Source organism: uncultured Anaerobiospirillum sp. (assembly GCF_902485895.1).
Classification (GTDB): Bacteria; Pseudomonadota; Gammaproteobacteria; order Enterobacterales; family Succinivibrionaceae; genus Anaerobiospirillum; species Anaerobiospirillum succiniciproducens.
Window position 1 is genome coordinate 1 of record NZ_CABTML010000111.1, and the last position, 48,449, is coordinate 48,449.

Consider the following 48,449-nt stretch of genomic DNA (forward strand, 5'->3'; position numbering starts at 1 on the left):
AGATCTCATCCATACCTGACTCTACAGTCTGGGCAAGTGCGATACCGTCAGAAGCGTTACGGTTACCCTGGTTGAGGCCATTAATCTGGGAGGTCAAGCGATCGGCGATCTGGAGGCCAGCAGCGTCATCTTTAGCACTGTTGATACGCATACCGCTTGATAAGCGCTGGTATGTGGTGGTCAGGGAGTTCTGGACATTGCCGAGGTATCTTTGGCCTTGAAGGGCGCTGTAATTGGTGTTTACGTATACTGCCATAATGAATTCTCCTGTTTTAAAACATTTGCATATGGGCAGATGAAAAGAAGTCGACTTCCAGATATCGGCATATATACGCGGTTTTGTGTGCGTTTATAGCCGTATGTAATCATATGCGTTCACATGTAACCGCAGCCCTCGGGACAAGATATACAGGGGTATACTTTGTACCGGTTGGGTACAAATTACACATGCAAGAGGACGCTTATGGCGATATGTAAATTGATCCTGTTAAGGACTGTTCGCATAACGGTCTTAGCAGAGAGCATTCTGCCTCTTAGCAGAGTGTTTCTGTTTAGACGATTACAATGTTTGAACATATCTGGTCTACCTTTATGAACGGATTATCGCATGGTCTTATTAGACACAAAGTTAAGATCTGTTGGTATCTACGAGGCTCAAGAATTAGAGTGCCTTAAATATGCAGTTTAAGATGTTAATAGTGACGCATCTTCCTAAGTTGTAATGTTGTAAAGAATGATGTTCTGAACCCTTGTCTGAAACGATGGTCTTTAGACCGTATTTTGTTTTAGTGGAATTTTATGAATGGCTTATATTTAATGATTTGAGATTGTATATAGATGGCAAAGTGACTCAGACAGAACTGTATGGCCTTATTTATCATAGATACACGATTCAATATCTATCACGCAGATACTAGCTTCTAATGGCGCTTTTTAGATTTAAACTTTCTGCATGAAATGGCTGTTCTATGCCTATATGAAAAAATGCTGTAGCGGAGTTAAAGGAAAAGTGTGAAATGTGTCAAAAGCTAGTAAATTAGGACTGACATCTTAATTTACGCTTACAGCTAGTAAACATTGCGTTAATCAGTTGAGTATTCTTTAGTGCACAAGGGGCGTCTAGGCCTTGATTCTTGGCATCTTTATCTACAAACAGTATAAATAAGCCTATTTATACGGAAGTTTATCCATTGTTCACACTTTGTGAAAAAGTACGTCATTGCTATTTTCACTGCTTGTGAATGGTGATACATTTACCTTAAGTTGCATAAGCAACTTAATTTGCAATATTTCCTATTGGGGCTATGTCGTTGAGTGAGTGACACTTATTAGATGCCGAAGAGCTTACAAGTTAAGCTCTGAAGCTTTTATTGAGCATATGGGACACGCTCTTGATGAGATGAGTGTTTCTAGAGCTGCTAGCGGCTGCAATTATTGCTAGCAGCTTAAAGGAATGTGAATCTGATTTAGATGAATAGATGCTCACTTACACAAACGGCAGTATGGCAGCTATCCCCTTTGCGCTGTTTCAAGCCAGTGACAAACATCTGCTGTACTGAAGTGAAGGTCACGCTTTGATAAAGCCTCAATAGGCTTTGGAAATGTTGGGTCAGTCTTACGTAACTTGTAGAAAGTTGTTCGTTTTATACCCAAAACTTTGCAAACTTCTTCAAGAGTAAGAGTGAGGCAAAGATTTACGCCCATTCAAAACCTCCTAGTAAAAGAATGCAGTTCTAGAGTCAATATATCCTTAAATGGATAAGCTTCTTTTTAAACAAGTCTCCAAATCATTTATCCCCTCCTTAAGCGATTCAAAGACAGCATCTAGAACTCTTGATGTGATCAGTTTCAACGCTACAGTAGAAGAATTTAGAGTCATATACTTACAAGTTAACTGCATACCACGATGCATGCTAAGTCGTCGTAACTTTGGGCATGTTTAGACTCATGCCAGAACCTTTGCCATGCGAGTAAGTATGCTTCTAATGGTGTTTCATATAACACCCGATGTTATTAGATCGTGTATTGAAATCTTCGACAAGTAGAAATGATCTATGTTGATCTTTAGCGCACACTTTCGGCAAATTTACGTATTGTATTGATCATTAGATCACGATTTTGATCAAAAGATTGTAAAAATTGATCATTCGCCGTAAAGATCATTAATATCAGCCAGAGCCTTATAAAAAGCCTGATTTCAAGTCATTTATCAGCATGACATGTAACAACTTGAGAAACATGTAAATTTAACTGTGTCAAGATTTTAGCTTTGTAGCTATTACAAGGCTTAGAGCAATTTTAAGTCTTAACAGGTACATCTATCCTACTATGTACTCTTTACTATAATCGATGGTGCTAAGTGTTATTGTTGTTACATAAAGTACATATTAGTACATATGTATGATTATGTATTCTGTGCACGCAAGTGCTAAGAGTACACAAAGGTATAAGTATACTAATATGAACTTGTAGTAAAACATGGCTAAAGTAGTATAAATAAGTACATGTGTACTAACATGCTAAAAATGAGGTGTATATCCAGTTTTAATGAATAGATGGGTTACTAAAGTACAAAATAGGATATATATATTTTAAATTTGTAGTACAGTGATGGTATTAGGAGTTCACATTAGTACAACTATACTTTAATGAAGAGTGAAGACGTGTTTTGTGCTTGACTTAGTTAAAAGTATAAATGTACTAAAATGTACCTTTGTTAACTTAGTCCAACTTATGTAGGTGGCTAGTATGATGACAAAAAGCGAGGCTATAAAGGCATCCATCAAAGATGCCTGGCGTAAGAAGTACAATGATGATGTAAGCAAGCTGACAAGGCGTGCTTTAGTGCTTGCATCTCCTAATCATGGCACCAAACAATACGTTGAAGCTCTTAATGAGCTTAAACTTATGCTTTGCAAAAAGGAAAATATTGATTACGAAAGTTCTGCTTTAGAGGCACTTGATAACGTCGTTAGAATTGCTCAGTCAGTACAGAAGTATATTAAAGTACACTCTTCTGATGAGCAGATGCACGAGTTAGCAAAGCTTAGAGAAGAGAAAGCCGAGCTTGAAAAGAAAGTTGATGAGCTCTTAAAGGTTAATGATGAATTGAACAAAGAGCTCTCTACTTATAAGAGCAAGGTAAGTATCCTCGAGAACGGCATTAAAGTGCTTGATAAGAAGTATGGTAGTAAACAACCAGACACTGGTGAAGCCGATAGCAGTACCTCTGAGGCAAAGAAGAGGATTAGTGCCTCTAAAGGTAAGTCTGCAGCTAAAGTAGCTACCCAGAAAGCGCCTGCTAAAACGAGAACTAAGACCACAGATAAAGGCAAGGACGCAAAGACTAAGTCGAGCACTACTAGACGCCAGGCTAACGTTCGTAAGAGCGCTCAAACAAAGCAGACATCGAGTGTAGTAGCATTAGAAACTTTAAGTAAAGAAGATAGTATCAAAAGTACTGATAAGACTGACTCTGCAGTCAAGCTACTTGAGTCATCAGAATATCTTAAATTACCCGAAAACAACTAGAGCACTAAATCATAACTATTGCCGCATGAAGACCTAATCTTAAGAGACGTTTAAGGTTATATGTGGTTGTATTTGTTCGTATTTAGTCATGGCTATTCTAATGATTGACGCCTAGGTATAGAGTCATCATAACGGATTATGAGCTCTAGTTTTTGGAGGTATAGCTATGGCTAAGTACAAGCTAACTGCTCTCATAGTATCCCGTGCCATACCACGCGATGATCATTACATGCTTGGCGATGGTAACTGTCTGTACTTAAAAGTTTATCCAACAAATCGTAAGCAGTGGGTTTTAAGAAAGACCTCAAAGGGTTGTTCCATGATTAAAGTTCTTGGCGAATACCCTGAAATGTCGCTTGGACAGGCCCGCAAGGCTGCTGTTGTTGAAAATAAAAAGTACGAAGATGGCAGAAAGTCACGTACTGAACATCGCATCTTATTTAAAGAGCTTGTTGATATGTGGCTCAAGGCTCGAGATGTTACTGACACTACGTTAAAACATGATGTTTACTGTCTTCAGACATGGGACGACTTGGGCAATCGTGAAATTAAAGACATTAAGCCTTATGAAGTCCGTATGTTGGTTGAGTCAAGTATTGCTAAAGGCCAACTTGTAGCAGCAAGGCGTAAGCTTAGTTTGCTTGCTCAAGTAGAGCGTTTTGCACTAGGACTCGGCCTTATTGATGTGCCTAGACTGCAGTACATCTCAAAAACTCTGCCAAGGCATGAGGTCAAACACCATCGCTCTTTACCAGCTGACCAGCTTCAATTTGTTTTTCAAACTGTATATGACTCAGACCGCAAACCAACTGCAGATGATGTAGATATTATCAAAGCGCTCTGTTTAACCTTGTGTCGAATTGGAGAAGTTCTATCTCTTCAGTTCGAGTGGGTAGACTACGACGAAAAAATTATCGTAATCCCGGCCGAGCATATGAAGGCCAAAAGAGAACATCGAATCCCTTTAACTCCACAGCTTGAGAAACTCATTGCTAGACGAGATAAAGGAAAAGGAGGTTATATTTTTGCTAGTGATCGCTCTGATACAGGCATTCTATCCAGGAATACCTTCATACACAGATCTAAACTAAAGGATCTTATCACTCCTCATGGCTTTAGAAGTATGGGAAGGTCTTGGATGTCGCTTCAAGGATTTAGTTTTGAAGCGTCTGAGTACTGTCTTGCGCACAGAGTAGAGAACCGTACGCAGATGGCCTATCAGCGTTATGACTACTTAGAACAAAGGCGTGAGATAATGAAGAGCTGGTGTGACTATGTAGAGTCATGCTACAAGCCATATTTCCCAGACATATAGGAATAGTCATGACGTCTTTGGCATGTACTGTGGATAATGTCATGTCAGCGTTTGTGCATGCATAAAGGCTGCTAGCTGAATATTAAATTCAGCTAGCAGTCAGTAATGATGCTGGAGCATCATTTCGCACACTTTGTCAGTTTAGCTGACATAAAGCTTAAACTCAATCTTTTGCTTATGCTTCTTCAATTAAAGAGGCTTCTGCTTAGCTAATTCAAGCTAAGTCTTAGCTCAACATGCCTAATTTAAGCTATACATACTCGTTGGCTTAACTTCTCCCTCCTGCAACGCACCTCATCTCAAATCCCTCTTCTAAGCTCGCAAGTATGGTTGCATGCAAAGCATGCCGGACCAGGAAGTTCTTATCTGTCATTAGTCTGAAGTATGTACTTTTCATACGCAGGATAAAGCTTTAGCTCTACTAAACACAAAAATGTATAGATGTACTATTTTGTACTTTTATTAATTAAGATAACTGAGGATAAATGTACCAATTTGTACTCGAAACAATGAGAAGAGAAGATGTCGCGTAGGAGAAAAATGGCGGGAATCTAGTTGTGTAGATAAACAAAAGCAAGCCCATTTAACTCAACTTAATGTCAGACGGAAAGTCGAGTTACGCAGTAGCAGAAAGCTGCATATGGGCTTGCTTTTGGAGGAGATGGCAGTATAAGTAACAGTTCAGAACCCACAAATGAGTATTAGCACACAAATAAATGCCTCAACTCATCCTTGGGTACAAAATAGAGATTTGAGTTTACAGAAGACATCGAATCTCTACGTAAACAGTCTCAATACTGTAAAGAAAGTTTACTATATTTTGATCCTAAAATGTACCCAACCTTTCACAAATGTGATTTACAGGGGATTTTTAGTTGGCGTTTACGTAAACTGCCATGGGACAGATCCTTATAGTTAGTTGTTTGCATTGCCCACGGCTCAATACACATCGGTTCGGGGCATTATGATCTTTCTTACACTTGCTAACGATTATGTTGTTTTAGTTGTATTTATAAAACATAGCAAAGTAAAAATGTTTGATCGTAAACACATTATTTTTTACTTTTTGATGGTGCTGTAGATATTGTGTATCTATTGGTTTTGAGGAGCAGTGAAACGAATTAGCCATCATTATTTACATGTTATTTATGTAAAAGACGGTGAGTAATTTTTGGGGTGTATGCGGAGGGATGAAAAAGCCCCGAGTCTTGGTGAAGAATCGGGGCTTTTGGAGGCTAGGGAGTGATAGCCTTGGGATGAGTGGCTAGTCTACTTGTCGGTGTTGTCGATGACGTTAGCGCTAGCAATATCTGTTGAGGCAGTATTAGTTACCTCAGATGCGCTCTTGTTATCAGAGTCGCTAGAGGCTAGGGCGCGAGCACGGGCAGCAGCGGCTGCTGCCTTGCGGGCTTTTGATTGAGCAAGAGAGCTTGCAGTTGTGGCAACTACGCTGCTCTTTGCATTGCTCTTATCGCTAGCTACTTCAACTGAATCATTTGACTCAGTCTCGCTACTTTGTGCCTTGCTAATGGCGGCCTTAGTTGCAGCCTTACGTGCCTTAGCATCAGCAAGCGAGGTTGAGGTAGTAGCAGGAGCGGTTGAACCCTTAAGCTTTGCCTTCATTGAAGTTGGGGCAGGGGCGATAAGGTCTTGATCTTCACCATTAGATGGATTGAACTTAACCTCACCAAACTCCTCGTGATCTAACACGCGAGCCATACCAGCTTGAGCTATACCCTCTGACTCAATTCTTTGAGCTGCGGTTGCATCTTTGGCTGAGCTGCTTGAGGACTTCTTGACCTCGGCAGATGCAGCTTCGGATGCAGCCTTACGAGCAGCCTCTAATTTTGCAGCTTGCTCTTCTGTCACTACAGGGCTTACAGCTACTGTGCTTTGTTCTTCCTTACTTTGTTGGACTTGAGCCTCACGCAATGCAGCTTCGGCCTCTTCACGCTCAACACGCTCTAAAGCTTGCTCAGCTGCAGTTGCGTAGGCCTCAGCAAGTTCGGTGTTATCCACTGCCTCGCCATCTTCTGCAGCTACCACAGCGCCGGCTTTTCTACCCTTGGTATCAACCACGTTAGGGCTACGCATCGACTTTAAAGCTAAAGCAGTTGCTGCAGCTGTATCTTCACCACGGCTTAAAGCTTTAGCCTGAGCTTGCAACAGTGCCAGAGCTACTGGATTGAGCTTGAAGTCGCTATCGAGCATCTCGTCGCCGTGTGGAGCAAAGTAATGCAGCTTTTGCTCTTCTGCGGAGGCCTTTTCAGCCTTGGCAGCATCGGCACGCTTACGCTTTTGCTTCTTGACCATGGATAGCCAGGCAAAGAAGGTAAAGATTGATACGATGAAGACGATGATAGTTGCTAACGCGTTGATCTCAGGTGACAGGCCTCTACGTACTGATGAGAAGATCAGCATGGGCAGAGTAGTGGAGTCAGGGCCTGCGATAAATGAGGCAATCACCAAATCATCCATAGACATGGTGAAAGCCAGTAAGAATGCAGCAACTTCAGATGGCATTAAGGCAGGAAGGATAATGGCAAAGAATACTTTGACAGGGCCTGCGCCTAAGTCCATAGCAGCCTCTTCAATGGAGGTATCAAGCTCTCTAAAACGAGAGCGGATAACTACAGTTGCATAGGCTGAGCAGAAAGTTACGTGAGCAATCCAAATGGCCCAAATGCCGCGATCAGCAAAAATAGGGATATGAGAACCTAAAGTTACGAAGATCAGCAGCAGTGCAAGACCAGTAATAACCTCAGGTAACACCATCGGAGCGGTCATTAACAGTACAAATAATGACTCGCCTCTAAAGCTGCCTACGCGGGTTAACACGAATGCAGCTAAGGTGCCTAACACCACGGAGGCACAAGCTGTCATAAACGCTACTAAGAGCGAAACGCCAACTGCGCGGATGATGTCTGAGTTGTTAAATAAGGCTCGATACCACTTTAAAGATGCCTGAGTCCAAACAGTCACCATACGTGACTCATTGAATGAGTACACAATCAAGGTCACGATAGGCAGGTATAAGAATACCAGGGCACAGGCGATGATCACGCCACGTGCAATGGCAGCTTTGCTTTGCTTACTTCCGTGCATTGATCCTCTCCTGTTCTTTACGCTCGATCTTGTAGAAGACCACAATTGGGATCACAAGAATGATGAGCATGATGATGGCTACAGCACTAGCAAGTGGCCAGTCACGATTGTTAAAGAACTCTTGCCATAAGATACGTCCGATGAGGATCGAGCCCTTACCTCCAAGCAGCTCAGGAATAACGTATTCACCGATGGCTGGGATAAAGACGAGCATAGAGCCGGCAACAATACCTGACTTAGTTTGCGGTACTAAGGAGTTAAAGAAAGTCTTTACAGGACGGCAACCTAAGTCTGAAGCAGCTTCGATTAATGAGTAGTCAACCTTCATTAATGCTGAGAATAACGGCAGTACCATGTACGGCAAGTAGCAGTACACAATACCGATATAAACTGCAGCATCTGTTTGCAGTATTTGAATCGGCGCATCGATAATGCCTAAGGTCATCAAGATTTCATTGATAAGACCATCGCGCTTTAACAGAGTCATCCAAGCGTAGATACGTACTACAAACGAAGTCCAGCTCGGCATAATGATGAGCATGAACAGTACATTACGCATAGCAGGACGAGCAGTAGCTAACGCCCAAGCAATCGGATAACCGATTAACAAACAGAAGAAAGTAGAGAATGTTGCTACCTGTAAAGACTTCAGGTAGGAACGAATATAAGTTCCTTCAGGATCAGTGAAGATGTAGGTGTAGTTTTCCAAATGCAGAATGATCTGCATGGCACCTTCTTCAAAGGTAACTAAAGGAGAGTACGGAGGAATGGCGATTTCTGATACTGACAAAGAGATCTTAAAGATGATCAAGAATGGCAGTAAGAAGAACAGTACCATCCATAGGTACGGTAGAAAAATGAGTGCGTAATCACGCCAAGTGTGCTGATGTGTACTCATCATTCCAGTCTCATTTGCAGTAACACGCTTTGTAGCAAAAGCGCGTCGGATAAAACTAAGATTCGAGCTTAAGCCAGTGGACATCGCAGTTACCTGTATAGTTGTGCACAATAGCCTGCCTCAAGAGCGCTATGAGATATCTACAGTCTGTCAGTGAAAGTTGCTTTTTTTTCAAGCTGTTCTCTGCCTGATGCTGCAGGTATCTTTGTGAAGATACTATCTTTTAGATAGATCTATTTGTGTCTTGAGGGGCATGTCCTTAAGTGAGTGCAAGCTGATGGTCAGACACATGCTTATGTCTGAGGCCATCTTTGCCTAGAGGGCATTGCTTTATCACTTGGTGGTCGATGGCCATTAAATGGTCAGCGCAATACAGGAATCTGGATCCCAGCTTAAGTAAACATGGTCTTCCCAAGTTGGAAGGCCTTGCTTGAATCGGTCTACGTTAGGCAGTGTTGAAGTAACAATACGGCCGTTGGTGAGCTTTACATAGTAAATAGACACGTCGCCTAAGTAAGCGATGTTCTCCACTACACCCTCACACCAGTTGGTATTCTCAGCAGGGCGCTCATGAGAGATGTAAATCTTCTCAGGACGCAGCGCAATAATGAGAGGCATACCGTCAGCCAAATCGATATCGTGAGATAACTCGATTAAGTGGTTGAAATCACGAGCCTTAATTAAAGATTGGGTAGCTGAAGAGGTTACTAAGGAGCTTTCAAAGATGTTTACTGAGCCGATGAACTCAGCGCAGAAACGGCAGTTAGGGTTTTCGTAGATTTCACGAGGACCACCAACCTGAATAAACTCACCTCTATCCATAATGGCAATACGATCAGCCATAGTCATGGCTTCTTCTTGATCGTGGGTAACCATCAGACAGGTAACATTAACTGAGTTGATGATGTCAACGAGCTCAAGACGCATCTGCTCACGCAGCTTCTTATCAAGCGCACCCATTGGCTCATCAAGGAGCAGCAGGCGAGGCTCTTTAGCTAAAGAGCGAGCTAGCGCAACACGCTGACGTTGACCACCAGAGAGCTGATATGGCTTTCTGTCCACATAGTTTTCCATGTGTACAAGACGCAGCATACGCTCTACACGGTCTTGAATTACATCCTTTGGTAACTTGCTTTGCTTTAAACCAAAAGCGATGTTTTGGCCTACGGTCATGTATGGGAACAGAGCGTAAGACTGGAACATCATGTTTAAAGGACGTTTGTACGGTGGCACACCGATCATTTCTTCGCCGCAGAGCATGATAGAGCCAGAGGTTGGCTGCTCAAAACCTGCTAAAAGACGTAACAAAGTGGATTTACCGCAGCCTGAAGAGCCGAGTAAGGCGAAAATTTCACCTTCATAGATGGTTAAGTCCACTTCGTCTACAGCTACGAAATTATCAAAGCGCTTAGTGAGCTTCTTGACAGTCAGAATAGGTTTACGATTCTGCTTCTCAGGAGAAGGTTTTTGACCTGGCAGTTCACCTACGCGATGGGAGGCAGATCCCTTTGGGGCTGCAGCTAAGTTCTTGATGCCCTGAACGGTTGATAAAGGAGATGTTGGAGTGCTAGTTGCAGCACTTGCCTCATTTGAAGCGGCTTCTGCCGCTTGCAACTTAGGAGTATTTTCCACTCGTATAAGTCCAAGATGAAAGGTAAGAAGGACCCCGCCCCAAGCTATTACCTTAGGATGTTTACTCATAGCTTAGTTGCTTGAGTAGAACAACTGTAGCGAGCTAATGTTAAATTTAGGTCTAACTTAAGCTCATATATGTGGTATTTCACTTCAGCGGGCAGCTGCAGGACACCTTTTGGTGTACACAGCGATAAGGCATCGTATGTGACAAGTTTTATTAGTCATTACATGCAAACATGGTGTTTGCGTAGAGATGGTTCCTTATGCTGCCGCAGCCCGGCCACAATAATACTTTTCGGGCCTAGACCTGCATAATAAACGGCGAGTACTCTCGGCGCAAAGCAGAAAAGCACCTAGCTAAATGATTAAGCTTGTAGTGCATAGGCCGATGACACCATGACAATACAGGTGCCATTTTGCTCACGAAACAGTGACAACTGCCCCATGATAAGCCCGTATAATACAGAATTTCTCAGACTTTGCGACATCTTAGGACAAGTATTTACGTAAATAGTTTGCCCTTTTAAATACCTGTGCCTTACAAAGCCCATGAAACAAGGGCCTAACGACAACAAGCATTTAAAACATTGCCAAGCCCACTTACATTGGCATATGGTCAATATGCATGCAAAAGCTGACATTTTTGCAAAATGTGCATGGAACAATGTCTTTTATGGGGACTTTGCTCGGTTACTTGATCGTTTAGTATCTAATGGTGATTAGAAATTGGCTTAAGCATGGGCATAGCTGTCTTTGCTTGCGCTAGGCGCTATGGGCTTTAGCAATCATGCTATACTTGCCTCATTCACTAAAAAGCGTTGTGAGCTACTTAAGCTCATATCTTTGCTAAATTAGTTTTTGCCCGTTTGAAATAATAAGGAGCATCGGAGCCATGCAGAATTTTGACTATCAGCGCCGTACCTTTGTTATGTTCGGACGTGGCCGTGAGAACGAGGCAGGTTCAATCTTAAAGTATGAAGGTGCTCGTCGCATCATGATTCATTATGATGACGCCTCCCATAAGCCTGACTTGTTTGATCGTATTAAGCGCTCATTAGATCGTGCAGGATTAGAGTTTTTTGTGTTTGGTAAGACGCAAGAAATTGCTTGGGCCGATACTGTTTATGAAGGCATTAACTATTGCCGACAAGAGCATATTGATGCGGTATTAGCTGTAGGCGGTGCCTCAGCGATTAACAGCGCAAAAGCTATTAGTGCAGGTGCTCTATACGCTGGTGACTTTTGGGACTTCTTTTCAGGAGTACGTGAGCCAGTACGTACCTTGATTAATGGTGCGATTACCACTTCATCTGATACCGGTGCCGAATGCTCTGCAGTTTGTACCATTGCCCGTGAGATTGATGGCAAGCTGCGTAAGTTCAATAAGAGCTCGCCAGCATTCTTACCTCGTTTTGCCATCATCAATCCTGAACTGAGCTTGTCTATCGACAACAAGTCTACTGCAATTGCTGCAATGGACATGATCGCTCACGTTATTGAGTGCTACTTTACTAATACTCCAAACGTAAATCTCACTGATGAACTGTGTGAAGGTATCTTACGCACCATCATCAACACTCTACCTCGTACTATTGAAGATCCAAATGATTACGATGCACGTGCTAATCTCATGCTAGCTGGCACCTTGGCACAAAATGGTATGTGTGGTTTAGGTCGTGAGGCAGATTGGTCAGTGCATGTGCTTGAGCTTGAGCTCGCTGCTACTTACAGAACTCTACGTGGTGAAGGCCTTGCTGTACTCATCCCAGCATGGATGACATATTGCTTAAAGCACAATCCAATGCGTATGGCTCAGTTTGCCAATAAGGTATTTGGTATTGCGCTTAATTACGACGATCCAACCGATACAGCTTTTAAGGGCATTGAGGCGCTCAGAGTGTTCTTCCATCGTTGTGGTCTGCCGCAAAACTTCTTTGAAATGGGCCTGCCTATGGTGGATGTAGTTAAGTTAGTAGAGAGCTTACACCTCAAAGACGGTGCTACTATCGGCAATTACGTAAAACTCGACTCTACTGCATGTGAGTCTATTTACACTCTGGCCTATACTTACAGACAAACTCGCCGCTTAGTACCGCACTATAACGTCTAGCTCATTACTCAGTAATTGCCCAAAATGATGGGCACTGATGATTATCTTTCATATAGCAAAAAAGCCGCAGCTGCGGCTTTTTTGTGTCTTAGGCGGTTTGGTATGGCCATGCTAGCAAGCTCTGGCTAGCTTAAATACAGCTAGCTAAGAGTATGGCTTTACATGAGACCATAAGGCCTAAGTAGAGCTAAAGGCATTTTGCTCTAAAGCTCTTAGCAATTAAGGCCTTAGCAATAAATGTCCTTAGCTATAAGAGCTAAAGACACTTTGCTCTAAGGATCTTAGCTATGAAGATCCTTAGCTATGAAAGCGCTTAGCTATAAAGGCCTTAGCGCCACCAGAAGTACCAAACAGTAGACTGTCTAAGTGAGTCGGCAAGGCAACCAACATAGTGGTGCAACTCTGTGAGCTCATGGCACAGACCGTATTGCTCAACTGCTAGCTCTAAAGCCTTATCCTCAGGAACTGGAGCTGGAACAATATACTCAAGCTCATCATGAGTGAGTACAGCTGGCATAGCTTGGTAACGCTCAAACCAGAACTTGGAAATAGAGGTAATATCCTCAGGAGCAGGGCAGTCACCCCAGCCGCCAAATGGTAAGAAGGCAAAGACATCCCATGGATTAGTTACAGGCAGCTTAGCAAGTAACAGCGGCACACTCATCTCAGTGTCGTGGTCGATAACTGAGGAGAAGTTATTGTAGGCACGACCGTTCTCAACGCGACCGATAATGAGTTGATCCCAGTCGATATTGTCCTTAGCGGCCTTTTCTTCGCACTCACTAATGCGATAGGCTAAAGTTACCTTGCCGTTATCGCTTTCGGTAGATAAAGCAGTAGAGCGGTAATCACGAACGTGATCAAAGGAGAACTCAAGACCATCCTCTGACTCGGTAAATGGATCGGAGTTAACAATCATGCACTGTAAGAGCAGGTCGTTAACTGCAATTAACATTGGGACAAAGCCCTCAGATAAACCTTGTACAGATGCTTGATCGTAAGCCTCACGAATAGCTGCGATATCGGAAGTAGGTGGAATATAGGAACAATCACAGTTTAAGAAAGAGATCATCTTGCGAGCTAAAGCTGCAATATGTGGATCTGATTCTTCTTCAAGGCCAGTAACTACAATGCTGTGCTCGTCGATAATTTGAGCATTGTCAGTGGAGGCATCCTCAGCTTCGGTAGCAACCACCTCAACATTTTCTTCATTACGAGAGACCTTGTAGGTCATCTGATCTGGCATGGCGATACCGCGAGAGTGAGTTACGGTATAGCTCTCTTGATCTGAGAAGGCTACAGTTTCACCGTCGCCTAAGATGGCATCGTTTTCTAGCACATAGTAAGCAAGGTTACGTAACACCTCACGCATGCCATCGATGTCCATATTTGGATCGCAGATCTCCATCTCGTCCATGCCGAAGTTTTCCATACCAAAGGTATAGCACATCACTTCGTTTTCGATGGTCACAGCACCGCACCAAATCCAAGTTTCAATTGGCAGGCAGTCGTGCTTGAGCATGTCAGAAAAGAGATCGTAATAAACTGGTTCTACCACTACGCCAGAGGTGTAAACGCCGCTTGCAAAAGGCTGACGGCTGCCAGCGGACATGAGCTTAGTAAAGAGTTTGGCGCGGTCGATAGTGTCGATAAGAAAATCGGCATGTACAGAGATGTGGATGTAGCCTTGATGTGCCTGAGCTACTGCATTGGCCTCGGGCCACTGGAAGTTGTTAGACGCATAGGCCTCTGCCTCACCATCAGGCATGTGCTCTGGCACAAACATGAAAGCAGCATGAATACCGTCTAAGTCAAAGATCAACTCAGAGTCACTCTTAGAGAGATTCTCCTTAGGCTCGATATCCCACTTTTCTTTGAGATCGCTTAAAAGCTTACTCTGATCCCATGAAGGACTTGAGAGTAGTATGCAGCCAGAAAACTGGCCTGTGGTGTCGAAGTTAACTTCAGCCATAGTGAACTCTTTTCTTTTTCGCGACCTGGAGTATCAAGTAGCAGTGTGTAGTTGCATACCCTGATAGCGCGTTTGCCCATCACATCTAAAAGCCTCAGCTTTTAGATAAACAGAAGGGTCAATATGTTGATGGGCGTTTGTCAAAGTTTGTACAAGGGATAACGCTTAACAATCTTTGACACGATGCTTTTATTTGCATCCACGCCTAAGGTTAATAAAGCCATACCAGTCTTAAGCTCAAAGAGACTAGTAAGCCTCAGTAAAAGCGCAAAGATAAAGGCTTAGCGCTATATTAATCTTCATAAAGCACAAAGTGTCGGATCATGGTCACTAAAACCATAATAAAACATGTGCTAGTTAATTTTTTGTTGCACGTGCAATCATTGGGCCTTGATTGCATAAGTACACAGCGCAGCTACACTTGATGTCAAGTTGCTTGGGCTTCAAGATTATCTACTTATCAGCAAAAATCTAATAGCACTGTATCTCTAGTTGCGAAAACTTCTTAACTACGTATGGTTAAAAAGCATCATTTGCCAACATGCATACCATATCTGCACCATCCACGATCTTTAACATAAAGACACATAAGGACAAGCGCCCGCTCATCTAAGCATTGATATCAGATAAAGCATCCTCGTCCGATCTCTGATTGCAGACACAAACAGCGCCCGCTCATCTGATCTTTGACATCGGCCTGTGGCAGCCTCATCTGATCTCTGATTGCAGACACAAGCTGCGGCTGCTCTACCTGATCTTTGACATCAGATAAAGGCAGCCTTATCTGATCTCTGATTGCAGACACAAGCCGCGCACTATTCATCTGATCTTTGACAGTAGTTAGTCCTCTGGTGGCTAAATAGCCTTGGTGACAGTTAAAGCATGGTGTAAAGCAATCTAAGTTTGTAAACAAGTGGTTTAGAAAGCAACCATAGCCAATGCTTGAAGCTAATAGAGCATAGTACTTTAGAGCTTGGGACTTTAGGTTGCTTGATAAACGTTAATTGCCGCGTACTACGATGGTAGTAGGAACGCTAGCGTCTTCTTTAATACGCTCATGTTGGCTCATGATAGATTTCTCAGCTGTACGCTCAAGATAGCTAGTAGAGCCTTCAATAGCGGTAGGCGAAGTAGGGATTCGTGCACTTTGCTTATTAGCATTGAGCAGAGCACCTGCCTCTTCAGCAGAGACTCGCTTAGAGACCACTACTGCGCCGCCTTGTGAGTAAACCATCTGATCTTGCTGAGCTTGAGGCTGTGCCTTTGGAGCTGTAGTAGTACGCATAATACGTACACCAGGGCTCTTAGCCTTAATTGCCTCAGCACCGGCATTAGCAGCTTCAGCTGCAGCTCTGTCAGCCTCTGCCTTAGCCTGAGCCATAGCTCTGATCTCAGCAGAGGACAGTGACGATACAGGCACGTTGCGGCTTAAAGCACCGTCAACTACATTAGCACCAGATTGAGAGTTTTCAGGTTGCTCAAAGCTCTTAGTAAGCTCATCAGGATCGTAGCTTAAAACATCGCCACGGCCAGTTAAGTCGATATAGCTACCACGCTTGCGACGTGGCGGCATATTATCGGCATCATCACCGTACATAGCTCTGCGCAATGCCGCACGCTTTTCATCTAAAGCAGCCTTGGCAGCGATCTTAGCCTCTTCCTCAGCACTAGTGCCATTAGATGCCTCATCAGCACCATCACCAACTTGCGCCTGAGCACCTTGATCCACTGTATCAGTAGTGCCTTGCTTATCACTTGCAGCACCATCACTAGTGGCGCTGTCAGCAGTAGCATTAGCAGCATCGGCTGCATCAGTGTCAGCTGCATCCGCGCTTGTGTCAGTATTGATATCTGCATTGGCAGCAGCATTGTCCTCACTAAGGGACTCATCCTTTTGGATAATGGTCTTAGTGATTACAGTGGCTACATAGTCATCGGTCTCTTCAGTGGTGTAAGAGTGCTCCTCGGTAGGATCTTTGTGTGACTGTTCCTCAACTACTAAAGCAGCATTATTATCCGCTTCAGCATCGGTTGAGGCAGGGGTATAAGCTCCAGAGGTGATAACAGTGGCAACACCATCATTAGACTTTGATTTGGCGTCCTTGTCGTCGAGAACCTCTGTGGTGATCGCCTCAACAGGATCCATAAATGGCTTAGTTGCGCGTGAATCAGTAATGACTGAGTTTGTAGTCTCTGTCTTAGAGGTAGTGATAATGGTCTTAGCACTTAAAATGGTATCTGGTACTACAGCAATCTCTTGCTCGCTAGATTCACCCTTATGCTGAGACTCAGCTGCAACGCCAGCCTCAACGTCAGCTGCAACGCTATTTTGAGCTGCATTTTGCTCTTTTACGTCACTCTCACTGCCGCTAGCGTCTTTTTCATCTAAGTCCGAGGCATAGAGCAGTTCAGCAATAGCCTCTTCAGAGTTAACTTTCTTAAGTGCAGCAATCTCTCTTAAGGTTGCTGCATCAAGTGGCTCAAGCTTTTTACTTGCCTTAGCAGCATCACTAGGAGCAGCTGCCTTCACATCGCTTGGAGATGCTTTAGGAGCTACGCTAGCATCTGCAGCCACAGCAGCACTAGCAGTAGGCTTAGCATCTGCATCACTCTTATCAGACTCGACCTCAGGCTCTGCAACAACATCTTGAGATGGAGCAATGTCCAGTGCTTCGGTATTGTCTGATGGTACTTGCTCAGCACTAGTTACTAAATCAGCGCTTGAATCCTCTGCAGACGCTAAGGTCTTAGCAGCTTCGTCGCTAGAGTTGTCTTGTGCATCGGATGACTCTGCCATCTTGGCTTGTGCATCGGATAACTCAGCCATCTGGGCTTTCTGCGCGGCTTGAGCGGCGCGAATAGCTTCCATCGCAATAGCTCTTTGGCCTTCACGACGGGACTTTTCGGCGGCAGCTAACTTAGCAGCTTCAGCCTCAGCTCGAGCCTCTGCATAGACCTCTTCAGGATCTCGGGTATTCTGCGGATCGCTATTAACCACTAAAAAGCGTTTAGCTGATGCGCTGTTATTACCAGCAATTGCACCGGCAATGGCGTTTTCATCAGGCAGGGTAAAAGGCTTTGGAGCAGAGTCTAAAGACAGGTTGGCTGGCTTGTCTAAATCATGAGCCACAGCTGCAGTAGCAGCAGCGCCATTAAAGTTTAATGGGCCATTATTACTAGCATTGGTGTTATCACTGTTTGGTGCTGATGTTCTAGCAGCGCTCTCATTGCTTGCAGCTCCCTTATCAGTTGTACGCACCTCGCCTACGCTCACTGAGTCAGCATAGATAACATCAGATAGTGGATTAGCGCTTTGGCGATATGGCTTTGGACTATCGATAGAGACTAGATTGTTTTGTTCAATCTTTCTATTGATAGAAGATGCAATCAATGAGGCAACATTGTCATCATTGATCTCATCAACAGAGCTCATGGATGGCTTGCTATCTTGGGTAGCGGCGCTAGCAGATGCACCGGCTGTAGCCTCAGTAGCTACATTGCTCTTGCTTACAACTTGAGTTTGCTGCTCGATAGAACTTAGGATGCTCTCAATGCTCTTACGAGGAGGCTCTGCTTGCATGGTGATAGTCTTATCTTCACTACCAACAGCTGCAGTGTGCATGGATGCAATTACAGCATCAGTTTTATCGTCATCAGCATTTAAGACATCGCTTTGTACGATGCTATCAAGCTCTCGCTCTAAACGAGCTTCACGAGCTTCAGCAGTAACGCTAGCATCTAAATTGCCAGCATCATCATCATCTGCTGCAGGGCTTACTTGCTCTTGAACTTGCTCATCAGCATCTACATCGCCATCAGCGTTTACTGCAGCACTAGCGGCAACGTCAGTCTCATCAGACTCTTGAGCGTAAGCTACGTCCTCACTTGCTGCATTATCGGAGCTAGCAAGTTCAGCAGCAGTTGCGACATCATCTTGGGCACTTACATTGGCTGCAGCGAGATCTGAGGTAGCTGCACTGATGGTGCTATCAAGCACATTTACTTGTGACTCAGCGGCGGTGTCGAGTGCAGCTTCGCTATCGAGAGTAGGTGCAGTGTCGACCTTGGACTCATCCTTACTATCAGCACTCTTGCGCTTGAAGATCTTGCCAAGGTTATTGAACAGTCCAAAGTGCTTTTCTTCGGTGGCTGCAACTTTAACTTGGGTAAGCTCAACTACAGGCTCAGACAGACCATCACCAGGGACTTCGGATAAGACCTGAGCATCGGTATAGACGCTTTGTGCTGAGAGCTTGCTAAAGTCGGTACGTGCTTGAGGGCTGATGATGCCATCTTCATCGTCAGAGGCAGCACTGACATATGACACATCGCTTGGTGCTGCAGTGCTCTGTGCATTTGACGCATGTACTGAGTCGGTGTCCTGAACTTCCTGAGCCTCAACATACTGAGGAGGATCTAAATCCTCGTCATCATCTTGATACTCGTTTGGATAGTGATCCTCGCTCTGCTCAATGCCGCCTTGTGCAGATGCTGCATAGGCTTGTTCATCATTGATGCGCTGAGCAATCTCTTGAGCTACGGCATTAGTTTCAGCATATGGATTGATCTTGTGCTCTCGGCTAGGCGAGTCTGTATCTTCAGCTGCTTGACTTTGCGCAGGAGAAGTAAAGAATGCCTTAGCTGCATTGGCTTGTGCTGCAGCAGATGCTGCTGCACGGGCCTTAGCCTCTGCTTGTGCTTTGGCCTCTAAAGCTGCAGCTTCAGCCTTGGCATGTGCCTCGGCCTCATCTTGGGCCGCTGCTCTTGCCTCGGCCTCAGCACGTGATTTAGCATCAGAGAGTGACTGAGTATCAGCACGTGACTGTGCTTGACCCTGTCCATTAGCTTGCTCATCTGCCTCAGCCTTAGCTTGCTCCTGAGTTACGTTAGAGGCTGCACTGGGATTTGCTTGAGCACTTGGGGCGCTAAGCATGGGGCCGCTCATAGAGGAGCCACTCTGGCTGCCTTGCTGCTTTAAGAAATTGTCTAAAGATTCTGGCTCTAAGGTGCCTTGAGAGAGTTTAGAGTAGAAGGTGTTATCGCCACTACGATGCTCATGAGCTTGCTGTGCAGCATTGATGGCGGCTCCGGCAATGGCCTCAGCTCGATGCTCTAAAGCATCAAGGTGGCGCTGCAGATCGTCTTGGTAATTTTCAAGACTATTTTCTGGCGTATTAGCAATGGCATCAGCTAGTGAGAGTACAAAAGCTGGCAGATACTGACACATGCTTGTGTCAACATGCTCAGTAAGTAAAGTTAAGTGATCGCCCTTAACACCAATGGTGATTGTAGGAACATCAATACCCTCGATATCGCTAATGCCAACTGGGCACTCGCGTGCTAAGGTATTGAGTGAATCTTTAAGATTTACTGGACGGCTAAAGCCAGCATCAGATGGCGCATAGTTTGTGGCCATGGTTGGCACGATAGGACTTACGGCCGAGAATTTGTTAATAAGTCCATCGAGGATCATAAATAACTCACGATCCTGGCTAGAGCTTGCTGACAGTCCTTGGGTAGGCACATAGTTGTCAGTAAAGTAAACCACTACAGAAGGACGTGGCAGCTTGGCCAGCTCATTGAGTCGCTCAATGATGGTAATGCCAGCTTGATGCAGTGATAAGCCCTCAGAACGGCATTTAAGCACCATGCCTTGCAAGGCCTTGTTAAGATCGCCAGTAAAATTGTGGGAGGCTCGCTCAAGTAAATCACTAAAAGACACCACCTCAGCATCTTGAGCAAGAGGAATAAACTCTTCGTGATTGAGGTTGGCATATGAGGCCTCACGCTGATCAATAAGCTCAGCAGCGTTTTCAATCGCCTTAGCAGCGCTATTTTTTAACAGCTCAAGTAAGTCATCTAAGCTGATGTTCACAAGCGGCATGCTAAAGCTAATTTGCATTCCATCAGGGCTATAGTCCTTACCAAACTCCTTGACGCGTAAGCTATCAAAAGTAGGTACTAATGGCTTTTGATGGAGGCTTTGGCTAAAGAGTGGGTTGAGCTCTAACTCACGAATGAGCTCTGAGGCAATGATGGATGCAGAAAAACCAGCATATGGTCTAAAGGCAGATGCAGAGTTGCCAATGATGTAGAAAGATGGCTCTACCTTACCGTAGTTGCCAGTGTAGATATGCAGGTCTTTGTCAGTACGAGAGATGGGGAAGTTTGGCTTAGCGTTGACGCACAGACGCAGCTTTAAGTGCTCTTTTTTGATTAAGTCATGAACAAATGGAATGCACTTTTTAATGCCGCGATGCTGAATGGCACTTTCAGAAGTACAAATAAACAGAATGTTCAGCTTAAGACGCACATGATTGTCAGAAAGCTCTTTTAAGGCAACTAACATGGAGCCAGTGGCACACTTGCTTTGCAAGATGCCCAGGCCAAACATTAAATCACCTGAATCAATGCCTTTCTTTAAAGTCTCGTTAGTGATGTCTTTGCTCTGAGAGAGCTGCTTTTGTAGCTCATCACAATTAGTCGAGAAGCGCTTAAGAACACCATAGTGGTACGGGCTGTTTGTATCCGTGTCACATAAGATCACCAAAGTATCTTCAATGGCATCAAAACTCTTAACTAAAGCTACGATGGAGCTTTTTGAAGACTCTTCATGCGCAATGAGATTGAGATGATCTGCGTGATTTTTGAAATACGGAAACTCACCAAGGCCATCATAGATTGCCTTAGTGATTAAGGACGGTCCTTTTGCATGAGCAACGGACGGGATTGAAACTAACCATTTAGTTAAAATGGCTGCTTCATTGGACAAATTGGTATTAAACAGCATCGCTAAAACTTAAGCTTTGGCAAAAAGCACTTACAACTTCTACTCAGCATCAGTCTAAACAAGTCTTAATAGAAAAGTACTTAAGACGCAGCGCCTTTAAAAAATGGCCTAGTCACAAACATAAGCCCTTTTTAAAGTAAGTCTCCTTAAGCTTTAGAGTCACTAGTACAGACTCAAATCTGCTAAAAACTAACACGCTTAGCTGACACTATACAGCCCATCAGTGGTATGGCTATTTGTAAAAAGGCAAACAGCACTCTGACCAATGGTTTGTTTGAAGAAACCCTGCACAGGGTATTGGCCTAGTGAATTTACCATGAAAAGCCCCCATGCGACCATAAGACGTGATCAGATCATTGAGGATAGTCATAGATCTAAAAAACTCTTTGCACATCATAAAGAACTTATGCATAGCAGCTCATCAAAAAATCACCATTGCCATCTACACAAGATAACTGTATCTATTTATTGATCAGCTTTTTGATGCAATAGCCATTTATAAACATAAACAGCTCCTCATCTTTTCAACCAAAACAGAGCCATCCACCTACGCAATAGATACCAAGAGCTCGCTCATAGCATCAAAACCTAGCTGCACCACAAATCTTTCCATGAGGTCTCATAGACCATCAGGCTAGTCAAAATCACCATAAGTACATGATTCATTTCAGAGCATCTGACTGCCTGACTAGTAATCCAGCCAACAAAGCTCAACAACCACCACAAGAGCACACTAAACCAGCCGCAACCACGCGCAACCAGCCAATCAATCAAGAAACGACAACAACCAGCCAATCTATCCAATCAGAGCCGCAACAACATGCAATCTATCCAATCAGAGCCGCAACAACATGCAATCTATCCAATCAGGCCTGCAACAACGCGCAATCTCGCCATGCAAGGACATTAACTCGGATCCCGCTTGATGGGCTAATGGACAAAAGTGATGGGCGCAAATTTACCTCAACAGCAAGGAGTAAAAATGCAGCAGGAGGGAGCGCAAGCAAAAGCAATCAAGCTAGCAAGCAGCAAACATGCAACAGCGAGCAACAGCTAGACAGCAAGATAAGAGCGGAGGGGGCTTTTATAAGCTTTAAGAGAGGGGCTGTGTTCGCCATGAAATGCGGCTGGGGCTAAAGCTAGGAATAGTATGCGTGCTTATGTGCAAGTTAAGCGCGATCTTGAAGATAGGGTGTGGCAAAAGATTCAAAGGGGCTTAGCTTGTGAAGGGCTAAAAGCAAAGCAGCAGCCTAAGGCTGCTGCAATAATATTATTTAGTCTTGGACAGAGCGAGATTGTCGTTTTTAAGGTCGGCCCTGAGAATCTTTACGTTATTGGCAAAGGCCTCACGCTGCTCACGGGCCAAGTTTGGATGATTAGAACTTGGCAGATCAATCTTGAGCGGATCTACAGGACGGTCGTTAATACGAATCTCGTAGTGTAAGTGTGGTCCAGTGGTTCGGCCAGTATTACCAGAACGAGCAATGAGCTGACCTACGATAACCTTTTGACCCATCTTGACCTCAGCTTTAGACAGGTGCATGTACACAGTGGAGAAATTGTTAGCGTGGCTAACAATTACATAGTAACCTGCAGCTCTTTGATAGCCTGAGAAAGTTACAGTACCGTCTGCTGGGGCGTAAATTGGGGTACCCACGGCGGCCTTAAAGTCCACGCCATTGTGCGGACTAATACGACGGGTAACAGGGTGACGTCGCTGCGGATTGAAGTGGGAGTTAACCTTAACTTCACCTGCTAGAGGGAAACGACGGAAAATACCTGCTGTTGGGGTGTACTCATTCTCACCGTAGTAGTTGCGATCCTCAGGGTTCATGAAGGTCTCAAAACTACCCTTGGAAGTATCCAATCTAACCGCGTAGATAAGTGCATCAGTGCCGATGCCGCTAAAGAGAACACGGAACTTGTCGCCAGCCTTAAGCTTGGTAGTGGCGATCTTGTTTTTGAAAATATCGTTAATTGATCTGATCTCAGATGGAGTAAGACCAGCTCTATGACCTGCAGTCTTGAAGCTTTCACCCTTCTTGATCTCGTTAATTACTAAACGAGGACGATTAGGGTTCTTGTTCATGGCTTTTTCAAGCGCAATACGCTCAGCAAGCTGTTTAGCAGCTAAAGCATCACGCTCAGCACGCTCTTTTGCAGCTTGAACTGCCAGCGGCATCTTGTCGGCATTTGAAATGGCTGCTAAGGCTGACTCTTCAGCATGGCTACCAATAGCCTCGTACACTACATGGAAGTCATCAGTAGCAGTTAAACGAGTAAAGCGTACCTGCTGAGTCTTAGAGATAGGCTTAACCATCTCTTTGACCACATTGTCATCATCGATCAAGAAGTAAATTGGATCGCCGATGTTAAGGCGCAGATCGCGCTTCTTTGCAACCTTGGTGACGCGGTTTAAGGTGGCGTATGGCAAGTTTAGGTATGTGAAAATGCCAGAAAGGTTATCACCACGGCGTACAGTTTGACGATACCATGTGCCAGTTGGGCGCTGATAGACTTCTTGTGTTGCGTCTTCACTTGCGATGAGCTCATCATCTTCATCACTAGTGCCTTCGACAGCTTCTTTAGTGCCATCAGCCCAAGTACCCTCAACTGTATTGCCAAGTACAGCATTAACAGTATCTTTTGCACCTTCAAAGATTTGGTCTAAGGTGTCCGGATCTGCAGGGGTGGATGAACTAAAGTAACGGCTTGGGATGTCGTAATCTTCGTAGTTTTCTTGATGAGTGCCTACAGTTTGATTTTGTGCAGCATACTCATTACTACTTTGATCGGTGGCAAGGTAGGCCTCTTCACCAGCGCGGATCGAGGCGCTGTTTTCAGAGAAGCGTTCCCATGTTGATGGCATTGGTAGCACTAGGACTGCACATACAATTACGACAGATCCTACGCCAAGGATATGTTTTCGAGGCAGAATGAAAGGCGTCGCATCCGTGTGTGCAACGAAATCCTCGTGTGTCATTCTGTTCGTAACTTTGATATTCAACATGGTGTGTAAGAGCGAAACAGTTAGGAGAAGTGACAGATACGTAAAAAAACATATCAGACCGTTTCGGAGTGCAGCTCTTAGCACTGCTAACAACACTGAAAAAACAGTAGCGGAGGGCAGTGGTAAAAGATGCAGCTCGCTGTTGAGTAGCAAGGGACTAGACTAACTTACTACACAAAAATGGGCAGTCTACAAGCTATGTGTATACCTTAGGACTAAGATTGTAGCTGATTTTGTCAGCTATCTAAATAGCGCAGGGCAATTTTGTGCCTAATACAAGCCTAGTTAGCGTGGAAAACTTTAGCAAAATTCAAAATAATAACTTAGCTTAAAGCTCAAACTTGGATCCCACGATTTGAATACAACACCCCATCTGACGGGCTTTGTGCATCATCTGAGCACAAGCTATAAGCCCTCTTAACTTAAAACACGATCGCATATGTAAAGCAATCTGATCTTTTGTCAAGGCCGATCCTCAGCTTGTATGATCTTTGATGCCAAGACCCCTCAAATTAATGTACCAAGACCATAATTGCGCTCTAACCATCCACATAAAACATTAAAGCCTAAGTAGCACATGTAATAGTCCACGCACGCTCGCAAGCTACCAATAGCGCAAGAGTACATTGAACTTAGCCACGATCCTCATCCATCATAAGAGAGCGACACTAGATAGCGCAAAGACAGCAAAGTCGAAGAAGCATCAAGTTAGAGACTTAGCTTGAGCTTTGCTAAAAATCAATATAGAAAACGATGAGGGCTATCAAGATACAGTCACCTGCAACAGCCAAGGTCACCAAAAAGCCTTTAAAAGTAACTGGGTAGCCAAGCGAGATGTAGTTGCCTAATGGACCACGCTGATTGATGATGGTGCTTTTGGTACGTCTAAACCACTCGTCACGGCGATGGGCAAACAAAAAGCGGTAGATGATGCTCACAAGTACGGATGCACACAAAACGATGCCAACCTTAAGCGGGGTAACAGTAAACAATAGTGTTCCGATAGAAAACTCGAGCATATAGCACCTCATGAACAGACTATAGCCATATTAACAAGCCATGAGATGGGCTGCAATTGCTACACCATAGCCAACAAAGCCGCCATCATCCTTGAGATAACCTCAAAGCAATAGAATAGGGCGTAACTTGAAAATGGCTTTAAAGCGACATCGTGATTATCTCGTTACAATCAAAATGGATATGTTTTAATAAATAAAACACAAAGCTAAGTATTTACTTTAGCTTCAAGTGACATGCGACTAATGATTTAGCTTCAAGTGACATGCGACTAATGATTTAGCTTCAAGTTTAGTGAGGTTCAGGCTTTAGCCGTGTGCGCTAGTGTAAGGATTAGACGTTAACCGTGTCAGTTAGTGCAGGAAGGATCAGACGTTAACCATGTCATTTAGTGCGGGAAGGACAAACGTTAACCATGTCAACACATGGGGTGCAGGTGAAGCGCGTGAGCAAATTAAGATTAAAGACGATGGATGGGGTAGCTTAAGATGGGCATACAAAAAGAGGCAGATGCGTGAGCATACTGCCTCTTAATTATCTTTTGGTTGCTACTTAAGTAGCGAATTTAGTTTCGTATGTAGTTCTTCTTAGAGGAAGAAGAAGTATGCACCAATTGCGATTACGAATGAGCATACGATGTTGAGAACTAAACCGATGCGAATCATGGCAGCCTGTGGAACATAACCGGTACCGAACACAATTGCGTTTGGTGGGGTTGCTACAGGGAGCATGAACGCACATGACGCACCTAAACCGATGATTAAGGCTAAGCCTAAAGGAGGTGCACCGATGCTCTCAGCAATGGCGATGAACAGAGGAACTAACAGAGCAGCAGATGCGGTGTTAGAGGTGAACTCTGTTAAGAATACGATAAAGAATGAAACTAACAGACCGATGACGAAGTAGTGCTGACCTTCGATCAGGAGTACGATACCGTTTGCCATGATCTGAGATGCACCGGAGTCCTTGAGCACAGCAGAGAGGGTAATACCGCCGCCGAAGAGCATCAGAACGCCCCAATCAGTGTTAGCCTGAACTTCCTTCCAGCTAATGAGCTTTAAGGCAACTACGATGATAGCTGCAAAGATAGCGATTACAGAGTCGAAAGATGCAATGTTAGCGGTTAAGCCCATCAGAGAAGAGATGAATGGGTTTAACTGAGCTGAGAAGATCCAGCACAGAGCAATTGCAACGAAGATGCCTAAGGTTAAGTAACGCTTACCAGTAAACTCGACTTGCTCATCCTTGAAGTCAACCTTAATCTTGAGGTTAGGACGGAATACAAGGAATAAGCAGATCAGCATAATTGGCATGAGCACGAGCATGAATGGGAAGCCAATTACGAACCAGTCAGCAAAAGTCATATCCATGTTAGAGGCAACGATGGCGTTTGGTGGGGAACCAACTAAGGTGCCCATACCACCGATAGATGCAGAGAATGCGATACCTAACAGCACGAATACGTAAGTGCCCTTGTTCTCTTCATATTTGACGTTAGAGAGCATACCGATAGCCAGTGGTAACATCATAGCTGCAGTTGCAGTGTTTGACATCCACATGGATAAGAATGCGGTTACAGTGAATAAGAAGAGTACAGACAAGAAGAAATTGCCGCGAGCTAAAGCTAAAATACGCTGAGCGATAATGCGGTCGATCTTCTGATAGTGCATGGCTGCTGCTAATGCAAAACCACCGAAGAAGAGGTAGATGTTTGGATCAGAGAAGCCGTTTAATGCTTTGGTTGTTGGAACCAGACCGAGCACGATGGCGAGGACTGGGACAGTGATCGCGGTGATAGTAACGTGTACTGCCTCGGTGAGCCATAAGATACCAACAAAGAGTAAGAGCGCTAAGCCCTTGTTCTCAGTGTCGCCAAATGGCAGGAAGTTTAAAAGCAGCACAAATAATACTATGTCGGCGATGACGATGTATGACTTAGTCATAGGGGACATATTATTAACTCCTTGGGATATAGACCTACATCCGCATGCATCAACAGGTCACTCATAGAAATCGGCGGTAGACGATCAAGTAATGCCGCCGTTTTGCTACAACAGTGCTTTGTACGAAAAAACAATCGAGCTTGTGCCTTCAAATTTTTTGACGTTAAAGCGTCAGGTACAAATTTGTCTGTTGAGCTCAGTGCTAACCAAAAGCTTTGTATCCCAAAGGAGACTTGCTTTTGCTATCTCTGCTACTTGTCTTAAGGATTGAACTTAGTCACCTAAGTTCGCTCCTTAATCCAAGTGCACTGCTTCTCTTAGAGGTCTAAGATAAGCTTTGAAGCGGGGCTATGTTGACCGCCAGCTTCTATGAGAAACCTGAACTCGTGCAAGCGGATGGCTACAAATTAATGAAATCAACGATTTGAAAACACTCTAGTTGATAATAATTTCCATCTGTATAAGTCATATCTAAAATTATTGGGTTTAGCTCACAAAAAACCCCTGATCTATCTGATGTTTCTCAGTTTATTGATAAATCGTATCAATAGCCTATTATCAGGCCTCTTTCTCTACTTATATATATGTGCAGTCGATCAAAATTTGGATCCCATAAATTAAGGATTCTTTTCTAAACTGAGTTAATTAAGTCACTTGCCTAAATACCACCTGTTGAGACATTTAATACACAAATCAGTGTGATCTTTGTAGGTTTTGTGCTCTTAAATGGTGCGCTTGGGATACAAGTTTCGGATAAATCTGCCGAAGATCACGCTTATTTGCGTGTAAAAGATTAGTGCATTCTTGTATCTATACGGCTATAAATGGCTTATATAAGCCATGTTGAAAGTGATTAATCAGCAACTTAAGTCAATTGAGCAACAAAGTGCAAGCAGGCCATCACCCAAAAAAGTAAACCCCACCCCATAAGCCCTCATGCGCAGCGCAAATTCGCCACATTTGCACCCAACACGCCACCATTTAACAGGCACAAAGTGCAATTATGTACGCCGTTCGTCTCGTCAATCCCAAACCGCAATTATGTATGCCGTTCGTCTCGTCAAATCTAAGCCGCAATTATGTATGCCGTATGTCTTGTAATCCCAAGCCATGAGCGAAAGCCATCAAACAGCACTCAAAGCATCACTGTGATAGCAAAATACCATGCCATTAGGCCTTCTTTCTCAAGCCAAACTTGCATCAAGACACTTAATGCAAGGAATTTTCTAAAGGTGAACAGCAAGCTTCTCACCCCATCAACTTAATCTGTACCCACCCACATAGCGATAAGTCAGCTAGTGAGAAAAGATGCGCTAGCCTCCCACATTGAACTCATAAAAGCACTGAGCCTCATCTATCCACGCAAGGTAGTATCAAAGCATAGAGCTGGCTCATGCCTGCCTGCGTGCTGGCCTGCTAGTGTGGTAGTTAAAGTCGAGCTAGCAAGTGATAGTGGGGTTGAAAAGCAGGGAATACAGCAGTGAGCTTGAGATCTTAAGCCTGTGGGGAGGCTGTTATGAGTACAGTGATGAAAATGGATGTGGATAAGTTTTGCTTATAAGAATGATGGTACTGATGGTCACGCTGCTAAACAGATTCTTTCTTAGCCATCATCAGGCCATTTTCATGGAGCGCAAATTAAACTTAGGCTAACTTTGCTAAGCTGATCTGAAGCTACAGTGCCTCTGTACTTGTTTTGCAAATCTTGTGGTGCTTTGCATGTGGCTTGGTAAAGGTTGAGGTGTGGTTCAAAGCTGTGGTAATTATCGAAAGCACGCTTGCTAATCCATTATATAGGCTATGTTTAAGAGAAGTGCTTTAGATTGGCTCAAAGTGGATGATGTGCGAACTTTGGCTACAACGCACTTTAAAGGACTTACTTGGCGAAAATTGCGATTATTTTGCCGTCATTTATGGAGATTTTGCGTTTAATTCCGTATGTATTCACGCTTTGCGTGATAACTAATTAACTGTGTAGTGTGATCAAAATCCTCGATTTGCACATAAGGCGGGGCTATCATGAACGTATTTGAGAAAACGGCTTATTAGTAAGTGAAGCTATGGTCATTTATAGTTTTCATTTAAGCTCGTGATTCTCTATCGGGGGATACAACTAACAACATGTCGCAGCAAATGATGGGAACATATGCTTATGTGCCTAATTTTGCTTGTTAGTTGGTTGTTTTAGATTTTCAGCATTTAGCTGAATACAACGCATCCATTAGTCAAATCTTGTAGGCATCTAAACTACTTTATTTGTAGGCCACTTAAGGGCAGTCCTTGTAGGATCTGTCCTTGGGCGTGTACGTGTAGATGTCTATTCGGCACTAGCTTAAAACTATGGTTAGTTCTTGGGATTTGTCTTGATGATGCTGGGTTAAGGATCAACTCATGGATCACTCAGCAGCAATTATCACATTGTCAGTTTTGGCAGTAGTGGCATTCTTGTTCGTAACCGAACTGATTCCACTGGCTGTAACTGCAATGGGTGCCACAGTTGCTTTAGGTATCTTTGGTGTACTTTCACCAAAAGAAGTGTTTGCAGGACTATCAAACTCAACCGTAGTTCTCTTTGCCGGTATGTTCGTAGTCGGTGCCGCGATGTTAGAGTCGGGATTGGCGCAACGAATAGGATCGATGGTCGTAAAGAGAGTAGGTACCAAAGAGATACCTTTAATGGCTGCCATGATGACTCTAACAATCGTCATGTCATCCTTTGCTTCTAATACAGGAACTGTAGCTTGCTTGCTGCCTGTAATTATTGGTATCTGTGTAGCCGCACGTATTCCTTGCTCTCCATTACTCATGGGTCTTGCTGTTGCCGCAAATACTGGCGGTACTATCACCATGGTAGGCACTCCACCAAACATTATTGCTTCAGCAACTTTAGAGTCATCAAATATGACTCCGTTTGGTTTCTTCGAGTTTGCCATCATCGGTGTACCGCTGTCAGTAATGTCAGTTATCTACATGATGACCATTGGCCGCAAGCTCACTCCACATAACTATGCAGATATGGCCTCCGTTGGTACCGTGACTTCCTCTGGTACTCCACGTGCTCGTATGTACTGCATTTTAATTCTGCTCTTCGTTATCTACGGTCTGGTGTTTGGTATTCCAGGTCTGACTCAGGAAATGGTAGCCGTTATCGGCGCTTTAGCCTGCGTGTTAACTGGTACACTTTCAGAAAAGAAGGCATACCGTGGTATCGACTGGGTTACCATCTTCTTATTTGCTGGTATGCTGCCACTGGCCAACGCCCTCGATAAGACTGGTGCAGGCGGCATGATCGCTGATGTGGTAGTAGGCTTAATGGGTGATTCACCAAGCCCATACATGTTCATGGTGGTGCTGTTCACTTTATCATGTGGTTTAAGTCAGTTCATGTCCAATACTGCAGCTGCAGCTCTGCTCTGCCCAATTGGCCTGTCTATCGCAGCTAAGATGGGTGCTTCCCCATATCCAGTACTGATGGCTATTTCTATCGGCGCATCTTGTGCGTTCACCACTCCAGTTGCTACCCCTCCAAATACCTTAGTTTTAGCACCTGGTAAGTTCAAGTTTATGGACTACGTACGTGTTGGCTCTCCTTTAGTGGTGCTCTCACTGCTCGTTTGTGTGGTAGTTATTCCAATGGCTTGGCCTTTCAAGGTTGAGGCAGAAGAGACTCAGGCACAAGCTGAAGCTACTGCTGTAGTTGAGGTAGTACAAACTGAGCAAAATCAAGCTCAGGAAGTTGCCCCAAATGCAGATGAGAATGCTGCCGCCGCTGCAGCAGACGCTGCCGAGGCTGCAGATGCTGTTGAAGCTGCCCCAGCTGCTGACAACGTTGAGGCCGCTGCAGCTGAAGTTGCTGCTCCTAAGGATGCAGCTGCAGATGACGCAGACAAGGCTGCTCCTAGCGACGAAGACGCTAAGTAGACCAATATCTAAGTGGCATTCATCAGCTTATGAATGCCCATGATCTATGAACAAGAGGCACCGTATGGTGCCTTTTGTCTTTTAGGTACATGATCTTGTGATTTTTTGATCTTTTTATGCAGAGCCATGATCGCAGCGTAGACAGTTTGCTAGTAAGCAAACAAGCAAGCAAGCATGCAAGTATGTAAGCTAACAAGCAAGCATGCAGGCAGGCAAGTAAACTGGCAAGTCATCCATCCATCCATCCATTGGAGGCTTGTCATCAATCCTTTGCTATCTTGGTGATCTTAGGTAAGGGCGATTGGGGATCTTGGAGTGTGCATACCAAGGGGAGTTGGTGAGCTAAAGTTGCTTGTTGATCATTGCCCATGGGACTTTACAATTCTTGCTTTTATTGAAAATTAGCAGAGCAATTAACAGCAAGATTGCGCAATGGCTCATGTAAACTATAACGGTGTGCACGTTTTGGCGTGACGATTGTTGGTGCCTAGTGCTAACTAGGGTAAACTTGATACTGGGCATAATGCTATTTGGCGTCTGGGGATTTCACTGCTAAATGGCTACTTGCTCTAATGCGATCACTACAAGTGACTCAAGGTTTAGATTGAACATCATGGGCGTTTTCAGTTTGTTGTACGCCTATGAGTGCAGTTGTCACAACCAGCATCTTCTGTTGCTATGTACTTTAGTGTTAGTTAAATGCTTTAAGCATTAAGCTAACTGACTTTGGTGATAGCGGCTAAATGATCGCGATGTGGTTGTTTCGGGGGATTTTATGAATTTACTGAATGTTATTCGCGGTTTTGATACCGAGCTCTACGATTATTACGAGGAGGAGCTGGAAAGACAGTACTACTCTCTGTCATTCATTCCCGATGAGAACAGTATGTCCCCACTTTGCGCTGCTACTTTGGGCAATGTCTTAGTTAATGAAGAACACAACAATACCTTCTCCTCAACCAACATCCTTGAAGAGATCGTAACTAAGCGTATTTGCGGCATCTTCAATTGCGAGCACGCTAACGTCAAGTGCATCACTATTGAGGCTGCCTCACGTGTAGTACTGCAGGCTTTAGTGCAGCGTGGTGATGTGGTCATGTCACTTGACCTGCGCAAAAAAGAGCACTGCAACAGCGAGTCTTTTGTGTATCGCTTTGTAAACTTTGGCTTAAACCCAGAGACTCAGCATTTAAACTATGATGCCATTGAGGCTCAAGCTCAAGAGAATAAGCCACGTCTTATCATCGTCTCTCCAATTAATTATCCATATCCAATTGATTATGAGCGTTTATCCAAGATTGCCACTGATGTAGGCGCAATCTTATGGTGTGATATTTCACAGGTTGCAGGTCTGATTACCTCAGGTGTGATGGCATCTCCTCTGCCATATGCTGATGTGGTTACCTTCACCACTCATGGTGCTCTGCAAGGCCCACGTAGTGCCGTGATCATCTCTAAGTACAAGTATGCATCCGCCATTGATCGTGTAGCTTTTGCCTCTGGCCACACCGGCCTTGGTTCACCAGAGCTTGCAGCTATGGCTATTCGTCTTAAGAAGATGCAGTCTCCAGAGTATCGTGATTACTGCGATCAGGCCATTAAGAATGCCCAAGCTTTAGCTGAAGGCCTCAAAGAGGGCGGTATGACCTTAATTTGCGGTGGTACTGAGTCTCATTTAGTTGTGATTGATGCTAAGCACTGCGCAATGTCTGCTCGTGGCGCTATTGATAATCTTGCTGATTGCGGCATCGTGGCACGTAATTGCAAGGTATACACTCAAGATCCTGCAGTTAAGTTTGATGCCGTGCGTTTTAGCTCTCTGCCTGCTACAACTCGTGAAATCAAACCAGAAGACATGAAGAAGTTAGGTGTTGCCATTGCTCACTTCCTTGGCAATCCAAACACCGAGCATGAAGAAAAGTTAAACGACTTAGTGCGTAACATCACCATCTTACTGCCACTGTTCTCAAGCCGTTGGTTAACTCCAATTGAGCAAGAGAACTTAGCAAATCAGTTAGCTTTCTTAGGCCGATCAGACAGTACTACTGCAAGCAAGCACCGCTTAGGCCGCTTGATGCGTAATGTATTAAGAAAGGGCAAGGACGATGATGCTAGCGAGTAATTACTCGCGTCAATGAGAAGCTTTCAAGCTCTATTAACCCCTTTTAAGAAAAACTGGCACAGATGCTCTCGTTGTATCTGTGCCATTTTTATATGTGGAGAGGCAAAGACACAGCTTCACAAGCTTGCAGCCGTGCTCAAAGAGCCATCGAGACTGCAATGTTATTAAGCAAAGGAATGCGTACTGACAAGCTTAGCCAGCTTACGTGAAAAAGATGGCGTGAATCGTGTGGTTTTAAGTGGTTTGGGGCGCTTTGAAGCCTTTTTAGGCAAGGGAACAAACTTTTGTTTTGCACTTGTCATGCTTTTTTAACTTTTTGTCATTATCATAGCGTCATGTTTTGAGGCCACTTTTCAAAACTCATCACTTTTAACTGCATCTATGTCTTAGTGCATATGGCAAGAACATAGAGTGGATGGATGATTAAGTGGCGTGATACTAGGATTAAGTGTTTGATGACTACTCAAATGTTAAACGACGTAACTGAGCAAGATTGCAAGGTGGCAGATAGTACTGTTAGTGCTGCTAGTGAAAATAAGCACAGTAACGCTTCAGTGCAGTACTTTTTACCTTGTGAGAAGTTTGCCGTTGCCCCAATGGTAGATGTGACTGACTCCATCTTTAGACGAATGGCCCGCATTATGTGTAAGGAGGCTATTTTATATACTGAGATGATCGCCGCAGACGCCTTGGTTCATGAGAAGTATCATCTAATTGACTTTAAGGATAACGAGCCTCCTGTGTGTTTACAGTTAGGTGGCAGTGATCCTAAGAAGCTTGCTTTTGCAACTAATGCTGGCGTTAAGCGCGGCTATCAGGCGATTAATCTCAACGCTGGCTGTCCTTCAGATAAGGTACAGTCAGGTAACTTTGGTGCCATTTTGATGAAAACACCAAAGCTGATTGCTCAGTGTTATAGCGCCATGCAAGAGGCTGCAGGGGATATCCCAGTATCTGTAAAGACACGTATTGGTGTAGATGAGCTCGACTCTGAGGACTTTACCTTTGAGCTTATGGGCACTATCTATGAGGCAGGTTGTCGTCACATTGTGATCCATGCGCGTAAAGCCTGGCTTAGCGGTTTATCTCCAAAAGAAAATCGCACCGTGCCACCGCTTGATTATGAGCGTGTCTATAAGATTAAGCAGGCTTTTGAGGGTCTTAAGATCACCATTAACGGCGGCATTACTACTATCGATCAGTGCAAAGATGAACTAAGCAAGGTAGATGGTGTAATGCTTGGTCGTGCCGTGATCGATGATCCATATATTCTCTGCTCGGTTGATCATGAGCTCTATGGCAAAGGATCAGATGAGATTATGTCTCGTGAGCAAGTTATCGAAGAGGTCATTAAGCTTGGTGAAGCTATTGTTGCTGAAGGCAAGCCAGTGCACCTCTTGTACCGTCATATTTTAGGACTCTTTAATGGCTGTCCAAATTCACGTCTGTTTAGACGCTATATGTCCGAGCATATGACTAAAAAGGGAGCATCCCCAATGGTTGCAGCTCATGCAGTTGCTGCCATGAAGCGAGGCTCACTCATTTAATTTAGCTTGCAAAGCCATGTGTACTTGCAAAAGCAATTGCGCAGCTACAACCAATCTTTTGGATTAGTAACCGCAAGTGCAAAGCTAGAACCAGTCTCTTGGATCAGCAACAGCAAGTGTGAAGCTAGCACTCACCATTTGGACTGGTGCATGTACAAGCAAGGCCCATCTATATGTGGTGCTTTGCTGCTAGTTTTGCTGGATAAATGAATTTAAGCCGCCATATAGTGTGCATTAGCACTACATGATGGATACGGCAAACGACCGACGTATCTTAGCTCATCTTATGAAGAGAAACCTTTATGAGGTTTCTTTTAAGTAGAGAGAGTTTAGCTTGCTGGTCGAGCTAGGCAAAGGAGCATTTTATGTTCTCTTGCCTAGCAAAATATTACTTAACTGCGCCACGACCGATTGGCTGATGCTATGACTATAGCTTTGCTGTAGCTCATGCACGGCTCAATCGTTTTTATAGTGTGTGATATCGTGGCGTGCTCATGCTTAATGCAATTGCAGTTTAAGTAGGGCAGGGCGTTTTTGCGCTGCTCTCACGGCTCTTTTAGATAAGCCTTTGGTTAACTAAAAGTGCACTTGCATTAAGCTGGCAAAAATACTAAGGAGCAGCACTTATGGATATCAATTCTGTTATAGAGCTAAACAATGGTGTGCGTATGCCACTACTTGGTTTAGGCGTTTTCAGATGTCCAATGGGTGAACAAACTCGTGCAGCGGTGCGTACTGCCATTGAGTACGGTTACCGCATGATTGATACAGCTCGTATCTACTGCAATGAAAAGAGCGTAGGTCGTGGTATTCGTGATACCTCACTGCCTCGTGAGGACATCTTTGTCACCACCAAGCTGTGGCGTACTGACTTTGATAATCCTCGCCGTGGCTTAGAGCAGTCTTTAGAGCGCTTAGGTATGGATTATGTTGATCTATATCTGTTGCACTGGCCATTTGATGGCTATCAAAAAGCTTACTTAGAGCTTGAGAAGTTACTCGATGAAGGCTTATGCCGCGCTATTGGTGTCTCAAACTTCACCATTAAGCACTTAGAAGAGTTAAAGAAGGCAGGCGCGAAAGTAATTCCTCAGGTAAATCAGACTGAGTGCCATCCACAAAATATCGAAAGTGAGCTCCTTGCCTACTGCCGTCGCACAGGTACTGCCTTTGAGGCTTACTCTCCATTAGGTGGTGAGGGTAATAGTTTAATTAGTGATCCTCGTTTAGCTTCTATTGCCGATTACTACAAGGTCACTCCTGCTCAAATCATGCTGCGTTGGAATATGCAGCGTGGTGTCATTGTGATTCCAAAGTCAGTACGAGCTGAGCGCATTAAGCAAAACTCAGATCTCTATGGCTTTGAATTAACTCCTGATGATATGGATTCGATTGAGGACATTAACACTAACTTACGTCGCGCTTATGACCCTGATCGGATTAACATGCGCCCTCAAGCAACTTTCCCAAAGATTGTAGAAGAGGACTAATGCACAAACACTGCAAAATTTGCAGCAAAATTTGTGAAAATAATTGCAAAAATTGTGCTTTAGCTATCATATTTTGTGCTATTTTTTGCAAAACTAAGCTTTTCCTTAACAATTTAGATCTTGCGTGGCAATATAGTTTTAACAAAAGCGGCACAAGCTAATAATTAGCTTAAACATCAGCTTGGTTTAGAGCTAAATACTTTTTGTTAGCCCTTGCTGATGGTCATGGTTGCCTAACGTTAAGCTATAGGTGTTGCGTTATTATCTAAAGCGCTCACAAATTTTTACAAAGTTTTGCTGCAAAATTTGCTGAAAGTGTTTACTTGTTCCAATTAGGGAGAATGGTTGTTATGTCTAAAACCATTACATGTGTCGGTTTAGGCGAGATTTTATGGGATATCCTCCCGTCAGGTACTCGTATTGGTGGCGCTCCGGCTAACTTTGCTTACCATGCGCAGCAAGCTGGCCTAGACTCCTTAGTTGTGAGCAGTGTGGGATTGGATGAAAGCGGCGATAAGGCCCTTAAAGTTCTATCTGAGGCAGGTCTTAAGGTTAATGCACATCGCTCTCACAAGGTCACTGGCTACGTAAAAGCATCCTTAGATGATAAGGGCGTTGCTATTTACGACTTTGCTGAGGATACAGCCTACGACAATATGCCAATGACAGATGAGCTTAAAGAGATTGCATCAAAGACTGATGTTTGTTGCTTTGGCTCGCTTGCTCAGCGCTACAAAGATGGTTTAACCCGTAAGAGCGTGGGTGAGTTTTTAGATGCTATGCCACAAGGCAGCATGAAGATCTTTGACATTAACTTACGCCAGTCTTTTTATGATCTTGAGGTGGTTATTGCAGGCTTAAAGCGTTGCACCATCTTTAAGTGCAATGAAGAGGAATTGCCAGTTGTCTGCGAACTCTTGGGCATGGACAAAAACATGTCTTCACAAGAGTTTTTCAAGGTGATATCTAACGAGTATGGCTTAAACGGTTTTATCTATACTTGTGGTGAGCATGGTTCTGAGATCTTCATAAAAGATACATACACCCATGTTCCAACGCCAACAGTGCAGGTAGCAGATACTGTTGGTGCGGGCGATTCCTTTAGTGCTACTTTTATTGCACTGTATGTACAGGGCGTATCTCAGCAAGAGGCCCATGAGACAGCAGCACAAGTAGCTGCATATGTTTGTACTTGCTCAGGTGCCATGCCAAAGCTCAGCGATGATCTCAAAGCCAAGCTCAGTGCCCTGATTGATGCAAACAAGCCTAGATAATTAAGCAAGCTTAAGCTAGGCATGAAAGAGCGGCATTTGCCAATGCGCTAAGAGCAATTAACAGCGATTGCGCAATGCTAATAGCCTAGATTTCATCTTATAGCACTAGTTCATGTGTGTGCTAAGCGCATTAAAGAGCGGTCTTACATATAGATGTGAGATCGCTTTTTTGTTTTAAAAATGTTTGAACAACAATCTACTTAGCAGTTGGCCATTCAATCGATGGTATCATAAGCTTGAATGCAATATCTTAACGTTATTATTGATACGTCGTTAGATAATGCAGCGAAAGAGATTTTTGTGGCTTATGCTCTTTCACTAAGCAAATGATAAAAGAGATCGCTTCATGGCACGTGTTCGCACACATTTGAACTTAAAAGATTACCTTTTAATTTTACTGCTGATTATCATCTCGACAGCCTTTGCTGTATTTTTCCAGCTCAATCAGATCATCACCGGCGATCAACTGCAGATGCTTGATAAAGGCTACCTAGGCGCAATTACAGGTAATTTCCTGCCTTATGGTAATGCTGCAAGTACTGTAGGCAATGTGCCAGGCTCTTTATCATCCTACATAGTAGGTTATCCACTCACTTGGTACATGCATCCAATTGCTCCAGTTGCTCTATTAATTGGATTGCGTGTTCTGAGTATTTTCATTTTTGTTAATGCAGTAGCCCAAATTCTTAAGCCACGTACAGTAGTCATCGCCACTCTTTTATATGCTCTGTCACCTTGGTTCTTATATGAAGAACTTTTATATAACCCGTCATATTTAGCCTTTGGATCAGCTGTCTTTTTAAATATGCTGGTACGCATTAGAAGAAAAGGCCGTGATGTTCCATATCTAACTGCATTTTTAGCATCTGTGATGCTTTCTTTATCTGCAGGCTTTTGTCTACAGCTGCATTTCTCATGGCCAGTATTAGTTGCCATCTGCGGTATTTTGTACCTGCGTCGTGATATTAGAATTAGCTTTCTAGGTATTTTTGTTGGCCTAGCGATAGTAGCTGCTTCACTTATCCCATACATAAATGAGGTGATGGTGAATGAGGCCATTAGAGAAAATAACGATCAGATCGCTCAGGAAAGATATTTTGGTTATGGACTAGTACATGTTTATCCAGTCTTAAAGGCAGTACTGTACTGGTTTAGATTTGGCTCTTTACTGGTAACTAAAAAGGCTTTAGTACCTGATGTAGCAGCAGATGCCCCTGTCTATCTTGAGATCTTACGTTATGTCTATCTCGTGATCACTCAGGCTATTGGTGGCTTAACTGTACTAATTGCGGTTTATGCCAACTATAAGGTGCTCTCATCTTCGCCTTTTGCTCATCATGAAGGCACTAGTTTTATTCGATCGCTGACTATTGCTTCGATCTTAGCGCTCATGATGGCAGGTGCCGCCTCCACCATTACATTTAGCTACTGGCACCTGATTTTAATTTTTGCCTTTGCGCTGCTGCCAATACTAGTGTTATTCGAGCACTCACATCGTATTCGTAATGTGCACATCGTTTATCTAGCGGTGGCTATGATAGTCATGAATTTAATCTCTGCTATAAATTCAGATAAGTTCAATATCCACGCAAGCTATACCGATCAGGTTAACTATCTGTGCCTGCAAAAATATGAAGCTGCACAATGCGGTCTGTCAGAAGCTGCAGCAAAGGAACTAAGCTCAAGACAGCTTGATAGCATTTTCTTTGGCAACGTGCTTGAAAATATGTCAGCTATCCATAATAGCGTTGCGGAACCTGCAACTGACACTAGCACCGCTACAGAGCCAACTGTCACCCCTGCCAAAGACACAGCTCAACTAGCCGAGCCAAGCACTACACAAGAGACCGATGCTGCCGCTGCCAAGCCAAGTACCGCACAATAGACCGATTCTGCCGATGAGACATTTAAGCAAAGCGAAGGCAGCATTGCTAATCCTCAACAGTAGCCAATAGCTTCTAAAAACGTTATTACTATGCAGCACAGCTTGCAGACAAGATTTGGTTGCATTATTTGACTACACACAACTTCTTGACCTAACTATAGATATAGTTATCAGTGATTGTGCAAATACAGATGGTGGATCCGAATGAGAACTGAAATAAGATGATCTACGTTTCGTTTAATTAAACTGTCGCATAAAACAAAAGGGGCGCAGCATATCATGTGCTACAGCCCCTCTTAAGCCCAGTATGCCTTTCTCCATACAACTGCATGAAGCAAAGGCAACTTAGGTATCAAAACTTTTCTAGAACTATAAGATTATTGTGGTTTTGAAAGAATACAAATAACCTCACCAATTAACTGCATATCCTTCTCATTGGTGTAGAAAATTGGGAAATACTTGGGATTGTCACTAGCAGCATTCATTACGCCTTTATTGCATTGCAGGCGCTTTAACATGTAATTGCCGTTAGCCATATAACATACGATCTTGCCTAGGCTGCTGCTTACGTCTTTTTTACCTGTATCAATGATAACCACGGCGCCGTCAGGGATTCCTGCGCCTGTATTAGGATTATACATACTTTGTCCGACTATTTGAGCAAGTGCTAAGTCGTCATTAATTCGTATACCCAAAAGAGCAGCAATTGATTGGCCAGACTGTAAATCGCTAGCAAAGGTATCGTTCGTCACTCCTTCTGCATTGGTTTTTAAGCTAAGCAGACTATCACGACTATTCAATGTATAAAAGGCACTAACATTAGATCTATCATCATAAATGCGATTTAAATCATTAGCCGGCTCTTGTTCGGGCTTAATCGTTGGCGCTGTTTCGATGTTTTGGTTTTTTGCCTTATCAGGGCATATTAGTGTTAAATCAGCTTCTAAAATTCGGGCTATAGTTTGTGATAAAGACGGGGTCGGCAGCGATGGAAGGTCGGGGCGCTCCCAAATTGAGGTCATGCTCGGTGACATGCCTAGCATTTTGGATAAATTGCGCTGAGAAATACGGCGTTTAAGGCGGTAATAGCGCAAATTATTCTTGTAATCAACGACGGTTTCAGGCGTGATATTTAAGCTGACAATTTCACCAGTGTTTAAGTCTTGCACTGTGCGAGGTGTTAGATCAGAGCTGGGCACGAAAGTATCAAACGCAAAGCGGCGTGGGCTTATGTCTAAGGCGTTTGCAACTTCTTCGACTTTCTCATGAGGGATAAATTTGTCATTAGATAGTGTTTCCCAGCGGTTTACGGTAGGCTGTGTCACGTTGAGCTTGTTAGCCAATCCAAGTTGGGAAAGAGAGCACTTTTGACGGTAATATTTTAGATTTTGTTTAGCTTCTCTGATGCTATGAGGCTCTAAGAATGGAGGAGCAGCCTCTTTAACGGTGTCGTTCATTTTGTGTTTCCTATTAAATATCAATACTATATTTAATAGTACAATGATAGCACAGTAAAAGTATAAAAACAATGCCTAATGCTTAGAAATCTAAAATTCTTATTGTATAGAATGGAGAATCAAGAACGCTAGGTGGGAAGTAACTATAAAAATTGGTTATAGTTATAATGAGGCAGGCTAGTTATTTTATATAGCAATGGGTGAAGTGCTTAACTTGTGTTATGTATAAAAGCGGCGTAATAAACTGTATAAATAAGCCAATAGCTTAGCTACTGCTAAATGACTCATATATTTATTACGCCACAAATAACACAATGAACGGCTTTTTAATACACCGTTCCTATATGGTACAAAAAATATGTATAAAGTGCAATTGTTAAATGCGTTATTCTTGGATGTCTAATTCCAAAGAAATAGAACACATCAATCAAAGGGGTAATAAAATTTTACAAGGTGGAACACGACTCAAACTGCAAGGAAGTGACTTGGTGAAAGTTGGTTTGAGTCTGTTAGGTTCTTAGCAAGATGCTTGTTTGATGCAAGCCTTCTTGTGGCGTACTAGTCCATCTTGATGGGGATAGAAAGCCCAGTATCGCGGGCCTCCCAGGCTTCATCAGCTTTGATAATATGGTCGCAATCAAACTCGCCATCAAAGACCTTTACGCCATCCATCTTGGCGTTCTTGATGCCAATCATGCCCACTACAGTATCTTCAAAGACTAAGCAATCGACAGGATCAGCGCCTAAGCTTTTAGCTGCGAGCAGGTAGATATCAGGATTTGGTTTGCCCTTTTGCACCATATCACCAGTAACTAAGGAGTGAATGTAAGGCATAAGACCGACTTTGCCTAATAGATATCTTGCTTCTCTCTGATGGGATGAGGTGGCAATAGCGATGCGTTTGCCTTGAGCATAGAGATACTTGAGGATATTTTCGATCTTCCAGAAAGGCTCGGCCTTTGGCATGTATTCGTTGATGAAGAGCTCGGTTTTAGTTTTAGCCATTTCCTCGGGATCGGCATTGAGATTGTAGCGGTTTATGAGGTCTTGGCAGATGGTGGCAGTTGGTAAGCCGCCGTACTCAAGCAAGAGTTCGTGTGGTAATTCAGGTCCGCCGAACAGCTTAACCATATGTTTCCAAGCGACATGATGCCAAATCTCAGAATTGATGATGGTGCCGTCCATGTCAAAGATGAAGGCTGGATACTTTTGGATTTGCTCGAGCAACTTATCGTGCATGGCTTATGTTCCGGAGATTCATACAGACGATATGAGCAAAGATAGTGTTCATCTCTTGCAGCTAGGTATATGCCGCTGCAGTTGCTACTAAGCATCTTGTGCAGGCTCTTATATTAAAGCTAACTGAGTAGCTTACTCTGATATAAGAGTACTAGCTTATGAACTACTATCTAAGCTCCTTTGTCCTAAATATATGTCTGTACTTTTGTGATGTAAACAATGGGTAGATAAATAAGTACTACCCGTCTAAAACAACAACAACAAATGACCTCGTGTATTGAGCGCCTAAGGTTGATGCACTGTCATGGGCGCATAAACTAATAAGTTTTTCGAGCTTGCCTATTAACCGCAGCAGCCACCACCGCAGCAAGAAGATGGCTTCTTGATAGCAGTAATTACGCTATCAACGTCATCGCCGTTGCCTGAGTGAGCAGAGGTGTCATTATCAGAAGATTTTCCAAGAATGTTACGACGGTGTTCTTCAATTAATCGCGCATCGTCTTCCCAATCTAATGGGTTAACTTCTACTAAGTTGCGGTTTTGATCGCGCATCACTACCTTAGCAATCTGAGCGTTTAAGATAAGACGCTCACACATAGCACATGGAGTGATGTACTTAGATGGAGCATTAGTAGCTACATCAGTACCGCATAAGTATAAGGTGCCGCCGATAATCTCAAGAGGGTTACCATTAATAATGGCATTTGCCTCAGCATGCACTGCACGGCAGATCTCATAGTGAGTGCCTGGCTTAACACCGAGTTCCTCACGCAGACAAGTACCAATATCGATACAGTTGTCACGAGAACGTGGCGCACCATTGTATCCAGTGGATACGATACGGCCATCCTTAGAAACGATTACAGCACCGTAGCGGCGTCTTAAGCAGGTTGAGCGCATTGACACCGACTCGGCAATTTCCATAAAGGATTCATCCTTGGATGGACGTACATACTTAGTTGACATCAATACCTCCGCAAACGGTTATAGCGATAAAAGTAGAAAACCCAAAACTGAACATTACAAGTTAGATGAGGCAACAAGCAAGCGTTTAACTTGTAATATAGATGAAGCTATATAAAGATAGGGCCTTAGTTATGGCATCTACATCTTTACAATCTCATCTGAGCGTCATTGTACGCGTCTGAACAATGCAATCAAGACGCTACGACAATCGTTATCAGCTGAGGTACATACTCAATTGCTTTGGCGACATACATAAAAAGCTGCCTTTATAGCAGCTATAGATCGAATCTTTTGCTTAAGTATGGCGGTCTTTAAGAGTAATGGGGCTGTTGCATCGATCACGAGATGAACATAAATGATCGATAAAAGAGCATTTTTAGCAAGTTGATAAATCTTATCACTTGGATCTTCAAAAAACTCATTTTCATCGAGTAAAAGTGTAGTCAGATCATGGGAAAACTGATCAATACTAGGTTTGCAAATGATCAATCAATTAGTTTTGAGCCGATCGATCTTTCATTAATAGCAATTCTAGATGTGATTTACTTCTCAATATGATCTGAAAGCACTATCCATTACAACTTACAAAGTTTGTGCTAATGATCGTTTGGGTGTATGCTAATGCACGCACTTGATACACGAGCTTTTTGTTAAGTCCTTTTGAAGAACTTACGAGGGCTAGTGTAAGTGGCAATTTTGTAGTTTATGTGAAGTAAATGTAAGATTTTTGTTGACATGCATCACATGTGACTATAGAATATGCGCCGTCGGTGATTAGCGCAGTCCGGTAGCGCAACTGCTTTGGGAGCAGTGGGTCGTAGGTTCGAATCCTACATCACCGACCAGATTTTTAGGGCGCTTAAGTGCGCTTTTTTTATCTAACCTGATGCACGAATGGCTTTTACCATTTCGAAGAGCAGATGAAAGTCTGTACAACTTTAGATAGTTGCTAGTTCTTCTAGTATCAGGTATCGATGTCTTGCCAAACGATCCGGTCGCAGACGTTTGGCGTAACCATCAAATAATACGAGAGTATATAATCATGGCTATCACTTTAGACGTTGAACTTCGTAATGACTTAGGGAGAGGTGCGAGCCGCCGCCTTCGTCGCGAAGAGAAGATCCCAGCAATCATCATTGCTAAGGGTCAGGAAACTGTCAGCATCACTTTAAACGAGAAGAAGTTAATTCAGGCTACCACTAAGCCAGATTTCTTCACTGAGACTGTAACCTTAAACGTAGGTTCTGATGCTATCGCTGTTAAGCCAATCGCAATGCAGCGTCATCCAGTTTCTTCACGTATTATCCACGTTGACTTCCAGCGCGTATAATCGTCAGAAAGCTATGCAATAGGTCATAATGACCTTGCACAAAGATTTCTAAAAGAGCAGACCAAGGTCTGCTCTTTGTCTTTGTAGACCCCGCAAAATCTCATCTTTAATTAAGCCCCTCTTTTTGTTAGGGAAGCCTAATCCATCGTACGACAGGAAAACCTAAGCAATCGTATTGCAGGGAAGCCTAAACCATCGCGCGACAGGAAAACCTACGTCATAGCAAGATAGGTAAGCATACGACGTTGCAGAAGTTGGCAAGCCTTAGGCACTGCAAGCTTATGAAGCTTAAGTTATCTTAAGACACCATTTAATGCTGCAGCTAACAATGACTAGACGTTTCATATAGCCAAGAGCACTTAACAGCCTCACAAGCAGATTCGCTCGAAGACTTGGTCTTAAAACATACCGAATAATACTCACTCTAAGCTACTTGAATAGAGTCGGCATACATTGTTTGCAATTGCCACTAAGATCAAGGGCTTAGATATCTCTTTTAGAGGCTAAGCAATGAGCCAGAGCTAAAAAAGATTTGCTTTTGATAAGCTAATGCCTCTAATATAAATCAGCCTATTAAGTTGTAGGCCACTTTTGCCTCACTGAAAAATAGCAGTCTCCTTCTTCTATAGGAACGGTCAGTGACGGCTAGGAACGATAATGGAAAGAACTTCAAAGACAAGACTTAGCCTGAAGAGACCAGGCACCACTTCCACCGTAGCAACAGATACTCCACAGCGCTTTGATAGCAGCGAGCGTGGCCCACGTAGATTTGAACGTGATGAGCGTGGCTCAAGCCGTTTTAACCGTGACGAGCGCAGCCCACGCCGTTTTGACCGCGATGACCGTTCTTATGGTCGCTCAACTCGCTTCAACCGTGACGATAGTCATCCAAGCCGCTTTAATCGCGACGATAGCCGTCCAAGCCGCTTTAACCGTGACGATAGTCATCCAAGCCGCTTTAATCGCGACGATAGCCGTCCAAGCCGCTTTAACCGTGATGATACCCGTCCAAGCCGCTTTAACCGCGATGAGCGTTCTTCAGGACGTTTCGATCGTGATGAGCGTGGTTTTGGTCGTGCTAGCCGCTTTGATCGAGACGATAGACGTCCAAGCCGTTTTAACCGCGATGAGCGTTCTACTGGTCGTTTCGAGCGTGATGATCGCTCCTCAGGTCGCTATGATCGTGGTGAGCGTTCTTCTGGTCGCTATGAGCGCGATGAGCGCAGTTTTAGCCGTGGTGGCTATGGTGCACGCGATGAGCAAGGTCAGTCTAATGCCGCCTCACCATGGGGTAGTGTAAAGAGTCGTCCGCCTCGCACTGAGCGTGGTTCACGTCCTGATCGAGACAATCGTCATGAGCGCGGCGAGCGTGAGGTTATCGATGTAAATAAGGTCTTTGTCAGTGAAGTTCCTATTGGCCGTATGGTGGAGCTTGAGGTTTGTGAAATCTCAGATAAGGGTGCCTTTGTTAATGCCAAAGAGCATGGCGCTCTGTTTATCCCAAACTCACAGCTGCCAGAGGGCTTAGAAGTTGGCAACATGATGCGTGTCTTCCTTTATAAGGATGCAGATCGTGTTTTAGCTACTGCCCGTAGACCATATATTGAATTAGGTATGACTGGTAATCTGCGCATCAATTGCGTTAAGAATGCTACTGCTTACTTAGATTTAGGTATTCCAAAAGAGCTAGTACTGCCTGTATCAGAGCAGCGCTTTAGAATGTTCGAGGGCGATAATGCCTTAGTCTATGTCTCGATTGATGAGCGCGGCCGTCTCTTTGGTACACAGTGCTTTAATCGCTATATCCGCGACAAAGCTCGTAAAGATGAATTTCAAGTCGATGAGCGCGTGAAGGTCGTGGGTGTTGCGCATACTCCACTGGGCTATCGTGTCATCGTTAATGACAGCGTTTATGGCTTAATCTACGCCTCCGAGCAAAAGGGCGAGCTAACCATTGGCAAGCGCTATGATGGCTACATTACTGCAGTACGTAACGATGGTCGTTTAGATGTATCGCTTCAAGAGCCTGGTAGAGATGGTATTGAGCATGCTGCAGAAGACATCATGCAAGCTCTGCACTTTGAAAAGGGTCATTTAGGCTTTAACGATAAGTCCGATCCTAAAGAGATTGAAGACTTCCTGCATATGTCTAAAGGCCGCTTTAAGAAAGCCATTGGCTCCTTATATAAGCAGCGCTTAATCGCTATTGTGGACAATGGCATTGATCTTACCGATGAGGGTAGAGAATTTTGCCAAGAACACTTTGGTCAGATGCAAGTTAATGCTGATATCGACATGTTAGATCACGACGGTGCCGATGATTACGAGGGTCGTGAGTTTGTAGATGGTGCTGATAGCTCTTTACAAGATGACGACGATTACGAGTTCATTCGCCGTGATGGTGATGAGCGCGGCAGTTTCGATGTTGTTGATGGCGAGCATCAGGCATTTACTGGTGGTAATGAAGAGGCTGCTCAGGCCGTATTTTCAGAGCTGCGTGACGACAATAAGTTTGATAAAGAGCGCGACTAAGAGGTAGTTATGGTAGTTGAATTTTTACTTGATTTGCTAGGCTTCGTGCTCAAGGGCATTGTGGTACTAGCAGTGATCATCATTCCTGTGATGACCATTCTTTCCTTTGTTTCTCGTAATAAGAAAGGTGGTCAGACTCAAGCTAAAGGCGCTTTAGTAGTTGAGGATCTCAAGTTAGCTGCTAAAAAGCGTAAGGAAATGATCTCTAAGAGCCTCAAGCGCTCCAATCCAGATAAGCTTTTAAACAAAGAAGAGATCAAAGTTGGCCTTAAGAAAGAAGAGAAGAAAAAGAAGCCAGCAGTTAGCGCAAAGGAAAAGGTTCAAGAGAAGCTTGATGAGCGTGCTGCTTTCTTAAAGACCATTGAAGAGAAAAAGGAAGCAGGCGTATTCTGCCCACGCAATCTTTATGTGATCGACTTTAGAGGCTCTGCTAAGGGTACTGAGTTTAAAGATTTGCGTTTAAAGATTGATGCCATCTTAGATGTGGCTACTCCTGAGGACGAGGTCATTGTAAACCTGATGTCTCCAGGTGGCTTAGTCAACTCTTATGGCTTATGTGCATCACAGCTGCAGCGTATTCGTGACCGTGGTATTACTCTTACTGTTACCGTCGATGAGGTGGCTGCCTCTGGTGGTTATCTGATGGCTTGTGTAGCCAATAAGATTGTGGCTGCTCCATTTTCCTACATTGGCTCTATCGGTGTGATTGCAGGTATTCCAAACTTCCGTCGACTTATCAATAAGTACGATGTTGATTATGAGCAAATCACTGCAGGTAAGTTCAAGCGTACCTTAAGCGTTTTAGGCGAGAATACTGAAGAGGGTCGTGCTAAGTTCAAAGAAGAGCTTGAGGCTGTACACACCCGCTTTAAAGAGCAGGTACTGCGTTATCGTCCACACTTAGATGCAGATAAGGTCACCACTGGTGAGCACTGGCTAGCTGTGGATGCTAAAGAATTAGGTTTAGTCGATGAGATTGCTACTTCAGATGAGTACATCAAGGAGCGTATGGGCTTAACTATCGACAGCGCCTTAAAGATCAAGTGGAAGAAGCAAGAGAAGAAGAATCTCATCTCTAAGTTCTTACCAAAATCAGCTCTAAGCAAGGCTATCTTTGGCAAGGGCATCGATCCAGTTGAAAGTGCGCAAAAGTTAGAAGAGCACGACAACACTTACATGAACATGCGCTAGTCAAGCAAGAGCAATTGCTAGCCTAAAGCACAAGATAGGACCTTACAGGCCATATCTTAAGCCACACAAGATAACAAGCCAGACTCGCTTTCAGGCCTGCTGGCAGGCTTTTAACCTGATCTTGAGCTGGTCTTGAGCTTGGAGATCGGAAGAGCGTCGTGTAGGGAAA

25 protein-coding genes, 1 tRNA gene and 1 pseudogene are annotated in these 48,449 nt (G+C 43.9%); 14 read left to right on the forward strand and 13 right to left on the reverse strand.

Translation table 11 applies throughout. The features are described from left to right. Together RDO37_RS09510 and RDO37_RS10875 are read right to left on the reverse strand one after the other, a co-directional pair. A pseudogene (locus tag RDO37_RS09510) lies at positions 1–256 on the reverse strand (flagellin); the annotation flags it as partial. 1,253 nt (positions 257–1,509) lie between these two features. Beyond that, entirely contained in the window at positions 1,510–1,704 is a 195-nt protein-coding gene (locus tag RDO37_RS10875; protein WP_374045314.1) for a helix-turn-helix transcriptional regulator, read from the reverse strand. A 1,044-nt stretch (positions 1,705–2,748) separates the two neighbouring features. Here RDO37_RS10875 and RDO37_RS09515 point away from each other — a divergent pair. Further along, entirely contained in the window at positions 2,749–3,531 is a 783-nt protein-coding gene (locus tag RDO37_RS09515) for a hypothetical protein (protein WP_308498912.1), read from the forward strand. A gap of 166 nt (positions 3,532–3,697) precedes the next feature. After that, a complete protein-coding gene (locus RDO37_RS09520) occupies positions 3,698–4,846 on the forward strand; it encodes a tyrosine-type recombinase/integrase (RefSeq protein ID WP_308498913.1) in 1,149 nt (382 codons plus the stop codon). 1,269 nt (positions 4,847–6,115) lie between these two features. On the opposite strand, the gene RDO37_RS09525 is transcribed toward RDO37_RS09520, so the two are convergent. The 3 genes from RDO37_RS09525 to potA form a co-directional block, all read right to left on the reverse strand. Further along, entirely contained in the window at positions 6,116–7,951 is a 1,836-nt protein-coding gene (locus RDO37_RS09525; protein WP_308498914.1) for an ABC transporter permease subunit, read from the reverse strand. After that, positions 7,938–8,849 carry an ABC transporter permease subunit gene (locus tag RDO37_RS09530; protein WP_027939179.1) on the reverse strand — a complete coding sequence of 304 codons (912 nt, stop codon included), beginning with the start codon at positions 8,847–8,849 and terminating at the stop codon, positions 7,938–7,940. The genes RDO37_RS09525 and RDO37_RS09530 overlap by 14 nt, the downstream gene beginning before the upstream one ends. 354 nt (positions 8,850–9,203) lie before the next feature. Then, complete coding sequence (gene potA / locus RDO37_RS09535) at positions 9,204–10,328, reverse strand: polyamine ABC transporter ATP-binding protein (protein WP_027939180.1); 1,125 nt, start codon at positions 10,326–10,328, stop codon at positions 9,204–9,206. A 1,048-nt stretch (positions 10,329–11,376) separates the two neighbouring features. On the opposite strand from potA, the gene RDO37_RS09540 reads away from it, so the two are divergent. Next, a complete protein-coding gene (locus tag RDO37_RS09540) occupies positions 11,377–12,594 on the forward strand; it encodes an iron-containing alcohol dehydrogenase (RefSeq protein ID WP_308498915.1) in 1,218 nt (405 codons plus the stop codon). A 328-nt stretch (positions 12,595–12,922) separates the two neighbouring features. Here the strand turns inward: RDO37_RS09540 and RDO37_RS09545 are convergent, their stop codons facing one another. Together RDO37_RS09545 and RDO37_RS09550 are read right to left on the reverse strand one after the other, a co-directional pair. Further along, complete coding sequence (locus tag RDO37_RS09545; protein ID WP_303074029.1) at positions 12,923–14,566, reverse strand: DUF4253 domain-containing protein; 1,644 nt, start codon at positions 14,564–14,566, stop codon at positions 12,923–12,925. 1,000 nt (positions 14,567–15,566) lie between these two features. Beyond that, positions 15,567–21,356, reverse strand: coding sequence for a hypothetical protein (locus RDO37_RS09550; protein WP_308498916.1), 5,790 nt, complete (start codon positions 21,354–21,356; stop codon positions 15,567–15,569). Positions 21,357–22,013: 657 nt separating this feature from the next. On the opposite strand from RDO37_RS09550, the gene RDO37_RS09555 reads away from it, so the two are divergent. Next, positions 22,014–22,493 (forward strand): hypothetical protein, encoded by a 480-nt coding sequence (locus RDO37_RS09555; protein ID WP_308498917.1) that lies wholly within the window; start codon positions 22,014–22,016, stop codon positions 22,491–22,493. A gap of 133 nt (positions 22,494–22,626) precedes the next feature. Here the strand turns inward: RDO37_RS09555 and RDO37_RS09560 are convergent, their stop codons facing one another. The 3 genes from RDO37_RS09560 to RDO37_RS09570 form a co-directional block, all read right to left on the reverse strand. Then, entirely contained in the window at positions 22,627–24,225 is a 1,599-nt protein-coding gene (locus tag RDO37_RS09560; RefSeq protein WP_308498918.1) for a peptidoglycan DD-metalloendopeptidase family protein, read from the reverse strand. An 872-nt stretch (positions 24,226–25,097) separates the two neighbouring features. Further along, on the reverse strand, positions 25,098–25,385 hold the full coding sequence (locus RDO37_RS09565; protein ID WP_044121364.1) for a hypothetical protein: 288 nt from the start codon (positions 25,383–25,385) through the stop codon (positions 25,098–25,100). 585 nt (positions 25,386–25,970) lie between these two features. Next, entirely contained in the window at positions 25,971–27,335 is a 1,365-nt protein-coding gene (locus tag RDO37_RS09570; RefSeq protein ID WP_308498919.1) for a DASS family sodium-coupled anion symporter, read from the reverse strand. Between the two features lie 2,382 nt (positions 27,336–29,717). Here RDO37_RS09570 and RDO37_RS09575 point away from each other — a divergent pair. From RDO37_RS09575 to RDO37_RS09600, 6 genes are all read left to right on the forward strand, one after another. After that, a complete protein-coding gene (locus RDO37_RS09575; protein ID WP_308498920.1) occupies positions 29,718–31,247 on the forward strand; it encodes an SLC13 family permease in 1,530 nt (509 codons plus the stop codon). Between the two features lie 775 nt (positions 31,248–32,022). Beyond that, the gene (locus RDO37_RS09580; RefSeq protein WP_308498921.1) at positions 32,023–33,369 is read left to right on the forward strand and encodes a hypothetical protein; all 1,347 of its coding nucleotides are present in this window, start codon (positions 32,023–32,025) and stop codon (positions 33,367–33,369) included. A gap of 455 nt (positions 33,370–33,824) precedes the next feature. Continuing rightward, positions 33,825–34,916, forward strand: coding sequence for a tRNA dihydrouridine(20/20a) synthase DusA (gene dusA, locus RDO37_RS09585; RefSeq protein WP_308498922.1), 1,092 nt, complete (start codon positions 33,825–33,827; stop codon positions 34,914–34,916). A gap of 626 nt (positions 34,917–35,542) precedes the next feature. Further along, positions 35,543–36,406: an aldo/keto reductase gene (locus tag RDO37_RS09590; RefSeq protein ID WP_308498923.1), complete on the forward strand. Its 864-nt coding sequence runs from the start codon at positions 35,543–35,545 to the stop codon at positions 36,404–36,406. A gap of 350 nt (positions 36,407–36,756) precedes the next feature. After that, on the forward strand, positions 36,757–37,680 hold the full coding sequence (locus RDO37_RS09595; protein ID WP_308498924.1) for a carbohydrate kinase: 924 nt from the start codon (positions 36,757–36,759) through the stop codon (positions 37,678–37,680). Positions 37,681–38,026: 346 nt separating this feature from the next. Continuing rightward, positions 38,027–39,565: a 3-deoxy-D-manno-octulosonic acid transferase gene (locus RDO37_RS09600; protein ID WP_308498925.1), complete on the forward strand. Its 1,539-nt coding sequence runs from the start codon at positions 38,027–38,029 to the stop codon at positions 39,563–39,565. Positions 39,566–39,942: 377 nt separating this feature from the next. Here RDO37_RS09600 and RDO37_RS09605 read toward each other — a convergent pair whose 3' ends face one another. From RDO37_RS09605 to RDO37_RS09615, 3 genes are all read right to left on the reverse strand, one after another. Then, positions 39,943–41,022 carry a S24 family peptidase gene (locus RDO37_RS09605; protein WP_308498926.1) on the reverse strand — a complete coding sequence of 360 codons (1,080 nt, stop codon included), beginning with the start codon at positions 41,020–41,022 and terminating at the stop codon, positions 39,943–39,945. A 558-nt stretch (positions 41,023–41,580) separates the two neighbouring features. Further along, positions 41,581–42,261 carry an HAD family phosphatase gene (locus RDO37_RS09610; RefSeq protein WP_308498927.1) on the reverse strand — a complete coding sequence of 227 codons (681 nt, stop codon included), beginning with the start codon at positions 42,259–42,261 and terminating at the stop codon, positions 41,581–41,583. Between the two features lie 342 nt (positions 42,262–42,603). After that, positions 42,604–43,227, reverse strand: a complete 624-nt coding sequence (locus tag RDO37_RS09615; protein WP_308498928.1) for a cytidine deaminase — start codon at positions 43,225–43,227, stop codon at positions 42,604–42,606. A gap of 768 nt (positions 43,228–43,995) precedes the next feature. Between RDO37_RS09615 and RDO37_RS09620 the strand changes: the two genes are divergently transcribed. The 4 genes from RDO37_RS09620 to sohB all read left to right on the forward strand — a co-directional run bounded on the left by RDO37_RS09620 (position 43,996) and on the right by sohB (position 48,280). Further along, positions 43,996–44,072: transfer RNA gene (locus RDO37_RS09620), tRNA-Pro, on the forward strand. Between the two features lie 197 nt (positions 44,073–44,269). After that, a complete protein-coding gene (gene rplY, locus RDO37_RS09625; protein ID WP_027939185.1) occupies positions 44,270–44,557 on the forward strand; it encodes a 50S ribosomal protein L25 in 288 nt (95 codons plus the stop codon). Positions 44,558–45,214: 657 nt separating this feature from the next. Then, complete coding sequence (locus RDO37_RS09630; RefSeq protein ID WP_308498929.1) at positions 45,215–47,089, forward strand: S1-like domain-containing RNA-binding protein; 1,875 nt, start codon at positions 45,215–45,217, stop codon at positions 47,087–47,089. 9 nt (positions 47,090–47,098) lie between these two features. After that, positions 47,099–48,280, forward strand: a complete 1,182-nt coding sequence (sohB, locus tag RDO37_RS09635) for a protease SohB (RefSeq protein WP_308498930.1) — start codon at positions 47,099–47,101, stop codon at positions 48,278–48,280. Positions 48,281–48,449: the final 169 nt, after the last annotated feature.

Coding starts and splice junctions, on each gene's coding strand:
- RDO37_RS09540 (WP_308498915.1), top strand. CDS start 11,377: ATGCAGAATTTTGACTATCAGCGCCGTACCTTTGTTATGTTCGGACGT.
- RDO37_RS09530 (WP_027939179.1), bottom strand. CDS start 8,849: ATGAGTACACATCAGCACACTTGGCGTGATTACGCACTCATTTTTCTA.
- RDO37_RS09545 (WP_303074029.1), bottom strand. CDS start 14,566: ATGGCTGAAGTTAACTTCGACACCACAGGCCAGTTTTCTGGCTGCATA.
- rplY (WP_027939185.1), top strand. CDS start 44,270: ATGGCTATCACTTTAGACGTTGAACTTCGTAATGACTTAGGGAGAGGT.
- RDO37_RS09520 (WP_308498913.1), top strand. CDS start 3,698: ATGGCTAAGTACAAGCTAACTGCTCTCATAGTATCCCGTGCCATACCA.
- RDO37_RS09525 (WP_308498914.1), bottom strand. CDS start 7,951: ATGCACGGAAGTAAGCAAAGCAAAGCTGCCATTGCACGTGGCGTGATC.
- RDO37_RS09565 (WP_044121364.1), bottom strand. CDS start 25,385: ATGCTCGAGTTTTCTATCGGAACACTATTGTTTACTGTTACCCCGCTT.
- sohB (WP_308498930.1), top strand. CDS start 47,099: ATGGTAGTTGAATTTTTACTTGATTTGCTAGGCTTCGTGCTCAAGGGC.
- RDO37_RS09590 (WP_308498923.1), top strand. CDS start 35,543: ATGGATATCAATTCTGTTATAGAGCTAAACAATGGTGTGCGTATGCCA.
- RDO37_RS09555 (WP_308498917.1), top strand. CDS start 22,014: ATGATTCATTTCAGAGCATCTGACTGCCTGACTAGTAATCCAGCCAAC.
- RDO37_RS09515 (WP_308498912.1), top strand. CDS start 2,749: ATGATGACAAAAAGCGAGGCTATAAAGGCATCCATCAAAGATGCCTGG.
- RDO37_RS09550 (WP_308498916.1), bottom strand. CDS start 21,356: ATGCTGTTTAATACCAATTTGTCCAATGAAGCAGCCATTTTAACTAAA.
- RDO37_RS09630 (WP_308498929.1), top strand. CDS start 45,215: ATGGAAAGAACTTCAAAGACAAGACTTAGCCTGAAGAGACCAGGCACC.
- RDO37_RS09575 (WP_308498920.1), top strand. CDS start 29,718: ATGGATCACTCAGCAGCAATTATCACATTGTCAGTTTTGGCAGTAGTG.
- RDO37_RS09580 (WP_308498921.1), top strand. CDS start 32,023: ATGAATTTACTGAATGTTATTCGCGGTTTTGATACCGAGCTCTACGAT.
- RDO37_RS09600 (WP_308498925.1), top strand. CDS start 38,027: ATGGCACGTGTTCGCACACATTTGAACTTAAAAGATTACCTTTTAATT.
- RDO37_RS09615 (WP_308498928.1), bottom strand. CDS start 43,227: ATGTCAACTAAGTATGTACGTCCATCCAAGGATGAATCCTTTATGGAA.
- RDO37_RS10875 (WP_374045314.1), bottom strand. CDS start 1,704: ATGGGCGTAAATCTTTGCCTCACTCTTACTCTTGAAGAAGTTTGCAAA.
- RDO37_RS09605 (WP_308498926.1), bottom strand. CDS start 41,022: ATGAACGACACCGTTAAAGAGGCTGCTCCTCCATTCTTAGAGCCTCAT.
- dusA (WP_308498922.1), top strand. CDS start 33,825: ATGACTACTCAAATGTTAAACGACGTAACTGAGCAAGATTGCAAGGTG.
- RDO37_RS09570 (WP_308498919.1), bottom strand. CDS start 27,335: ATGTCCCCTATGACTAAGTCATACATCGTCATCGCCGACATAGTATTA.
- RDO37_RS09610 (WP_308498927.1), bottom strand. CDS start 42,261: ATGCACGATAAGTTGCTCGAGCAAATCCAAAAGTATCCAGCCTTCATC.
- RDO37_RS09595 (WP_308498924.1), top strand. CDS start 36,757: ATGTCTAAAACCATTACATGTGTCGGTTTAGGCGAGATTTTATGGGAT.
- RDO37_RS09560 (WP_308498918.1), bottom strand. CDS start 24,225: ATGCCATCAACATGGGAACGCTTCTCTGAAAACAGCGCCTCGATCCGC.